The 56,869-nt window shown below is 65.9% G+C and carries 52 protein-coding genes and 2 tRNA genes (2 of these 54 cut by a window edge); 22 read left to right on the forward strand and 32 right to left on the reverse strand.

Translation table 11 applies throughout. From position 1 onward, the window contains the following. The 3 genes in view from N6H05_RS03975 to N6H05_RS03985 are tightly spaced (at most 40 nt apart) and all read right to left on the reverse strand, a layout consistent with a single transcriptional unit that may run on beyond the window. A protein-coding gene (locus N6H05_RS03975) for a TldD/PmbA family protein (protein ID WP_284112792.1) crosses the window boundary here: on the reverse strand, window positions 1-363 show its 5' portion. 984 nt of this gene lie to the left of the window's left edge; only the first 363 of its 1,347 coding nucleotides appear in the window; it begins with the start codon at window positions 361-363; its stop codon lies beyond the left edge, outside the window. A gap of 40 nt (window positions 364-403) precedes the next feature. Beyond that, a complete protein-coding gene (gene nudC, locus N6H05_RS03980) occupies window positions 404-1,324 on the reverse strand; it encodes an NAD(+) diphosphatase (protein WP_284112793.1) in 921 nt (306 codons plus the stop codon). Next, window positions 1,311-2,381, reverse strand: a complete 1,071-nt coding sequence (locus N6H05_RS03985) for an A/G-specific adenine glycosylase (RefSeq protein ID WP_284112795.1) — start codon at window positions 2,379-2,381, stop codon at window positions 1,311-1,313. The genes nudC and N6H05_RS03985 overlap by 14 nt, the downstream gene beginning before the upstream one ends. Before the next feature lie 26 nt (window positions 2,382-2,407). Here N6H05_RS03985 and N6H05_RS03990 point away from each other — a divergent pair, with 26 nt between their 5' ends. The 5 genes from N6H05_RS03990 (at window position 2,408) to N6H05_RS04010 (ending at window position 9,143) form a co-directional block, all read left to right on the forward strand. Beyond that, window positions 2,408-2,950, forward strand: coding sequence for a DUF721 domain-containing protein (locus tag N6H05_RS03990; RefSeq protein WP_069338756.1), 543 nt, complete (start codon window positions 2,408-2,410; stop codon window positions 2,948-2,950). A gap of 41 nt (window positions 2,951-2,991) precedes the next feature. Then, on the forward strand, window positions 2,992-3,660 hold the full coding sequence (locus N6H05_RS03995; RefSeq protein WP_004209297.1) for a thioredoxin domain-containing protein: 669 nt from the start codon (window positions 2,992-2,994) through the stop codon (window positions 3,658-3,660). A gap of 44 nt (window positions 3,661-3,704) precedes the next feature. Continuing rightward, on the forward strand, window positions 3,705-4,439 hold the full coding sequence (locus N6H05_RS04000; protein ID WP_010337523.1) for a thioredoxin domain-containing protein: 735 nt from the start codon (window positions 3,705-3,707) through the stop codon (window positions 4,437-4,439). 77 nt (window positions 4,440-4,516) lie between these two features. Then, a complete protein-coding gene (gene smc, locus N6H05_RS04005) occupies window positions 4,517-7,960 on the forward strand; it encodes a chromosome segregation protein SMC (RefSeq protein WP_284112796.1) in 3,444 nt (1,147 codons plus the stop codon). 76 nt (window positions 7,961-8,036) lie between these two features. Continuing rightward, complete coding sequence (locus tag N6H05_RS04010) at window positions 8,037-9,143, forward strand: pyridoxal phosphate-dependent aminotransferase (RefSeq protein WP_284112797.1); 1,107 nt, start codon at window positions 8,037-8,039, stop codon at window positions 9,141-9,143. Here N6H05_RS04010 and N6H05_RS04015 read toward each other — a convergent pair. Continuing rightward, on the reverse strand, window positions 9,140-10,606 hold the full coding sequence (locus N6H05_RS04015) for a phospholipase D-like domain-containing protein (RefSeq protein WP_284112798.1): 1,467 nt from the start codon (window positions 10,604-10,606) through the stop codon (window positions 9,140-9,142). The genes N6H05_RS04010 and N6H05_RS04015 overlap by 4 nt on opposite strands. Continuing rightward, entirely contained in the window at window positions 10,603-11,511 is a 909-nt protein-coding gene (gene ubiA, locus N6H05_RS04020; protein WP_284112799.1) for a 4-hydroxybenzoate octaprenyltransferase, read from the reverse strand. Before ubiA ends, N6H05_RS04015 begins: the two co-directional genes overlap by 4 nt. Before the next feature lie 95 nt (window positions 11,512-11,606). Between ubiA and N6H05_RS04025 the strand changes: the two genes are divergently transcribed. Both N6H05_RS04025 and N6H05_RS04030 read left to right on the forward strand, forming a co-directional pair. Next, a complete protein-coding gene (locus N6H05_RS04025; protein ID WP_284112801.1) occupies window positions 11,607-12,353 on the forward strand; it encodes a 16S rRNA (uracil(1498)-N(3))-methyltransferase in 747 nt (248 codons plus the stop codon). A 101-nt stretch (window positions 12,354-12,454) separates the two neighbouring features. Continuing rightward, the gene (locus tag N6H05_RS04030; protein WP_004209288.1) at window positions 12,455-13,828 is read left to right on the forward strand and encodes a glutamate--cysteine ligase; all 1,374 of its coding nucleotides are present in this window, start codon (window positions 12,455-12,457) and stop codon (window positions 13,826-13,828) included. Between the two features lie 18 nt (window positions 13,829-13,846). Here N6H05_RS04030 and N6H05_RS04035 read toward each other — a convergent pair whose 3' ends face one another. The 3 genes from N6H05_RS04035 to N6H05_RS04045 are packed head-to-tail and all read right to left on the reverse strand — an operon-like array spanning window position 13,847 to window position 16,448. Then, window positions 13,847-15,148 (reverse strand): methyltransferase family protein, encoded by a 1,302-nt coding sequence (locus N6H05_RS04035; RefSeq protein ID WP_284114161.1) that lies wholly within the window; start codon window positions 15,146-15,148, stop codon window positions 13,847-13,849. A 50-nt stretch (window positions 15,149-15,198) separates the two neighbouring features. Beyond that, the gene (locus N6H05_RS04040; RefSeq protein WP_284112802.1) at window positions 15,199-15,834 is read right to left on the reverse strand and encodes a DUF1345 domain-containing protein; all 636 of its coding nucleotides are present in this window, start codon (window positions 15,832-15,834) and stop codon (window positions 15,199-15,201) included. Between the two features lie 38 nt (window positions 15,835-15,872). Then, entirely contained in the window at window positions 15,873-16,448 is a 576-nt protein-coding gene (locus N6H05_RS04045; RefSeq protein WP_004209285.1) for a hypothetical protein, read from the reverse strand. 141 nt (window positions 16,449-16,589) lie between these two features. Between N6H05_RS04045 and ruvA the strand changes: the two genes are divergently transcribed. The 4 genes from ruvA to N6H05_RS04065 all read left to right on the forward strand — a co-directional run bounded on the left by ruvA (window position 16,590) and on the right by N6H05_RS04065 (window position 20,613). Continuing rightward, window positions 16,590-17,195, forward strand: a complete 606-nt coding sequence (gene ruvA, locus N6H05_RS04050) for a Holliday junction branch migration protein RuvA (protein WP_037513240.1) — start codon at window positions 16,590-16,592, stop codon at window positions 17,193-17,195. Between the two features lie 75 nt (window positions 17,196-17,270). Continuing rightward, complete coding sequence (locus N6H05_RS04055) at window positions 17,271-17,576, forward strand: GIY-YIG nuclease family protein (protein ID WP_284112804.1); 306 nt, start codon at window positions 17,271-17,273, stop codon at window positions 17,574-17,576. A 58-nt stretch (window positions 17,577-17,634) separates the two neighbouring features. Then, window positions 17,635-18,657: a Holliday junction branch migration DNA helicase RuvB gene (gene ruvB / locus N6H05_RS04060; protein WP_284112805.1), complete on the forward strand. Its 1,023-nt coding sequence runs from the start codon at window positions 17,635-17,637 to the stop codon at window positions 18,655-18,657. 177 nt (window positions 18,658-18,834) lie between these two features. Continuing rightward, window positions 18,835-20,613, forward strand: a complete 1,779-nt coding sequence (locus tag N6H05_RS04065; protein ID WP_010337533.1) for an AMP-dependent synthetase/ligase — start codon at window positions 18,835-18,837, stop codon at window positions 20,611-20,613. A gap of 16 nt (window positions 20,614-20,629) precedes the next feature. On the opposite strand, the gene N6H05_RS04070 is transcribed toward N6H05_RS04065, so the two are convergent. The 3 genes from N6H05_RS04070 to N6H05_RS04080 all read right to left on the reverse strand — a co-directional run bounded on the left by N6H05_RS04070 (window position 20,630) and on the right by N6H05_RS04080 (window position 22,261). After that, window positions 20,630-21,031 carry a hypothetical protein gene (locus N6H05_RS04070; protein WP_284112806.1) on the reverse strand — a complete coding sequence of 134 codons (402 nt, stop codon included), beginning with the start codon at window positions 21,029-21,031 and terminating at the stop codon, window positions 20,630-20,632. A 68-nt stretch (window positions 21,032-21,099) separates the two neighbouring features. Beyond that, on the reverse strand, window positions 21,100-21,822 hold the full coding sequence (gene gloB / locus N6H05_RS04075) for a hydroxyacylglutathione hydrolase (RefSeq protein WP_284112807.1): 723 nt from the start codon (window positions 21,820-21,822) through the stop codon (window positions 21,100-21,102). 4 nt (window positions 21,823-21,826) lie between these two features. After that, complete coding sequence (locus N6H05_RS04080; RefSeq protein ID WP_284112808.1) at window positions 21,827-22,261, reverse strand: VOC family protein; 435 nt, start codon at window positions 22,259-22,261, stop codon at window positions 21,827-21,829. Window positions 22,262-22,363: 102 nt separating this feature from the next. Here N6H05_RS04080 and N6H05_RS04085 point away from each other — a divergent pair, with 102 nt between their 5' ends. Further along, window positions 22,364-23,071 (forward strand): SIMPL domain-containing protein, encoded by a 708-nt coding sequence (locus N6H05_RS04085; RefSeq protein ID WP_284112809.1) that lies wholly within the window; start codon window positions 22,364-22,366, stop codon window positions 23,069-23,071. Window positions 23,072-23,075: 4 nt separating this feature from the next. Here N6H05_RS04085 and N6H05_RS04090 read toward each other — a convergent pair whose 3' ends face one another. Further along, entirely contained in the window at window positions 23,076-23,969 is an 894-nt protein-coding gene (locus N6H05_RS04090) for a tetratricopeptide repeat protein (protein ID WP_284112811.1), read from the reverse strand. Beyond that, window positions 23,969-24,721, reverse strand: coding sequence for an alpha/beta fold hydrolase (locus N6H05_RS04095; protein ID WP_284112812.1), 753 nt, complete (start codon window positions 24,719-24,721; stop codon window positions 23,969-23,971). Before N6H05_RS04095 ends, N6H05_RS04090 begins: the two co-directional genes overlap by 1 nt. Window positions 24,722-24,879: 158 nt before the next feature. On the opposite strand from N6H05_RS04095, the gene N6H05_RS04100 reads away from it, so the two are divergent. Next, window positions 24,880-24,966, forward strand: a tRNA-Leu gene (locus N6H05_RS04100). A 169-nt stretch (window positions 24,967-25,135) separates the two neighbouring features. Here the strand turns inward: N6H05_RS04100 and N6H05_RS04105 are convergent. Continuing rightward, window positions 25,136-25,648 carry an outer membrane protein assembly factor BamE gene (locus tag N6H05_RS04105; protein ID WP_004209273.1) on the reverse strand — a complete coding sequence of 171 codons (513 nt, stop codon included), beginning with the start codon at window positions 25,646-25,648 and terminating at the stop codon, window positions 25,136-25,138. A gap of 162 nt (window positions 25,649-25,810) precedes the next feature. Between N6H05_RS04105 and N6H05_RS04110 the strand changes: the two genes are divergently transcribed. The 3 genes from N6H05_RS04110 to dinB are packed head-to-tail and all read left to right on the forward strand — an operon-like array spanning window position 25,811 to window position 28,026. After that, window positions 25,811-26,338, forward strand: a complete 528-nt coding sequence (locus N6H05_RS04110; protein ID WP_284112813.1) for a ubiquinol-cytochrome C chaperone family protein — start codon at window positions 25,811-25,813, stop codon at window positions 26,336-26,338. Further along, window positions 26,335-26,880, forward strand: a complete 546-nt coding sequence (locus tag N6H05_RS04115; protein WP_004209271.1) for a YceD family protein — start codon at window positions 26,335-26,337, stop codon at window positions 26,878-26,880. Before N6H05_RS04110 ends, N6H05_RS04115 begins: the two co-directional genes overlap by 4 nt. Before the next feature lie 48 nt (window positions 26,881-26,928). After that, window positions 26,929-28,026 carry a DNA polymerase IV gene (gene dinB / locus N6H05_RS04120; RefSeq protein WP_284112814.1) on the forward strand — a complete coding sequence of 366 codons (1,098 nt, stop codon included), beginning with the start codon at window positions 26,929-26,931 and terminating at the stop codon, window positions 28,024-28,026. Between the two features lie 3 nt (window positions 28,027-28,029). Here dinB and N6H05_RS04125 read toward each other — a convergent pair whose 3' ends face one another. Then, window positions 28,030-28,833 carry a DUF1134 domain-containing protein gene (locus N6H05_RS04125; RefSeq protein WP_004209269.1) on the reverse strand — a complete coding sequence of 268 codons (804 nt, stop codon included), beginning with the start codon at window positions 28,831-28,833 and terminating at the stop codon, window positions 28,030-28,032. A gap of 231 nt (window positions 28,834-29,064) precedes the next feature. On the opposite strand from N6H05_RS04125, the gene N6H05_RS04130 reads away from it, so the two are divergent. Both N6H05_RS04130 and N6H05_RS04135 read left to right on the forward strand, forming a co-directional pair. Then, window positions 29,065-29,156 (forward strand) — tRNA-Ser (locus N6H05_RS04130). Between the two features lie 199 nt (window positions 29,157-29,355). Then, complete coding sequence (locus N6H05_RS04135; RefSeq protein WP_017499409.1) at window positions 29,356-29,631, forward strand: HU family DNA-binding protein; 276 nt, start codon at window positions 29,356-29,358, stop codon at window positions 29,629-29,631. Between the two features lie 110 nt (window positions 29,632-29,741). On the opposite strand, the gene N6H05_RS04140 is transcribed toward N6H05_RS04135, so the two are convergent. Further along, window positions 29,742-31,271, reverse strand: a complete 1,530-nt coding sequence (locus N6H05_RS04140; protein WP_284114162.1) for a UxaA family hydrolase — start codon at window positions 31,269-31,271, stop codon at window positions 29,742-29,744. Window positions 31,272-31,317: 46 nt separating this feature from the next. Here N6H05_RS04140 and uxaC point away from each other — a divergent pair, with 46 nt between their 5' ends. Next, on the forward strand, window positions 31,318-32,727 hold the full coding sequence (gene uxaC / locus N6H05_RS04145; RefSeq protein ID WP_284112816.1) for a glucuronate isomerase: 1,410 nt from the start codon (window positions 31,318-31,320) through the stop codon (window positions 32,725-32,727). Window positions 32,728-32,731: 4 nt separating this feature from the next. Here the strand turns inward: uxaC and N6H05_RS04150 are convergent, their stop codons facing one another. After that, window positions 32,732-33,766, reverse strand: coding sequence for a LacI family DNA-binding transcriptional regulator (locus tag N6H05_RS04150; RefSeq protein ID WP_284112817.1), 1,035 nt, complete (start codon window positions 33,764-33,766; stop codon window positions 32,732-32,734). A gap of 91 nt (window positions 33,767-33,857) precedes the next feature. Between N6H05_RS04150 and N6H05_RS04155 the strand changes: the two genes are divergently transcribed. Beyond that, window positions 33,858-34,409: an arsenate reductase/protein-tyrosine-phosphatase family protein gene (locus tag N6H05_RS04155; protein ID WP_284112818.1), complete on the forward strand. Its 552-nt coding sequence runs from the start codon at window positions 33,858-33,860 to the stop codon at window positions 34,407-34,409. Here the strand turns inward: N6H05_RS04155 and N6H05_RS04160 are convergent. The 4 genes from N6H05_RS04160 to N6H05_RS04175 form a co-directional block, all read right to left on the reverse strand. Beyond that, complete coding sequence (locus tag N6H05_RS04160) at window positions 34,378-35,586, reverse strand: carboxylate--amine ligase (protein WP_284112819.1); 1,209 nt, start codon at window positions 35,584-35,586, stop codon at window positions 34,378-34,380. The genes N6H05_RS04155 and N6H05_RS04160 overlap by 32 nt on opposite strands. Further along, on the reverse strand, window positions 35,583-36,563 hold the full coding sequence (locus tag N6H05_RS04165) for a polysaccharide deacetylase family protein (protein ID WP_284112820.1): 981 nt from the start codon (window positions 36,561-36,563) through the stop codon (window positions 35,583-35,585). Before N6H05_RS04165 ends, N6H05_RS04160 begins: the two co-directional genes overlap by 4 nt. 157 nt (window positions 36,564-36,720) lie before the next feature. Next, window positions 36,721-37,218, reverse strand: a complete 498-nt coding sequence (locus N6H05_RS04170; RefSeq protein ID WP_037509026.1) for a flavin reductase family protein — start codon at window positions 37,216-37,218, stop codon at window positions 36,721-36,723. Between the two features lie 101 nt (window positions 37,219-37,319). Further along, window positions 37,320-39,581 carry an NADP-dependent malic enzyme gene (locus tag N6H05_RS04175; RefSeq protein ID WP_284112821.1) on the reverse strand — a complete coding sequence of 754 codons (2,262 nt, stop codon included), beginning with the start codon at window positions 39,579-39,581 and terminating at the stop codon, window positions 37,320-37,322. A gap of 137 nt (window positions 39,582-39,718) precedes the next feature. On the opposite strand from N6H05_RS04175, the gene mutS reads away from it, so the two are divergent. Continuing rightward, window positions 39,719-42,361: a DNA mismatch repair protein MutS gene (mutS, locus tag N6H05_RS04180; protein ID WP_284112822.1), complete on the forward strand. Its 2,643-nt coding sequence runs from the start codon at window positions 39,719-39,721 to the stop codon at window positions 42,359-42,361. Window positions 42,362-42,370: 9 nt separating this feature from the next. Further along, window positions 42,371-45,133, forward strand: coding sequence for a [protein-PII] uridylyltransferase (locus tag N6H05_RS04185; RefSeq protein WP_284112823.1), 2,763 nt, complete (start codon window positions 42,371-42,373; stop codon window positions 45,131-45,133). A gap of 7 nt (window positions 45,134-45,140) precedes the next feature. On the opposite strand, the gene N6H05_RS04190 is transcribed toward N6H05_RS04185, so the two are convergent. From N6H05_RS04190 to pgmG, 11 genes are all read right to left on the reverse strand, one after another. Beyond that, window positions 45,141-45,641: a L,D-transpeptidase family protein gene (locus tag N6H05_RS04190; protein WP_284112824.1), complete on the reverse strand. Its 501-nt coding sequence runs from the start codon at window positions 45,639-45,641 to the stop codon at window positions 45,141-45,143. Further along, on the reverse strand, window positions 45,638-46,699 hold the full coding sequence (gene ribA, locus N6H05_RS04195; protein ID WP_284112825.1) for a GTP cyclohydrolase II: 1,062 nt from the start codon (window positions 46,697-46,699) through the stop codon (window positions 45,638-45,640). The genes N6H05_RS04190 and ribA overlap by 4 nt, the downstream gene beginning before the upstream one ends. Further along, entirely contained in the window at window positions 46,699-47,496 is a 798-nt protein-coding gene (xth, locus tag N6H05_RS04200; RefSeq protein ID WP_284112826.1) for an exodeoxyribonuclease III, read from the reverse strand. The genes ribA and xth overlap by 1 nt, the downstream gene beginning before the upstream one ends. Before the next feature lie 247 nt (window positions 47,497-47,743). Next, window positions 47,744-48,382: a LolA family protein gene (locus N6H05_RS04205; protein WP_004209221.1), complete on the reverse strand. Its 639-nt coding sequence runs from the start codon at window positions 48,380-48,382 to the stop codon at window positions 47,744-47,746. Window positions 48,383-48,789: 407 nt separating this feature from the next. Next, a complete protein-coding gene (locus tag N6H05_RS04210; protein ID WP_284112827.1) occupies window positions 48,790-51,114 on the reverse strand; it encodes an FtsK/SpoIIIE family DNA translocase in 2,325 nt (774 codons plus the stop codon). 231 nt (window positions 51,115-51,345) lie between these two features. After that, window positions 51,346-51,837, reverse strand: coding sequence for a GNAT family N-acetyltransferase (locus N6H05_RS04215; protein ID WP_284112828.1), 492 nt, complete (start codon window positions 51,835-51,837; stop codon window positions 51,346-51,348). After that, on the reverse strand, window positions 51,834-52,751 hold the full coding sequence (locus N6H05_RS04220; protein ID WP_284112830.1) for a DMT family transporter: 918 nt from the start codon (window positions 52,749-52,751) through the stop codon (window positions 51,834-51,836). The genes N6H05_RS04215 and N6H05_RS04220 overlap by 4 nt, the downstream gene beginning before the upstream one ends. 15 nt (window positions 52,752-52,766) lie before the next feature. Next, the gene (locus N6H05_RS04225; protein WP_284112831.1) at window positions 52,767-52,997 is read right to left on the reverse strand and encodes a hypothetical protein; all 231 of its coding nucleotides are present in this window, start codon (window positions 52,995-52,997) and stop codon (window positions 52,767-52,769) included. Continuing rightward, on the reverse strand, window positions 52,994-54,139 hold the full coding sequence (gene ispG / locus N6H05_RS04230; protein WP_284112832.1) for a flavodoxin-dependent (E)-4-hydroxy-3-methylbut-2-enyl-diphosphate synthase: 1,146 nt from the start codon (window positions 54,137-54,139) through the stop codon (window positions 52,994-52,996). The genes N6H05_RS04225 and ispG overlap by 4 nt, the downstream gene beginning before the upstream one ends. Before the next feature lie 51 nt (window positions 54,140-54,190). Further along, on the reverse strand, window positions 54,191-55,492 hold the full coding sequence (locus N6H05_RS04235; RefSeq protein ID WP_284112833.1) for an OmpP1/FadL family transporter: 1,302 nt from the start codon (window positions 55,490-55,492) through the stop codon (window positions 54,191-54,193). 422 nt (window positions 55,493-55,914) lie between these two features. Then, window positions 55,915-56,869 carry the 3' portion of a phosphoglucomutase/phosphomannomutase PgmG gene (gene pgmG, locus N6H05_RS04240; RefSeq protein ID WP_284112834.1) on the reverse strand. 428 nt of this gene lie beyond the right edge of the window, so only the last 955 of its 1,383 coding nucleotides appear in the window; the start codon falls outside the window, past its right edge; its stop codon occupies window positions 55,915-55,917.

A 56,869-nucleotide genomic window follows, 5' to 3' on the forward strand; every position in this document is an offset into this window, starting at 1 on the left:
TTCCTCGTCGACCAGGTCGAGCGACGGCGCGCGCTTCCTGAGCAGGCGATCCTCCGGCGCCAGGCCGGCATAGGGATCTTCCGGAGCCTCGCGCGCCATGGCGATGCTGCGATCGATCAGGGTGGCGAGCGTCGCCGGGTTCATGTCCGACGCGGAAATGCTGGCCGAGCGCTGGCCGATGAAGACGCGCAGGCCGATCTCCTCACCCTCGGACCGTTCGACATCCTCCAGCGCCCCAAGCCGCACCGCCACCGTGGTCGAGGCATTGCAGGCATAGATGGCGTCGGCCGCGTCTGCCCCCGCCTTGCGCGCCGCCGTCACCAGATCCTGCGCGCGCGACTGGGCTTCTTCGAGGCTGAGCATAAGGGGAGGTCGATCCTGTAGTGAAGAGGAAGCCCGCGCCTTACGCCCTTGCGTCGGACGGGGCAACCGCGCCGCGCAGCCAATGGTCGAGCAGGTGCCAGGCAACCGCCATGCGCGGCGGCGCGAGGAAGGGCGCGTCGGGATCGCCCGCCAGCGCGGCGGCGACGCCATCGGCATCGCACCAGAAGGCATGTTCGATCTCGGTCTCGTCCAGGATCAGCGCGGGATCGTCGCACTGGGCGACGCAGGCGATCATCAGCGAGGACGGAAAGGGCCAGGGCTGGCTCATCACATAGCGGACGGAGTGAACGGTAATGCCCGCTTCCTCCTTCAGTTCGCGCGCGACCGCTTCCTCGACCGTCTCGCCCGGCTCGATGAAGCCGGCGAGCGCGGAATAGCGGCCGGGCGGCCAGCTATGCTGGCGGCCGAGCAGAACACGGCCCTGATGTTCGGCGAGCATGATCGAAACCGGATCGACGCGCGGAAAATGTTCGGAGCCGCAGGCTTCGCAGCGGCGTGCCCAGCCGGCCTTGTGCGCATGGGTCGGCGCACCGCAGACCGAACAGAAGCGATGCCGGGCATGCCAGAAGACGAGGCTGCGCGCAGTGCCGTAGAGCGCGACATCGGACGCGGAGACGAGATCGGCGAGGCCGCGCGACCGCGGCGTCGCATTGGGGCCTTGCTCCAGCGTCTCGACCAGATGGGCGAAGATCGGCCGGTCCTGCAGATCGACACCCAGCAATACATGTTCCTCGATCCGGGCGTCGGGGCCAAGCGGCGCCAGGGCCAGGCCATGATCGTCCGTCACCGGTTCGAGACCTTCGAGGATCAGCAACCGGGCATTGGGCGAGGCAAAGACCTGCGCATGGAGTGCGGGGTTGCTGCGGATATGATCGACCCGGTCGAGCGTGCCGCCGACGAAACCGGGCAGGCCGTGCGCTTGGGGGTCAGTTCCGTGCATCGTCCGTCATCTCCTTCATCGCCGCATCGGCCGCCCGCGCAAACAGGGTGGGCAGCCCCGCCTCGCCGATCCCGGCGCGCGGCCACCATTCGCCCGCGCCCGCCGGCACATGGTCCAGCCCCACATGGGTAGTGTGGACGCTGAGCGCCAGCGAGAAATGGGTGAAGACATGGGCGACCGGCGGATCGATGGTCTGCCACGGCGCGGCGAAGGGCGGCGTGGCGTCGGGCGCCGCATTCCAGTCGGAACTGGGCAGCGCGCGCATGCCGCCCAGCAATCCCTTGTCCGGGCGTCGCACCAGCCAGACATGACCGTCGCTGCGTTCGATCCACCAGGCATGGCCCAGGCGATGGGGCTTGGCCTTTTTCGGCGCCTTGACCGGGAAGGCGGCGGGATCGGCAGTGCGCACCGCCGCGCAATCCTGACGCAGCGGGCAAATGCCGCAGGCGGGGTTGCGCGCCGTGCAGATGGTGGCGCCCAGGTCCATCATCGCCTGGGCAAAATCGCCGGCGCGCAGGTCCGGCGTGATGCTGTCGGCCGCGGCGCGGATGTCCGGCCGGGCCGCGGGCAGCGGCGTCGCAATCGCGAACAAACGGGCGACCACCCGCTCGACATTGGCATCGACCACGACGGCGCGCCGCCCGAAGGCGATCGCGGCGACGGCGGCGGCTGTATAGGCGCCCAGGCCCGGCAGGGCGCGCAATGCCTCTTCGGTGTCGGGGAAGCGGCCGCCATGATCGGCCACCACGGCGCGGGCGCAGGCCAGCAGGTTGCGGGCGCGGGCATAATAGCCCAGCCCCGCCCAGGCGGCCATCAGGTCGGCGTCGGCGCTGGCGGCCAGATCCTCCACCGTCGGCCAGCGGACCGTGAATTTCTCGAAATAAGGCCCGACCGCCGCGACCGTGGTCTGTTGCAGCATCACTTCGGACAGCCAGACATGATAGGGATCGGCCGCATTGGCGCCCGGCGGCGCGCGCCAGGGCAGGCGCCGGGCATGGACGTCATAATGGGCCAACAGATCCCGTGCGATTTTTGAACCCGACATCTCGACGCGCATGGCGGCCCTATGCCATGTAGCGCGCCATGACGGAACGCCCCCCGACCGCGAAAAAGACGAGCCGCGCCGCGCCGCCGGCCGAGCGCCCCCGCGTGGGTGCGCCGCGCGCGATCGCCGACCTGATGCCGGAGATTGGCCGTACCGCCTTTCGCAAGTTCGGTTTCGTCCAGTCGAGCATCGTCACCCGCTGGAACGATATCGTCGGTGCCGACTATGCCGCGATCACCGCGCCCGAGTCGATCCGCTTCCCGGTCGGCCAGAAATCGGGCGGCACGCTGCAACTCACCGTGATGAGCGGCCATGCGCCGATGATCCAGCATGCGCTGCCCGACATCATCGAGCGGGTGAACCGTTTCTTCGGCTATGCCGCCGTCGCCAAGGTGGCGATGAAGCAGGGCATGGTCGGCCCCGCGCCGGTCGAGCGGCGCCCGCCGCCCCGCAACCTCAAACCCATTCCGGTCGAGCTGGGGGATTCCCTGCGCGACATCGGTGATCCGGAATTGCGCAAAGTCCTCGAATCGCTGGCACAGGGGCTTGCGAATTCGAATGGCCTGCCCAAGATCGGTTGATGCAACCCGCCCCGTCCGGGGCGATGCCTTAGGACTGCCCCATGACCAAGTTCCGCCTTTCCCTGCTTGCCCTGATCGCCGTTCCCGCCATCGCCGTCGCCGCCGCGCCCAACTGGGTCGCGCAGGTGGTGCGTTCGCCGATCGGCGGCCATGTCATGGGCAACCCGGCCGCGCCGACCAAGCTGGTCGAATATGTGAGCTATACCTGCAGCCACTGCGCCCATTTCGTGAATGATGCGAGTGCATCGCTGAAGGCCGATTATGTGAAGGGTGGCAAGGTCAGCGCCGAGGTGCGCAACGCGGTGCGCGACAAATATGACCTTACCGCCGCGCTGCTGGCCCGTTGCGGCGGCGCCAAGCGCTTCATGGGCAATCATGAGGCGCTGTTCGCCAACCAGGATGCCTGGATGGAGCAGATCATGGCGTACGACAAGGGCGCGGCCAAGCCGACCGAGCAGAAGGCGGCGCTGCGCGACATCGGCCAGAAGACCGGCCTGTATGCGCTGATGAACAAGCGCGGCTTCACCAATGCGCAGCTCGACGCCTGCATCGCCGACCCGGCTTCGGAAAAGGCGATCCTGGCGATGACCGACGAGGCGTGGAACAAGGTCAAGATCACCGGCACGCCCGGCTTCGTCGTCAACGGCACACTGGTCCAGGGATCGACCTGGGAGTTGCTCAAGGCCGCATTGCCCGCAGCCGCCCGCTGATCTAAACCGTCCCCAACTATCCATAATTCGGAGCGTCGCCCGTCGTGAAAGTCCTGTCCGGCCTTGCCCTTATCGCCCTGTCCCTGACGCTTGCCGGTTGCGGCAAGAAGGATGAGGGCAATGCAACCTCCGCCGCACCGATCGCCGCCGTGGCCGCGCCCGCCGGCACCAGCTGGTCGGAAACCGTCGCCGAAACGCCCGAGGGCAATTTCGTGATGGGCAATCCCAATGCCAAGCTGAAGCTGGTCGAATATGGCTCCTTCACCTGCAGCCACTGCCGCGACTTCGCCCATGAATCGTCGGAAGAACTGAAGGCGATGGTCGATAGCGGCAAGATCAGCTACGAATTCCGCGTCTATGTCCGCGACCCGATCGACATCACGACGGCGCTGCTGGCCCGTTGCGGCGGCAAGGACATCTATTATCCGCTGTCGGAACAGTTCTTCGCCAACCAGAGCGCGATGTTCGAAAAGGCGCAGGGCCTGGGCGACGCCCCCTATCAGGCGATGGTGTCGGCGCCGCCGGCGCAGCGTTTCGGCCAGCTGGCCAACGCGCTGGGCCTCATCGACTATGCCAAGCAGCGCGGCATTGCCGAGGATCAGGCCAAGCAGTGCCTGGCCGACACGGCAACTGCCGAGAAGCTGGCCAAGGGCGTCGAAGCGGCCAATGCCCAATATAATATCTCCGGCACGCCGACCTTCCTGATGAACGGCGTGGTGGTCGAGAATGCCTCGTCCTGGCCGGTGCTGAAGAACAAGCTCAAGGAAGCGGGTATCTGATTGGCGCAAGGGGGGGCGACATCTGAAGGCCTGAGGCCCAAGGAGACCGGGGCGGCACCCTGCCCCGGCGTTTCCCCATGCAGATAAAGCGGCTCAAGCTTTCGGGCTTCAAGAGCTTCGTCGATGCGACCGAATTGCGCATCGAGCCGGGCCTGACCGGCATCGTCGGCCCCAATGGCTGCGGCAAGTCCAACCTGCTGGAAGCGATCCGCTGGGTGATGGGCGAATCCAGCGCCAAGTCGATGCGCGGCGGCGGCATGGAGGATGTGATCTTCGCCGGCACCACCAGCCGGCCGCAGCGCGACTTTGCCGAAGTGTCGCTGCTGACCGTCCAGGAACAGGGCGAGCTGTTCAGCGCGGTCGATGTCGGCGCCGATGGCGAGCTGGAGGTCACGCGCCGGATCGAGCGCGGCGCGGGCAGCGCCTATCGCGCCAATGGCAAGGATGTGCGCGCCAAGGATGTGGCGCTGATCTTCGCCGATGCCGCCACCGGCGCGCACAGCCCGGCGCTAGTCAGCCAGGGACGGATCGCCGCCGTCATCGCCGCCCGGCCACAGGAACGGCGCGCCATGCTGGAAGAGGCGGCGGGGATCGCCGGCCTGCATGTCCGGCGCAAGGATGCCGAGCAGAAATTGCGCGCGGCCGAGGGCAATCTGGCCCGGCTGGACGAGATATTGGCCGACATGGACAGCCGTGCCGGCAATTTGCGGCGCCAGGCGCGCGCGGCGGAACGCTATATCCGCCTGTCCGAACAGATCCGCATTGGCGAGGGCCGGGTGATCTTCGCCCGCTGGCGCGAGGCCAATGCGAGTGCCGAGGCGGCGCGGGCCGAGGCGAAGCTGGCCGAGGCAACCGTGGGCGCGGCGCAGGAGGCGCTGACCGCGGCCAATGTCCATAGCGGCGCGGCCGTGACCGCGCTGGCCGAGCGGCGGGCCGAGGCATTGGCGACGCGCGATGCCGCCAGCGAATCCGGCCACCAGCTCAACACGCTGAAGGCCGAGCGCGACGGGGTCGTCCGGCGGCTGCATGACCTGGCGCAGCAGGCGGCGCGGCTGGACGAGGATCGCGAGCGCGAGGGGACGCTGGCCAATGACGCGGCCGAGGCGATCGCGCGGCTGACGGCCGAGGTTGCGAGCCTGAAGGCCCGGATCGCCGAGACCGAGGCAATGCGTCCCGATTTCGCCGCGCGTATCGCCCGCGCCGAGGATGGCGCGCGCGATGCCGAGCTGGAGCTGGCCAGGGCGATGGCCAAGCAGGCGGGCGAGCAGGCCGAGCTGCGCGTCGCGGAGGCGGCGCTGGCGGCGGCGCGCGACCGGCTGGGCCGGGCGGAACAGGCGATGCGGCGGCTGGAGGGGGAGGCGGCGGCCTTGCCCGATGCCGCGCCGCTGGAAGCGAAGCGCGACGAGGCGGCGGCAGCGCAGATAAGCGCCAATGACGATCGCGAGGCGGCGGAGGTGGCGATCGCGACGGCCGAGACGGAGCGGCAGGTGGCGAGCGAGGCGAGGGCGGCAGCGGAGGCCGCGCTGGCATCGGCGCGGGCGGCGCTGGCGGCGCTGGACAGCGAGGCGACGGCACTGCGCAAGGCGATCGATGCCGGGGGTAGCGGCCGGGCGCGGGCGCTTGACCAGTTGAAGGCGGCGCCGGGCTATGAGCGGGCGCTGGCGGCCGCGCTGGGCGACGATCTGGAGGCGCCGATCGGGGCGGAAGGGCCACGTCGCTGGGCGGGCGCTGAGGCGTTGAAGGATGATCCCGGCTTGCCCGACGGCGCCAGCCCGCTGGCCGCGCATGTGACCGCGCCCGCGGCGCTGGCGCGGCGGCTGGCGCAGGTGGCGGTGGTGGAGAAGGATAGCGGCCAGGCGCTGCAGGTCGGCCAGCGGCTGGTGACGCTGAATGGGCAATTGCGGCGCTGGGACGGCTATGTCGCGGTCGAGGGCGGTGCGGCGGCCGCCGAACGGCTGATCCGCATCAACCGGCTGGAGGCGATCGATGCTGCGCGTCCGGCAGCGGCGCAGGCGGTCGAGACGGCACAGGCAGAACAGACCGAGGCTGGCGCGCGCGAGAAGGCGGCGGTGGATGCGCTGGCGGCTGGGCGCACCAAACTGAGCGATGCGGAGCAGCGGCTGCGCGCGGCGCTGCGCGCGGCGGATGAGGCGGCCGGCGCGCTGGAGCGGCTGAGCGGCAAGCGCGAGGCGATCGAGGAACGGCTGGCCGAGGCGCGGCGCGACCAGCAAGCGGCGCAGGCCGAGCATGACAAAGCATCGGCCACGCGGGCCGCCCTGCCCGATGGCGCGGAGACGCGCGCGCAGGTGACGGCGCTGTCGCAGGCGAGCGAGAAGGCGCGCATGGCCGTCAGCCAGTTGCAGGCCGACCAGGCGCTGGCCGACCGCGCACTGTCGAGCGACCGCGAACGCATGGCGGCGGCCGATGCCGAGGCCAAGGGATGGAACACGCGTGCGGGCGAAGCGGCCAAGCGCATCGCCGCCATGGCATCGCGCGGCGAGACGGTGGTGCAGGAGCGCGCCGCGATCGAGGGCCAGCCCGAGGCGCTGGGCGCCACGATCGCCACGCTGACCGAGGAGCGTGAGGCGCAGGTCGAGCGCGCCGAGCAGGCCCACCGCGCCGAGATCGAGGCCGAGGCGACGCTGAAAGCGGCCGAGAGGCGTGCGGCCGATGCCGGCGAGGCGCTGGCCGGCGCGCGCGAGGCGCGGGCGACGGCGGTGGCGCGGGCGGAGGCGGCGGACGAGCGGCGGATCGAGACCAATCGCCTGTCGGGCGAGCGCTTCGAATGCCCGCCGCCGGTGCTGCCGGAGAAACTGGGCTTTCCCAGCGCCGACATCCGCATCGCCCAGAGCGAGCAGGCCGAGCATGACCGCCTCTCGGCCGAGCGCGAGCGGATCGGCCCGGTCAATCTGGTCGCGGCGCAGGAGCTGGAGGAGCTGGAAACCATCCAGGCGACCAGCCGGTCGGAAAGCGCGGAACTGACCCAGGCGATCAACCAGCTGCGCGGATCGATCGGCAGCCTCAACCGCGAGGGGCGGCAGCGGCTGCTGGCCGCGTTCGAGGCGGTGGACGGCCATTTCCGTCGGCTCTTCACCACCCTGTTCAATGGCGGCCAGGCGCATCTGGAACTGATCGACAGCGACGATCCGCTGGAGGCGGGGCTGGAGATCATGGCCCAGCCGCCGGGCAAGAAGCTGGCGGCGCTGACCCTGTTGTCGGGCGGCGAACAGGCGCTAACCGCGGTAGCGCTGATCTTCGGCCTGTTCCTCACCAATCCGGCGCCGATCTGCGTGCTGGACGAAGTCGACGCGCCGCTGGACGATGCCAATGTCGAGCGCTTCTGCGACCTGCTCGACGCGATGGTCGCCCAGACCCGGACCCGCTACCTGATCGTCACCCATAATGCGGTGTCGATGGCGCGCATGCATCGGCTGTTCGGCGTCACCATGGTGGAGCGCGGCGTCAGCCGGCTGGTATCAGTCAACCTGCACGGCGCCGAGGCGCTGCTGGCGGCGCAATAGGGCCAGCGCCGCGCAACCGGTCCTTGCTCCCGCGCGGCGGCTGGCGAAGCTGACGGCCTGATCACGGAGTTGTGCCATGGACCTGCCGCCCTTTGCCCTCGACCATTGGCTGTCGACCTATGATTTCGCGACGCCGCCGATCGCCTATAATCTGGCGTCGAGCACCGGGCCGCGCTGGAGCGTGGCGGAGATTTGCGCGCTGGGCGACACGCCGCTGGCAATCGACGATGTGGTGCTAAGCTATGCCCCGCCGGAGGGAAGCGCGGCGTTGCGCGCGGCGATCGCCGCCTTTCATGACAGCGAAGCTGACAGGGTGGTGGTGACCACCGGATCGTCGGAGGCACTGTCGATCTTCTTCTGCCTCGCGGCGCGACCGGGCGCGCATATGCTGATGCCTGATCCAGGCTATCCGGCCTATAAGGCGGTGGCGCAGGCCTGGGGGCTGGGGACGCGGCACTATGCGCTGACCCGCGAAACCGGCTTTGCGCAGGATGTGGATGCGATCCTGGTGCTGGTCGATGGCGACACCGCCGGGGTGGTGGTCAACACGCCGCACAATCCCAGCGGATCGGTGATGCCGCGCGCGGAGATCGCACGGCTGGCGGCGGCGCTGGCCGAGCGCGGCGTGCCGCTGCTGGTCGATGAGGTCTATCATCCGCTCTATTTCGGCGCGCCGCAGCAATCGGCCGCCGGCATCCCCAACGCCTATGTCACCAGCGACATGTCGAAGGCGCTGTCACTGCCCGGCCTGCGGATGGGCTGGATCATCGCGCCCGACGACGCCCAGCGCGCCCGGATCATCGACGCGCGCAGTTATTTCACGATCAGCAGTTCGCCCCTGCTGGAGCGGCTGGCGACCCATGCGCTGGAGCATAGCGCGGCCATCACCGATCGGTTGAAGGCCGTTGCGACTGTCAACATCGCTGTCCTCGACCAACTGATCGACGAGGCCGAGGGCAGGCTGCAATGGGTGCGGCCACAGGGCGGCACCACCGCCTTCCCCTGGCTGGGCGACGGGCGCGACAGCCGGCCGCTGTGCGAGGCGCTGGCAGCGCAGGGCGTGCTGCTGGCGCCGGGTGATTGTTTCGGCCAACCGGATCATATGCGGCTGGGCTTCGCGCAGCAGGCCGACGGCTTCGCGATTGCGGCGGAGCGGATCGCGACTGCCCTCGCCCTATTTTAGCTGCGGCCGAACCAGCCCTTCATCCGGCGGAACAGGCCGCGCTCGCTGACCGCCTCGAACATCTCGTCCGGCCCTTCGGGGTCGAGCACCTCATTGTCGGCGAGCCAGGCCTGGACATCGGCGAGGTCCGGCACCTCATAGGGGCGCAGGGTGCGGCCCGGCTTGGTGCGCAATTCCTCGATCGCGGCGATCAGGCCACGCTGGGCGATCACCGCCGACACACGCTCCCGCGGCAAATCGAGATGCTCGGCGATCAGGTCGTCGCGAATGGCCAGGATCGCATCCTGCCGGCCGTCATTGCCGGGCAGCGCGGTGTCGATCACCACGTCGCATTCGGTATCGAGCCGCATCGAGCGGTTGTTCATGTTGGACGAGCCGACGCGGATCAACCGATCGTCGACGATCAATATCTTGGCATGGACATAGATGGGGGCGCCGCGCGTGGTGAAGGGGTGATAGATGCGCAGCTTGCCATGCGGGTCGCGCTCCTTGAGCGCCTCGAACAGGCGGGCGCGGGCGGTATCCATCGCCTGCTGTTCCAGCCAGCCATCGGCCTGGAGCGGGTTGATGATGACGATGTCCGGTCCATCCGGATCGCCGAGCCGCTTGGCGATCGCCTCGGCAATGCGGCGCGAGGCGAAATATTGGCTTTCGGCATAGATGCAGTGCCGGGCAGCCGCGATCTGGTGGAGATAGAGCTGCTCGATCTCGATCAGCTCCTCCTGATCGTCCATCTTCGGCGCGGAGCGGGCGATGGCGACGTCGACATGCTCGAAATGGACCGGCAGCGCGTCGGGCCAGCAATCATATTCGCCCTCGACCGGGGCCAGTTCATCGCCGCCGGCGCCGACCCAGCGGGCACGGGCATGATCGCCCAGCGCCATCGCCACCGGCCCCTGCAAGGCGGTCGTCGCATCATGCCAGGGGCCATAAGGAGAGCCGTCGGGATGGCGACGGGCAGGATCCTCGTCGCGATGATGGCGCGTGTCCCAGCGGTCGCCGGTCATGTCGATGCCGCCGCAAAAGGCGAAGCAATCGTCGATCACCACGATCTTCTGGTGATGCGAGGCGGCGGGGGGATGATGGCCGTCCAGCTTCACCGTGACGCGCGGATGGGCCATCCATTTGAGCGTGGTGAAGAGGTTGGTCGGCCGGACCATCGACTTCATCGCGCCCATGTCCCAGCGCAGCAGATCGATTTCCAGGTCCGGCGTGCGTTCCACCAGCCAGCTGATGAAGTCGCCGATCACCACCGGCGCGCCATCATCGGCCTGGTCCTCGCGGATCAGGCTGATCGCGGCGTCGAAATCCCAGCCGATCAGCATGATCCGCTTCTTCGCCTTCAGCATCGCGGCGCGGGCATGGCGGAAATAGGCGTCGGCATCGACGATCACGCTGGCGCGCACCGCCTGTTCGATGCGCCAGCAATCCTCGCCGGGGGTGGGCAGACCGGTCATGCTCATGCGCCGGCACTCCCGACGACCAGACAGGCAAGGAACATCAGCAATCCTGCAAAACGGTTGGACCGGAATTTGACGAGCGGATCGGTGCCGTCTTCCTTCAGCGTGCCGACCTGCCAGAGCAGATGGGCGGCCATCGGCGCCAGCGCGACGAGCGCCAGAAGCTGCGGCCGGACCTGCCAGATGGCACTGGCCCAGAGCGCGAGCGCGACGAGATAGCAGAGCGTCACCCCGCCCCGGACATGGCGGCCCATCGACAGGGCGCTGGAGCCGATGCCGATCAGCGCGTCATCCTCCCGGTCCTGCAGCGCATAGATGGTGTCATAGCCCAGCACCCAGAAGATACAGCCGGCATAGAGGCACAGGCCCGGCAGGGTCAGCGCGCCGGCAATCTCGCTCCAGCCGACCAGCGCCGCCCAGGAAAAGACGATGCCGAGCCAGACCTGCGGCCATCCCGTGATCCGCTTCATGAAGGGATAGGCGGCGACCAGCGCCAGCGAGCCGAGCGCCACGACCTGGGCATAGCCGCTGAGCTGGAACAGCACGATCAGGCCGATCAGGCAGAGCGCGAGCAGCCCGGCCCAGGCGGTCTTGACCGACATCGCGCCGCTGGCGAGCGGCCGGGCGGCGGTGCGCGCGACCCGCGCGTCGAGATCGCGATCGACGATGTCGTTGAAGACGCAGCCCGCGCCGCGCATCGCGATGCTGCCGAGCAGCAGCCACAGGATCAGCGGCCAGCGGACAAAGGCACCGCCCGCCAGTGCCACCGCCCAGGCGCCCGGCCAGAACAGCAGCCACCAGCCGATCGGCCGGTCGAGTCGGGCCAGCGAGGCCAGGATTCGCGGGGTTTCCGGCAGGCGCGCGAGCAGGCCGCGCGCTTCGCTGTCGGGGACGATCGACTGATTCACTGCAACTCCGTTCGTCCCGCGCTTGTCGGGAACGCGCTTTCCTCTTTAGGGAAGAACGGGCCGACGACAAGCGCGGCCGGAATGGACGAGACAAAATGACCGCTACCCCCGCCTGGCCGCCGCAGAGCGCCCCGCGCCTGCATGTCGAAACGCTGCTGGGCGAAGGGGTCGCCGTGCCGGTCGACGGCAATGGCGCCCATTACCTCATCAGCGTGATGCGGGTGAAGCCGGACGATATCGTGCTGCTGTTCGACGGCAAGTCGGGCGAGTGGGCGGCACGGGCGCGCGACATTCGCAAACGCGACCTGGTGCTGGAATGCGTGCAGCAAACCAAGCCGCCGGAGGTGGTGCCCGATTTCTGGCTGTGCTGCGCGCCGATCAAGAAGGGGCGGATCGACCTGATCGCGGAAAAGGCGTGCGAGCTGGGCGTCGCGCGACTGCAGCCGGTGCTGACCCGGCGGGCGGTGGTCGACAAGCTCAATCTCGACCGGCTGCACGCCCATCTGGTCGAGGCGGCCGAACAATGCGGGCGTACCGCGCTGCCGGAGCTGACCGAAATGGTGAAGCTCGACGCGTTGCTGAAGGGCTGGTCGGCCGAGCGGCACCTGTTCTTCGCCGACGAGACCGGCGGGGCATCGCTGGACGAAACCTTGCGCGCCCATCCCGGCCCGGCGGCCTTCCTGGTCGGGCCGGAGGGCGGATTCGACCCCGCCGAGCGCGACGCGATCCGGGCGACGCCGGGCGCAGTGCCGGTGTCGCTGGGCCCGCGAATCCTGCGCGCGGAGACGGCCGCAATCGCCGCCACGTCGGCCTGGATGATGGTGAATGGCGACTGGGGCTAATGGTTTTCTTCCGCAACCAATTGAAGCGGACATAGGCCTGCCTTATCTGTCGCATTCGCGCCTCGATTTGACGCGCAAAGGGGAAAGATTAAGGGCGGGGCATGAGCACCAGAACAGACTCGGGCGGACATGATCCCGTCATCGAAAGCCGCGACCAGCTGATCGCGGCCTTTGCCAAGGGCGCCAAGCCCAAGGATCGCTGGCGGATCGGCACCGAACACGAGAAATTCGTCTATTCGACGAAGGACCATCACGCCCCGGCCTATGAGGAAAAGGGCGGCATCCACACGCTGCTGATCGGCCTGACCCGCTATGGCTGGAGCCCGGTGTTCGAGGGCGAGAATATCATCGCCCTATCCGGCGCCGACGGCACGATCAGCCTGGAGCCGGCGGGCCAGCTGGAACTGAGCGGTGCGCCGCTCGACAATCTGCACCAGACCTGCGCCGAGACCGGCCGCCATCTGGAACAGGTCAAATATGTCGGCGACATGCTGGGGTTGGGCTTCCTGGGCCTTGGCATGTGGCCGGACAAGACCCGCGCCGAGCTGCCGATCATGCCCAAGGGCCGGTACGACATCATGCTGCGGCACATGCCGCGCGTGGGATCGATGGGTCTGGACATGATGCTGCGCACCTGCACCATCCAGACCAACCTCGACTATGGCAGCGAGGCGGACATGGTGCAGAAGTTCCGCGTCTCGCTGGCGCTGCAGCCGCTCGGCACCGCGCTGTTCGCCAATTCGCCCTTCACCGAGGGCAAACCCAACGGCTTCCTGTCCTATCGCAGCCATATCTGGTCGGACACCGACCCGCAGCGCACCGGCATGCTGCCCTTCGTGTTCGAGGATGGCTTCGGATACGAGCGCTATGCCGACTATGCGCTCGATGTGCCGATGTATTTCGTCTACCGCGACGGCAAATATATCGATGCGGCGGGGCTTTCGTTCCGCGACTTCCTCGACGGCAAGCTGTCGGTGCTGCCGGGCGAGAAGCCGACCGAGAAGGATTGGGAGGATCATCTCTCCACCGCCTTCCCCGAAGTCCGCCTCAAGAGCTTCCTGGAAATGCGCGGGTCCGATGGCGGGCCGTGGAATCGCATCTGCGCGCTGCCGGCTTTGTGGGTCGGCCTGCTCTATGACCAGGGTGCGCTCGACGCCGCCTGGGATCTGGTCAAGGACTGGAGCATGGAGGAGCGGCAGGTGCTGCGCGATTCCGTGCCGAAGCTGGGCCTCGACGCGCCGGTGTCGGGCGGGCGCACGCTGCGCGACATCGCGCCGCAGGTGCTGGATATCGCCCGCTCAGGTCTGGCCGCGCGCCAGCGGTTCAACGCTGCAGGCGACAATGAGACCGGCTATCTGTCGGCGCTCGACGAAGTGATCGCCACCGGCAAGACCCCGGCCGAGCGGCTGCTCGACCGCTATCATGGCGAATGGGGCGGCGATGTCAGCCGCGTCTATGCCGAGGAAAGCTTCTGATCCTACCCAGCCCGCCGGTCATTCGGCGGGCTGGGTTTCCCGCGGTGCATCCGGCTTGCGGCCGACGACCCAGGCGAAGAAGCGCGGCACCGGCGCATTGCGCGCCATCCAGTCGCTATAGGCCTGATAGGCGGGATCGGCGGACAGATGCTGCTCCTCCGTCTTGGCCCGCCAATAATAGACAGCGTTGGTGACACCCAGCAGCGCGCAATTGCGCACCATGTCGGTCAGGCTGCCCGTGGTGGTGAGGAAGGGCAGCGACGAGAACCACCAGAAGAGATTCTTGGTCAGATAGGCCGGGTGGCGGGTCCAGCGATAGGGCCCATGGGTCAATATGCCGCGATGGGTGAGGTTGGAGAAGCGGATGCCGAAGGCGACCGTCGCCCAGGCATAGATGGCGGTCAGCAGCACCAGCAAGGCACCCAGCCCCCATTGCAGCGCCGGCATGCCCTGCGTCCAGACATCCCATTCGGCGCCGCCGCCATGATAGTCGAACGGCCCGCCCGCCCCCATCATGACGAAGGGCGGATAGCAGAGCAAAGCCGCGAGCCAGCCGCCCAGATAGGGATTGGCGGTGCGGATATGGGAATCCAGCGGCTTCATCGTCAGCAGATAGCCGACCGTCGCCATGCAGACGTCGATCATGAACATGATGCCGATCAGGAAACCGGTCAGCGCGACCGGATTGTGCAGCAGGTCCTCGAGCCGCCAGTCGATGACGCTGGAAAAATTGCCCGGCACGATGCTGATCATGAAGGCAGTGAAAAAGCCCTTCACCGCCCAGGCGCGGGCATGGTTGGCGACCTGCGCCATGTCCGCCTTGCCGGCCGCGCCGCCAATGACCCATTGGCCGAAGGCGAAACAGGCATCGCGCGGTTCGACCAGCCGGCGGTCGAGCCAGATAACATAGGGAATGGACAGCAACAGCAGCCAGGGCGCCGCCGCCATCAGCAGGTCCATGGCGAAGCGATAGCTGCCAGTCCAATACCAGCGGCCGATGCAGTAGCAGACGGCAATGGCCAGCCATGTCGCCCACAGGCCCGCAATCTTCACCAGACTGACGTCGAGCATGCTGCGGACCGAACGGGCCGGCGCGTTCCAGTCGACGCCGGTGCTGGGGTTGCGATGCACCTTGTCCACCAGCAGCGACCAGAGCACCATCGGTATGCCGCAGGCGACCACCGCGGCCAGACCCGCATTCGGCCCGTTCATGCCATAATGGCGCGCCACCAGGGTCCAGAGGCCGAGGCCGACGAGGCCGGCAATGCCGACACCATGGCTGACGGCGGATTTGGGGCAGGGATCGACGCTCTTGCTCATGGGATCGGGCTTATAGCCGATATTGGTAAGCAAGCCATGAAGCCATCGCCTCAGCCGCCCAGTACGTTGATGGTGAAGGCGAGGATGCCGAGGTTGAAGACGAAGGCGGCGAGGCAATGGAGCGTCACCGTGCGGCGCATCCCGGTCGAGGTGATCGACACGTCGGATGTCTGGAAGGTCATGCCCAGGGTGAAGCCGAAATAGAGGAAGTCCCAATAGACCGGCTCGTCCGTGTCCGGGAAATCCAGGCCGCCCGCATCCTTGCCCTTGTCGTCGGCGAGGTAGAAGGCATGGGCATAGTGCATCGCATAAACGAGGTTGGAAAAGAGCCAGGCGATGACGAGCGTGGCCAGCAGCAGCACGACGCTTTCCGCACCGGGATGGCCCGGCGCGCTGGCGGCGACGCCGACCGCGACCAGGATGACGATGCACACTACCCCGGTCAGCAGCAGCATCAGTTGCCGGTTCACGTCGTTGAGCACGGCCTTGCGCCGCATCTGGGCCGGATCGGAATCGATGAGCGGCACGGCGGCGAGGCAGAAGGCGATGGCGGCAAGGTCGAACCCGCCCATCACCGCCTCATGCCAGGGCAGCCACAGCATCAATGGCGCGATCGACAATAGCAGCATGAGGAACATGCCATAGCGCCAGGGGAAGAGGGTGGATCGCTTCTGCGTCTTGGCCATGGTGCATCAAAGGCCTGAAAATGCCGCCGCGCAAGCGTTTAGAGTACGGTCGCCACGAGGCCGAGCGCGGCCGCCTCATTGGCTTCCAGATACCAGTTTTCCGGCGCGCGCTGCAGCACCTCCTCCATCGTCACCTGCGACCCCAGGATGAGATTGGCAAAGCCCTCATTCTGGATCGCGATCGATGCCTCGATCTCGTGGAGCGAGGCCTTGAGCGTAGCGATGCAGGTGGAGAGCGGCCCTTCGAGATGGATATTCTTGGTGATGAGCCGCTCATGGATCATCAGCCGGGTGCCGCGCGTCAGGTAGCGGTTTTCGGTGGCGAAGAAGCTCATGAAGGTGGCGCCGGCGGAATAGACCGCGGTCTTGCCGAGGAAGACCAGCCGCCGTTCGGGATAGAGGTCCGAATGGAAGCGGATATCCTCCCCCATCATCCGCGCGATCTCCGGATCGCCACCCAGGGTGGAGATTTCCACTACCACCAGCCCCTGCTGCGGCGCGGTGGACAGGCAATTCTTGAAATGCAGATACATGCCATGATCGACCACGCCCGACAGCATGATCGCGGGAAATTCGAAATCCTTGGGGGTCAGCATCGGCGCGGTCATCAGCATCGTCTCTTGGTCCTCTGGCGGATGGCAATCGACCGGCATTACGCACGGGCCGCCATTTGGTGCCCGAGCGGCCATGCGCTTTTGTCTGGCGCGGGGCGCAAGAGGCTGTAAAGAACAGATCATGACCATGGGGCAATGGCGATGATCGCGAAACTCAAAGGACGGCTGGACAGCACGGGCATCGACCATGCCATCATCGATGTCGGCGGGGTCGGCTATCTGGTCGGCGCATCGTCGCGGACGCTGGCGGCGCTCGGCCCGGTGGGCGAGGCGGTGACCATCCATACCGAGATGCTGGTGGCCGAGGATTCGATCCGGCTGGTCGGCTTTGCCCGAGCGGAGGAGCGCGACTGGTATCGGCTGCTGACCCATGTGCAGGGCGTGGGATCGCGCGTGGCGCTGGCGATATTGTCGGCGCTGGAACCGCTGGAGCTGCATCGCGCGATCATGATGGGCGACAAGGCGATGATCGCGCGCGCCAACGGTGTCGGCCCCAAGCTGGCCCAGCGCATCGTCAATGAGCTGAAGGACAAGATCGGCGCCGCCCCGGCCGGTGCGCCCGGCATGCCGGGCGTGGTCGCGCTGCCGACCGGCAGCTTTGCCGCCGACGCGCTGTCGGCGTTGCAGAATCTGGGCTTCAAGCCGGCCGAGGCGAGCGGCGCGGTGGCCGCCGCCGAAGAGGAACTGGGCGACGGCGCCAGCCTTGACGCGCTGGTCCGCCTGGCGCTGCGGAAGGCGGCGAAGTGACGGCCTTCCGCCAAGGCCGTCATGCTGAACTTGTTTCAGCATCCATGGCGCCGGCTGCACCGAACGGAGGCATCAATGAAGCAGCCGTGCGTCTATATTCTGGCAAGCCAGCCATATGGCACGCTCTACATCGGCGTGACCTCCAACTTGCTGGGCCGGATGATGCAGCATCGCGCAAGCAGGATGCCGAGCTTTACCGCTCGATATGCCGTGCATCGGCTTGTCCGTTACGAAGCCTGCGATACGATGGAACAGGCCATCCTTCGCGAAAAGCAGCTGAAACGGTGGCATCGCCAATGGAAAATCAATCTCATCGAAGCCGACAATCCGCAATGGAGCGATCTGGCGATGGAATTGGGATTGCCCCCCTTAAGTCCGTGACGGGGGCAGGATGGATGCTGAAACAAGTTCAGCATGACGAAATGAGTGATATCCGCTGATGAGCGAAGAGGATCGCCTGATCACCCCGGCCCGTCGTGCCGAGGATGTCGATGCGGCGCTGCGGCCCAAGTCGCTCGACGAATTTGTCGGGCAGCAGGCGGCGCGCGAGAATCTGCGTATCTTCATCCAGGCGGCGCGCACCCGTGGCGAGGCGCTGGACCATGTGCTGTTCTTCGGCCCGCCGGGCCTGGGCAAGACGACGCTGGCACAGATCGTCGCCAAGGAAATGGGCGTGGGTTTCCGCGCCACGTCCGGCCCGGTGATCGCCAAGTCGGGCGACCTGGCCGCCCTGCTCACCAATCTGGACGAGGGCGATGTCCTGTTCGTCGACGAGATTCACCGGCTCAATCCGGCGGTCGAGGAAGTGCTCTATCCCGCGATGGAGGACCGGGCGCTCGACCTGATGATCGGCGAGGGACCGTCGGCCCGCTCGGTGCGGATCGACCTGCCGCGCTTCACCCTGGTCGGCGCAACAACGCGCCAGGGGTTGCTGACGACGCCGCTGCGCGACCGGTTCGGCATTCCGGTGCGCCTGCAATTCTATACCGTCGAGGAACTGGAACTGGTGGTGCGGCGCGCGGCGCGGCTGCTGGACCTGGCGATCACGTCGGACGGCGCGATCGAGATTGCCCGCCGGTCGCGCGGGACGCCGCGCATCGCCGGGCGACTGCTGCGCCGGGTGCGCGACTTTGCAAATGTCGCCGGCGCCCCGACCGTCGATGCCAAGGTGGCGGATGCGGCGCTGCAACGGCTGGAGGTCGATCATCTCGGCCTCGACCTGATGGACCGGCGCTATCTCCACATGATCGCCGACATCTATCGTGGCGGGCCGGTGGGGGTCGAAACGCTGGCGGCCGGTCTGTCCGAAGCGCGCGACACGATCGAGGAAGTGGTCGAGCCTTATCTGATCCAATTGGGACTGATCGCCCGCACCGCGCGGGGCCGTTGCCTCAACGGGCCGGGCTGGAAGCATCTGGGCCTCAATCCCCCGGCCGGGTCGCAGGACGGGCTGTTCGACTGATCCCATTGGCGCTTGCGCCATTCGGCCAGCCTTTCTAGAGCGCGCGCTTTCCCGATTCGACGCAGCGATATGCGCCGAAACCCGTTATTGTGCATGGCCGTTACGGCAAGGCCGGGCTATAGCCAGCTGGCGCTGCAGGCGCGCGGCAGACGCGCCGATGTAAGAGGAGTTGAGCCTGTGAGGGCGATCGAACGTTTCCCCAATCTGGTCACCATGTTCTTTGCCCGCGCCAAGGAAAAGGGCGACGCCCCCTTCCTGTGGCGCAAGACGCAGGGGACATGGCAATCGCTGAGCTGGGCCGAAGTGGCGCGCCAGGTGGCAGCGATGGCGGCCGGGCTGAAGGCGGAAGGGCTGAAGCCCGGCGACCCGGTGATGCTGGTCAGCGAAAATCGCCCGGAATTCTGCATCGCCGATCTGGCGATCATGGCAGCCGGCTGTATCACCGTGCCGACCTACACCACCAATACGACGCGCGACCATCAGCATATCCTGACCGACAGCGGCGCACGCGCGGTAATCGTGTCGACCGCCAAGCTGGCGACGACGCTGATGCCCGCCGTGCTGCGATCGCAGGTCAGCCTGGTCATTCCGATGGAGCCGATCCGCGGTGCGCAGGGCAATTATACCTGCCGTCTGTGGTCCGATTTGATCGCCGCCCATCCGGCCGATGTCGATGCCTGTGCGCTGGCGCAGACGGCGGCGCGCAGCGACCAGGCGTGCATCATCTATACCAGCGGCACCGGCGGCGCCCCGCGCGGCGTGATGCAGCATCATGGCGCGATCCTGGCCAATGTCGAAGGCGCGGGACAGGTGGTGCTAGAGGATTTCGGCTGGGGCGACGAGGTTTTCCTGTCCTTCCTGCCCCTGAGCCACGCCTATGAGCATAGCGGCGGCCAGTTCCTGCCGATGCTGCTGGGCGGGCAGATCTATTATGCCGAAGGGCTGGAGAAGCTGGCCAGCAATATCGAGGAAGCCCGGCCGACCATCATGGTCGTGGTGCCGCGCCTGTTCGAGGTGCTGCGCACCCGCATCATCAAGTCGATCGAGAAGCAGGGCAAATTCCCCACCTATCTGCTCAACCAGGCACTGCGCATCGCCGCCAAGGAGCAGCAGGGCAAGTCGTCGATCGTCGACCTGCCGATGAAGGCGCTGCTGTCGCGCACCCTGATCCCCAAGATTCGTGCCCGTTTCGGCGGGCGGATGAAGGCGCTGGTGTCGGGCGGCGCGCCGCTGAACCCGGATGTCGGCCTGTTCTTCGAGGCGATGGGGCTGATGCTGCTGCAGGGCTACGGCCAGACCGAGGCCGGCCCGGTGATCAGTTGCAACCGCCCCGCCGCCGGCATCGCGATGGACACGGTCGGCCCGCCGCTGGACGGGGTCGAGGTCAAGATCGCCGAGGATGGCGAGATATTGGTGCGCGGCGAGCTGGTGATGCACGGCTATTGGCGCAACCCGGCCGAGACCGAGAAGGTGCTGAAGGATGGCTGGCTGCACACCGGTGACATTGGCGAGATCGACGATCGCGGCCGCATCCGTATCACCGACCGCAAGAAGGATCTGATCGTCAACGACAAGGGCGACAATGTGTCGCCGCAGAAGGTCGAGGGCATGCTGACGCTGCAGCCTGAGATCGGCCAGGCGATGGTCTATGGCGATCGTCGCCCGCATCTGGTCGGCCTGCTTGTGCCGGATTCGGAATGGACGATGGAATGGGCGGCGGCCAATGGCCGGCCGATCAAGGGCATCACCGATGATCCGACCTATCTGGCGGCGCTGCGTGCGGCGGTCGACCGGGTCAATGACGATCTGTCGGTGATCGAGCGGGTGCGCCGCTTCATCCTGGCGGATGAGCCGTTCGCGATCGAGAATGAGGAACTGACGCCGTCGATGAAGATCCGGCGCCATGTCATCCGCAAACGCTATCAGGATCGGCTGGACGCGCTCTACAAGGGATAAGCGCGTCCAATCGGACTTACGGAGCCGGCGGACGATAGGGAATGAAATCGCCCAGCGCGCAATTGCCGGTCGGAATGCCGATCGTCAGATCCGCGCTGCTCGTGATGTCACCCCGGCAATATTGCGAACCGAAGGTGCGCACGATCATCGTGTCGCCGCGGGCCAGGCCATTGCAGCTACCGATCAGTTCGTTCTTGTAGATCAGCTTCTTGCTGACCCGATAGAGCAGCGTATTGCCGCTGATGACGGTGAAATTGGTCTGCGGCTCGCGATTGACGCAGGTCACCTTCTCGCCCGGCACCAGTCCGGCCAGCGCCTTGTCCATCTTAGCCGCCTGCTTCTCGGTCAGCGGCGTCGGCTCATAAGTGCCGCTGCAGGCCGCCAGCGCCAGCGGGGCCAGACATATCCATGCGCGCATCGCCTCTCTCCATCCATGTCCTTGCAAACAGGACGCCATGATAACGCGGAATCCGTCGAGGACCGCGCCTAAAATGCGTCCTTGCCGGCGCGCCGCTCCGCCAGTTGGGCGACGTCCTGTGCGCGCATGAAGATGTTGGTGTCGCGTTCCAGCGCGATGGTGGTGGGCACGGTTGGTTCGCCCCGCGCACGGGCAGCAAGGACATCCACCATGCGCACCTGAAGCGCGGCATTGTCCGGCTCAACCGTCAGCGCGAAGCGGCCGTTGCTCTCCGTATATTCATGGGCGCAATAGACGATGGTGTCGCCCGGCAACGCCTTGAACCGCTGCATATTGGCGAACATCTGCGCCGCCGTCCCTTCGAACAGGCGGCCGCAGCCCATGGCGAAAAGCGTGTCGCCGGCGAAGAGGATCGCGTCATCGGCCAGATGATAGGCGATATGGCCGGCGGTATGGGCGGGAACGGCCATCACCATGGCGACATGATCGCCGATGCGGACGCTGTCCCCCTCCCCCACCTGTCGATCGAGCGTGTCGATCTTTGCCGCTTCGGCCGCCGGGCCGGTGATGATGCAGCCAGTCGCAGCCTTGATGCCGGCATTGCCGCCGACATGATCGGGGTGCCAATGGGTGTTCCAGATCTGGTCGATGGTCCAGCCGCGTTCCGCAGCCGCAGCCAGCACGGGCTCGGCGACCGACGGGTCGACCGCGACCGTCTGGCCGCTGGCATCATCATGCAACAGCCAGACATAATTGTCCGAGAGGACGGGGACGCGGACGACCTGCAGCATCGGCTTACCAGGCCCCGATATTGGGCATCGACACCCAGGGTTCGGCCGGGTCGAGCCGGCCATCCTGCAGCAGTTCGACCGAGATATTGTCGGGGGTGCGGATGAAGGCCATGTGGCCATCGCGCGGCGGGCGGTTGATGGTGATGCCGGCGTCCATCAGCCGCTGGCAGGTCTCGTAGATATTGTCGACCTGATAGGCGAGGTGGCCGAAATTGCGGCCGCCATCATAGATTTCCGCCGGGCTGCCATCCTGCGGCGGCCAGTTATAGGTCAGTTCCACCTGCGCGTCCTCGTCGCCCGGCGCGGCCAGATAGACGAGGGTGAAGCGGCCCGCCTCGCTGTCGAAGCGCTTGACCTCCCGGAGGCCGAGCAGCTCGAAAAAGCCGATAGTCTTGTCGAGATCCGTGACGCGGATCATCGTGTGCAGATATTTGAGCAAGGCTTTCTCCGTTCGTCGCCATAAAGCAACGGTTCATCGGTAGATTGGCAGATAGCTCCCTAGATAGGACCGGGATCGGTCTGGCGGAAGAGGAAAGCGATCATGGCTCTGGAAATGCGGGACAAGGTGCTTCTGGGTTCGGCGGCCCTATTGGCGGTTGGGGTGGTCGCGGGCGGCTATCTGCTGGGCGACGGCCTCAAGCGCGCAAGGGCGGCCGACCGGTCGGTCACGGTGCGGGGCCTGGCCGAGAAGGACGTGACCGCCGACCTTGCCACCTGGTCGATCAGCTATTCGGCGACCGGCACCGACCTGCCGACGGTGCGCGCAGAGATCGACGCCAATACCCAGGAACTGAAAGCCTATTTCGCCAGCCTTGGCTTCAAGCCCGATGCGCTGACCCCGGTCGGCGCGGGGGTGAACCAATATCTCAACAATGGCATCAACAATATCACCATCACCCAGCGCATGCTGCTGCGCACGACCGACATTGCTCGCGCCCAGCGTGCCGTCGCGCAACAGTTCGACCTGGTCCGGCGCGGCGTGACGCTGCAGGAAGGATCGGGGATGCGCTACAGCTTCACCAGGCTCAACGACCTCAAACCCCCGATGGTGGCGGCGGCGACACGCGATGCGCGCGCAGCGGCCGAGCAGTTCGCCAAGGACTCAGGCGCGGGCGTCGGCGGCATCAAGAGCGCGACCCAGGGCTATTTCTCGATTGATCCGCGCGACGGCGAGGGCGGCGACGGATCGAGCGATACGCCCTACAAGAAGGTGCGCGTCGTCACGACCGTGGATTTCTATCTGAAATAGCAGCTCACTTCGCCGGAGGTGATGCCGGCGCCGGCAGTCGGCCCAGATTGTCGGCCGCTGCCTTGCCGGCCGGTGCATCCGGGGCCAGCTTCACCGCCCGCTGCCAGGCCGAGCGGGCGATATCCGCATGATCGGTCAGGACGGCAATATTGCCCTCCTCCAGCGCGACCGAGGCATCATCGGGCGACAATTGCACGGCGCGGGCGATATGCGCCTGGGCCAGTGACAGTTCGCCGGTGCGGCGCGCCAGCGTGGCCGACAGCAGCCAGGCAAGCGGATCCTTGGGCGCCTGGGTCAGCGCGGTGTCGAGCGAACCGCGCGCGCCATCGACATCCCCGAGCGCCACCAGCGCGCGGGCGCGGTCGAGATGCAGTTCGCCCTTTTCCATGCCGTCGGGCAGGCCGCGTGCCAGTGCCGCGTCGAAATCTTCCCGCGCCTTCTTCGCGTCGCCGCTGGCAAGGGCGGCATTGCCGGCCTGGCCCCAGAGGCGTGCGCTCTGGACGATCTCGCCGCCGCGCTCGGCTTCCTCGGCTGCCTGTTCGAAGGCGACGATCGCCGGCCCCCATCGTTCGGCCCGCGACAGGGCAAAGCCCATGCAGTGGCGGGCGTAGAAGCTGCCGCCGTCGATCCGCCAATTCTGCGCGAAGGTGATTGCCTTGTCCGGCGATTCCAGCGCCTGGTCGAGACAGGCCTGGAACGGTCCGGCAAATTTGGCCGGAACCGGGATGCGCCCGTCAGCGTCCGGCGCCGATCGCGCGGCAGCGGCCTGTTGGACTGACGCTGCGGAGGCGGCCGCCGCTGCGGCATCCTCCTTCTTCTTGCGGCTGTTGCGCATCACCGCCTCGATCTCGGGATCATAGGCCTGCATGAACATCAGGAGGGGGAGGATGACGGGCATCAGCGATTGTCCAGAAGAGCGGCGACGGTGCGGATCAGCAGGGCGATGTCGCCGTCGCGGGAAAGGCGATGGTCGCCATCCTTAATGAGCAGCGTCTGCACATCGGATGAACGCAGCCGATCAGCCGCGCGCAACGCGATTTCCCAGGGGACATCCGTATCGCACTGGCCCTGGAGCAGCCGGACCGGGCAGTCGATCGCGATTGTGTCGTCCAGCAGCCTATGCGCCTGGCCAGACTGCCAGAAGGCCAGCGTCGTCACATAGGGATGGTCGCCATAGGGCGTGGGTTCCTCGATCCGCCCCTCGGTCGCCAGCAGCGCCTTGTCGGCGTCGGTAAAGCCCCACTCGGTGAAGTCGGGCGCGGCGGCGATGCCGACCAGCCCCATGATCCGGTCCGGGCGGGCCAGCGCGATCAGCAGTGCCAGCCAGCCGCCCATCGACGATCCGACCAGCAGCAGCGGCCCCTGCGTCAATCCGTCGATCAGGGCCAGCGCATCGTCACGCCAGCTGGCGAGCGTGCCATCCTCGAACCGACCCTCGCTGGCGCCGCAACCGGCATAGTCGAGCCGCAGCATCGCCCTGCCCTGCTCGGCGGCCCAGGCGTCGAGCGCGAGCGCCTTGCTGCCCTCCATGTCGGACATGTAGCCCGGCAGGAAGATGATGGTCGGCCCCTGCCCCGGACGATGGCGATAGGCGAGGCGCAGCCCGTCGGCACGCGCAAGAAATTGGGGGGAAGATTCGGGCGCGTTCAAGTTTCAAAGGCTCCATCGCTGTGGACCGGGGCACGGCATGGCCCCGGATTGCCATGTTTTGACGGCAAAAATAGCCCTTTCCCGTGAAAGTTCAAAAAAAACGCATTGCCGCGTTGACAGGTCTGGAGGCCGCCGTTAGAGGCGCACTCCTACCCCGTGCCCAGATGGCGGAATTGGTAGACGCACCAGCTTCAGGTGCTGGCGATCGCAAGGTCGTGGAGGTTCGAGTCCTCTTCTGGGCACCATTTTCCTTCGGTGAGGAAGGAAGCAAAAACCGCCGGAAACGGCGGTTTTTTTGTGCCTGTCGCAGGTCGAACCGCTGTCGATCCGATGGTCAGGTCATGCCGTCCAAAAAAACGCCGCCCGGTCCATGATGGACAGGACGGCGCCTATATCTTTGCGATGCAGCCAGCCTCAGCTGCCGTTCGGGCCGCCGCCTGGACCGGCGCCACCGGCGGAGCCGGCGCCCATGGCCCCCACGGCACCGATATTGCCGAAAATCTCGTCGAACAGGCTGCGATGGCGGCCCAGCGTCGGGGTCTTGTCGCCGGTCGGCGAGATGTGCGCGACCTGCTCCAGGCCCATGCGATCGACCGCGACGACATTGCCGGCCGGGTCGAACCGGACATGCAGGACGGTCTGCGACACCGGCTTGGGATTGGAGAAGGCGAGCGAGCGCATGTCGCGCGACACATAATACCAGTCCTGTTCGCCGAACTGGGCGACGAAGCTGGGACGGCCCAGCGTGCCTTCGACCGAGGCACGGTTGTCGATGCCGGGCTGGACGGAGTCCACCAGCAGCTTGTCGACCTGATAGCCCTGATGCGTGCGGATGCGGGTACAGCCCGATGCGCTGATCACGATCGCGCCGAGGCCCAGAGCCAGCAGGAAACGCCCGCGGCGGGACTGGCGGCTAAACTTGCGCATGGTCTTCTCCTGCGGGGACGGGCCCGCGAACCCAAGAAACAGAAAGCCGCCATTGCATCGGGCGGCCCAGCGATCAATATGGAAATGCGCAGGCCCCGGCAAGGGGCGCACGCGCCCGCGAAGCCCGCTGGCCCACATTCCATCACGAAAAGACGGCAACCCATGTCCCAATCCCGTCCTTCCTTCCTCCAGCGCCTGCTGGGCCGCGATGATCCGAAGGCGGGCCTGATGCCGCTTTATCATGCGGTGGTGGCCGAAGGGCGGCAGCCGCACTGGTATCTGCAAGGCGGTGTGCCCGATACGCTGGACGGCCGTTTCGACATGATCGTCGCGATATTGGCGCAGGTGCTGATCCGGCTGGAAGCGCTGGGCGCGAAGCAGGACAGCGTGTGGCTGACCGAGCTGTTCGTCGACGATATGGACGGCCAGCTGCGCCAGGAAGGGATTGGCGATGTCGTCGTGGGCAAGCATATCGGCCGGATGATGAGCGCGCTGGGCGGGCGACTGGCGGCCTATCGTGCGGCCTTGACGGCGGAGGGTGATCTGGAGGATGCGCTGCGCCGAAACCTGTATCGCGGTGATGCCCCGTCCGCAGATGCCCTGGCCCATGTCGAGGGCGCGCTGCGCGCGCGCTGGACAAGGCTGGCCTGCCTGACCCGCGACGCCTTGCTGGCTGGAGACCTTGGATGAGCGACATGATCGAATTTTCGCGCCCCGTGCGCGCCGACCAGCTGGGCAAGCTGGGTGACAGCCTGGTGACCATCAGCGCCGATGAGGGCGAGCGCGCCGCGCTGATGCGCCGTTTTGCGCTGCTGGCGCTCGACCGGCTGGAGGCGGATTATCGGCTGAGCGCGGAGGGCAGCACGATCCTGGCACGCGGCCGGGTCCGCGCCGCCCTGGCCCAGCCCTGCGTCGCTACCGGCCTGCCGGTGCCCGAGACGATCGACACCGATTTCCTGCTGCGCTTCGTGCCCGAGAGTGGCGACCTGCCCGAGGGCGAGGAGCTGGAGCTGGACGCGGAGGATTGCGACACGATCGGCTATGACGGCAATGTCATCGACATGGGCGAGGCGGTGGCCGAGACGGTGGCGCTGGCGATGGAGCCCTATCCGCGCGCGCCGGAGGCCGACAGCTATCTGCGCGAGGCCGGGGTGCTGACCGAGGATCAGGCCAGCCCCTTTGCCGCGCTGCTGGCCATGGCCAAGGATGAAAAGGGCAAGAAAAAGGGCTGACACGCCCGACTGTTTCCCTTTCGTTCCCATGGTGGCATAAGGCCGGCCATGGACGCCCCGCCGCCCGCGCTGCGCAAGATCATCCATATCGACATGGACGCCTTTTATGCGTCGGTCGAACAGCGTGACGATCCCGGCCTGCGCGGCAAGGCGATCGCCGTGGGTGGTGGCGGTCCGCGCGGCGTGGTCGCCACCTGCAGCTATGAAGCGCGCAAGTTCGGCGTGCGATCGGCGATGCCGGGTGCAAGAGCGCGGCGATTATGCCCCGAGCTGCTGTTCGTGAAGCCGCGGTTCGAGGTCTATCGCAGCGTATCTGCCCAGATCCGCGCGATCTTCGCGCGCTTCACCGACATGATCCAACCGCTCTCGCTCGATGAGGCCTATCTGGACGTGACGCAGAACAAGCCGGGCATCGCGTCGGCGACGCAGGTGGCGCAGGAAATCCGGCGGCTGATCCAGGAGGAAACGGGCCTCACCGCATCGGCGGGCGTGTCCTATAACAAGCTGATCGCCAAGCTGGCGTCGGACCAGAACAAGCCCGACGGGCTGTGCGTGGTGCGGCCGGCGGAAGGCGCCGACTTCATGGCGCGCATGCCGGTGCGGCGGATTCACGGCATCGGCCCGGTTACCGCCGAACGGATGCACAAATTGGGGATCGAGACCGGCGCCGACCTGCGCGATCGCGACTTGCCCTTCCTCCAGACCCATTTCGGCAGCAGCGCGCTCTTCTATTATCGCGCCGCGCGGGGTGAGGACGACCGGCCGGTGTATGAGCGACAGGAGCGCAAGTCGGTCAGCGTCGAGGATACCTTCTTCGAGGATCTTCTCGCCGAGGAGGCGCTGCTGCACGAGATCGAGCGGATCGCGCAAAGCCTGTGGGCCCGGATCGAGAAGGCGCAGGCCTATGGCCGGACCGTTGTGCTGAAGGTGAAGTTCGCCGATTTCCGCATCATCACCCGGTCGCGCAGCTTTGCCGCGCCGGTCCGGTCGGTCGAACAATTGGTGGACGCTGGCCGTGCGCTGCTGAAGGCGCAATTGCCGCTGCGCATGGGGGCCCGGCTGCTGGGCCTGGGCGTCCATAATCTGGAAGGCGAGGGGGAAGCGGGGGAGAGCGACGGCGAGGGCGCCCAGCTCTCCCTGCTATGACCGTCAGAAGGGCAGCCAGGTCCGCTTTTCGCTGAACTTCATATAGCCGGCATTGACACCGAGGCGGTAACCGACGCCCAGGCGGATCGGGATCAGCACCACGCTGCCCCAGCGCAGATAGCTGGCGGTGAAACCACCGACCAGATAGGCGGTGCCTTCGGCCGCCGGAAAGCGATGGTAGAGATCCTGGCTGTCATAAAGATTATAGACCAGGACGAAGGTGTTGGCGGCATTGCCGCCGACGTCGAAGCCGATCGACGGGCCGGTCCAATAGACTTCGCGCTTGCCCTCGATCTTGTGATTGAGCGTGCCCGAACCATAGCGCAGGCCGACCACGAAGGCGCCCGACGCCTCGCGCCCGGAAATATAGGCATTGGGCTGGCCCTGGTCCTTGAGGATCTTCTCGATGATGCCGGCCAGGCCCTCGGCCCCCTTGCCGAACACGCCTTCGGCGGCGCCGATCAGATCATCTTCCTGATAGGATTCGCCCGGGGCCATCGCGGCCGGCGGCGAATTGGACGTTACGGGCGCGCCGGTGGCGGTGGCACCGCCGACAGCGGGGGCGGCATTATAAGTGCCGGAATCGGTCGAGGTGGCTGGCGGCGGCAGGCTGGAGTCGACGCCGGGATCGGTCGGCGTGCTGTTCTGGACTGGCGGCGGCGCAAGATCGGAATCGATCGCCGTGTTGGGATCGACCGTGCGAATCTGCGCGCTGGCGACCGGCGCCAGCAGGAGCCCGCCGAGTGCCGCCATCAGGGCACCCACCCGTGCGAAGCGGGCGCCCGTGCGCCCCATGCTGCCGATCATTACCCGATACTCCCCGAAGCCCGCGCTTGAAAACATTGGACAGATTATCCGTCGCCAAGCTGAAACGACAATGAACGAACGCCCACCGGAGTCGATTCTAAGCCAGATTGAATCCGATTGTGCAAATCGGCATGAAAAATCGCGCATTTGGACCGTTGCCATGGATCAAAGCCGTCGCTATAGCCCGTCGCCTAGCCACTGCCTCCCGGTTTCCGGTAGGCAAATTCGTGCGGAGACGTGGGTGAGTGGCTGAAACCAGCGGTTTGCTAAACCGTCGTAGCCTTAAGGGGCTACCGAGGGTTCGAATCCCTCCGTCTCCGCCACCTTTCCCTTGATGATGATCCGGCCGCTCAGGCCGCAACATCGGCCTTCGAACGGCCGGTTGGCATCGTCGCATGCACAAAGCGTCGAAAACGCCCCATTAACCGCACTTTTAAGCGCAATCGGACGCTTGGGGGCGATGGACCTTGGCTTTCGTGCCAGCTATGCAATGCGCGCCAACAACAAAGGAAAGTCTATTCCATGAACAACAGCGACCTCGCCGACAGCCTGGCTTCGGCCAACAACATCACCAAGGCCGATGCTCGCAAGCTGGTCGATGGCGTGTTCGCCGCGATCGCCGATGCTGCCGCGAAGGGCGAAGAAGTTTCGCTCAACGGCTTCGGCAAGTTCAAGGTCAAGGACACGCCCGCCCGCGAAGGCCGCAACCCTTCGACCGGTGCGACCATCCAGATCGCTGCCGCCAAGAAGCTGACCTTCACCCCCGCCAAGGCGGTCAAGGACAAGCTGAACGGCTGAGGAACTGGCCCGGTGCCCGCCTGATGGCGCGGCGCCGGGCTTATTCTGCCGGCATCCTCCGGTCCCGCACGGATGGATCGCCCCAACCCCCATTATCCTTGGGCGAAAAACTAAAGGGTTACGCCGCGCTTCCAGATGCCGATGGCGCGTTCGTCATTCACCTCGTTCCGGGCCGGCGCACCGCTGGCAATCGCGACGATATGCGCCAGCAGCGCATCGGCCGCGGCATCCATCCCTTCCTGCAGGACGCGTCCGGCGTCGAAATCGATCCAGCCCGGCTTGCGATCGGCCAGCGCGCTGTTCGACGCGATCTTGACCGTCGGCACCGGACTGCCAAGCGGCGTGCCCCGACCGGTCGAGAACAAGGTCAGGGTTGCGCCAGCCGCCGCCAGCGCTGTCGTCGACACGGCATCATTGCCAGGGCCTTCCAATATGGTGAGGCCGGTGCGGCTGATCCGGTCGCCATAGTCGATCACGTCCGTGACGATGGCGATCCCGCCCTTCTGCACCGCGCCCAGCGATTTTTCCTCCAGCGTGGTGATGCCGCCGGCAATATTGCCGGGACTGGGATTTTCCGACACCGGCTCGCCATGGTCGAGGAAATAGCGCTTGAAGCGATTGACCACCTGCGTCAGCCGATCGAACACCGCCTCATTCTCGGCACGCTGCATCAACAGTGTCTCGGCACCAAAAATCTCCGGGATTTCGGTCAGGATCGCGCAGCCTTGCGCCTGGGCCACGGCATCGGCCATGCGACCGATCAGCGGATTGGCGGTGAGGCCGCTCATCGCATCGGAGCCACCGCATTTCACCCCCAGGCGCAACGCCGAAAGCGGCACATCCTGTCGCTGATCCGCGCTGGCGAGATCGATCAGTTCGGCGAGCGCCGTCATGCCAGCCTCGAACTCATCACTTTCGCTCTGTGCGCGGACGGTGCGCAGCCGATCACGGCGATCGGGTGGAATGCGCGACAGCAGCGCATCAAGCTGGTTGGATTCGCAGCCCAGCCCGAGCAGCAACACCCCGCCGGCATTGGGATTGAGCGCCAGAGAGGCGAGGATCGCGGCCGTGCCATCCAGATCGGCGCCGAGTTGCGAGCAACCAAAGGGGTGATTGAAGGCATGGACGCCATCGATGCGCCCCTCCGCCAGCGCCGCCCCCTTCATCGCCAGCCGCTCACCCAGCCGGCCGACACAGCCCACGGTCGGGAGAATCCAGATCTCGTTGCGCGTGCCGACACTGCCGTCGGGACGGACATAGCCGCGGAAATGCGGGACGGGTCGGTCCGTCGGGGATAGCGGCTGCGGCTGCGCGCCGGTGAAGCGATAGGCCAGCTCGCCCGAAAGCGCGGTGTGGAGATTATGGCTGTGGACATGCTCGCCGGCCAGGATCGCCCGCGTCGCCAGGCCGATCGGCGCGCGATAGCGGCGGACCGGCGCGCCGGCCGGAATCTCATGAAGCGCGAACTTGTGCCCGGCCGGGACCGCATCGCGCAACGGCACATCGACCATGCCGACCCGCACGGTCTGCCCTGCCTCCAGCGGGTGTAGCGCGACGGCGACATCATCTTCGGGCGCGACCTGAAGGGCCAGCAGCGGGGCGGTTTCGGCAAGGATCGACATGGGTTTGGAATAGGCCATTGCCAGCGTTGGCACAAGGCGGTAACCGGCGGACAAGGAGATCGCCATGCATCCGCTTACCCTGTCGCCCGACCGCCTGTTCCCCGCCGATCCCACGACCCGTTCGATCGCCCGCGCGCTCTATGCCGAGATCGCCAACCTGCCGATCATCAGCCCGCATGGCCATACCGACCCGGCCTGGTTCGCCACCAATGCCCCCTGGTCCAACCCGACCGAACTGCTGCTGGCGCCCGACCATTATCTGTTCCGCATGCTCTATTCGCAGGGCATCGCGCTGGACGATCTGGGCGTGCCGCATCGTGGCGGCCTGCCCGATACCGATCCGCGCGCGGCATGGCGCCTGTTCGCCAGCCATTATCATCTGTTCCGGGGCACCCCGTCGAGCATGTGGCTGGACCATGTCTTTGCCGAAGTGTTCGGGCTGGACATGGCGCTGGACGCACAAAGCGCCGACCAGGTCTATGATGCGATCAATGCGGCACTGGCCACCGACGCCTTCCGTCCGCGCGCGCTGTTCGAACGATTCAATATCGAATTGCTGGCGACGACCGAAGGCGCGGACGACGATCTGCGCCATCATCAGGCGATCCGGGAATCCGGCTGGCAGGGTCGGGTGGTCACCACCTATCGCCCGGATTCGGTGATCGATCCCGAGCATGAGGAATTTCGCGACGCGCTGGTCCGCTTCGGCAACATGACCGGCGAGGATGTCGAAAGCTGGAAGGGTTATCTGGCGGCCCATGCCAAGCGGCGCGCCGATTTCCGCGCCATGGGGGCGACCGCGACCGACCATGGCTTTGCGACGCCGCGCACCGCCAATCTGTCGACCGTGGAATGCGAGACGCTGTTCGCGAAGATCGTCGGCGGCACGGCCGATGCCGACGATGCCGAGCTGTTCCGCGCCCAGATGCTGACCGAAATGGCCAAGATGAGCCAGGCGGACGGCATGGTGATGCAGATCCATCCCGGTTCCTGCCGCAACCATAATGCCGCGCTGTTCCACAGCCATGGTCGCGACAAGGGCGCCGACATCCCGATGCGCACCGACTATGTCGGTGCCCTCAAGCCGATGCTGGACGTGGTCGGCAATGACGCCAACCTGACCATCATCCTCTTCACCCTGGACGAGACCACCTATGCCCGCGAACTGGCGCCGCTGGCGGGCCATTATCCCTGCCTGCGGCTGGGCCCGGCCTGGTGGTTCCATGACAGCCCGGAAGGGATGCGCCGCTTCCGCGAGATGACGACGGAGACCGCCGGATTCTACAATACGGTTGGGTTCAACGACGACACCCGTGCCTTCCTGTCGATCCCGGCGCGGCATGATGTCGCCCGCCGCATCGATTGCGCCTTCCTGGCGCGACTGGTCGCCGAACATCGGCTGGCCGACTGGGAAGCGGCCGAGCTGGTGCAGGAACTGACCGTCGGGCTGGTGCGCCGCGCCTATCGGGTCTGATCGGTCAGGCTGGGGCGGGACCGCTCGATTCCGCCTCCACCAGGCGCAGCGGCGGGGGCAGTTCGGCGGTCACGGCCTGCCCCTCGATCCGGTCGATCAGCTGCTGGGTCGCGATCCGCGCCATATCGCCAAAGGGGCGCCAGATGGTGGTGAGCGCCGGCGACACGACATGCGACAACAGGCTGCCGTCGAAGCCGACGACGGACAGCGACTGCGGAACGGCAACGCCCTTGATTCCCGCGCATTTGAGGACGCCGGCAGCCATGACGTCATTGGCGGCGAAGATCGCCGTGGGCACAGTTGGCAGCGACAGGAAGCGCTCGGCGGCGGCAAGGCCCGACTGGAAGCCATAATCGCCCTCCGCCTCGTCCAGCAAAGTGACACCGGCGGCGGCGAGCGCCTCGACAAAGCCCGCCCGGCGCTCCTGCGCGGAAATGGCGTCGGCCGGGCCGCCGACCATCGCGATGCGGCGATGGCCAAGATCGAGGAGATAGCGCGCCACCTGTGCGGCCGCCTCGCGCTCGGGCGACAGGATCACATCGGCATAGCCGCTGATCGGCAGGGCCGACAGGGCAACGGCGGGAATATGCTCGCGTGCCAGCGCTTCGGGCAGGCCGGCAATGCCCGATACCGGCGGCAGCACCACCAGACCGTCGGTGCGCGAGCGACGGACGAATTGCAGCACATCCTCGACCGAGGCAGCGGCATCCATCGGCGTGGGATGGACCACCAGTTCATAGCCGCGCCGGCCCGCTTCGCCGACGATGCCGCGCTGCACGGCGTCGAGCACCAGCGCGTTGCGATCATTATGGACCATGCCGATCAGGAAGGAGCGGCCCATGGCGAAGGCGCGGGCGCGCATGGAAGGACGGAAATTGAGCGCCGCAATCGCCTGCTGGACGCGCTCGCGAGTTTCCGCATTGACCTTGGACGACTGATTGAGAACCCGTGATACCGTTCGGATCGAGACGCCCACCGCAGCGGCGACATCGGCAATGGTGGAATCGCTTCCCTGCGGGCTGTCCTTTGTTGATCGCATCTTTGCGGCTAGCCACAGGGGGAGGGAAATCGCAACCTGTTTGGGCTAACGCCCTTCCAATGGATTCCCTTCTCCCCATCGGCACCGTCGCATGATCAACGCACGTTTCGGCACATTTCGAGGTCTGGTGCGTCTGGTCCTGTCCTATCCGCAGCTCGCGCTGGGGCGATCGGCCACGCGGCGCCCCGACCCGGCCGAAGTGCGTCGGCTGGTCTTCGTCTGCCAGGGCAATATCTGTCGCAGCGCCTTTGCCGATGTGGTGGCCCGCAAGGCCGGCGCCCGCACGGCCTCCTTCGGCCTGTCGACCACCACCGGACGACCCGCGCATGATCCGGCAATCGCGGCGGCGCAGGCCCTGGGCCACGACCTGTCCGCCCACAAGGCGCTCGACAGGACGGATTATCAGCCACAGCCGGGCGACCTGCTGCTGGCGATGGAAGTGCGCCAACTGCATCGGCTGGCTGCCGATTCGCGCCTGTCGCACCTGCCGCGCCAGTTGCTCGGCACATGGACACAACCGATGATGCCGCATCTGCACGATCCCTATGGCCTGGACGATCGCTACATGGCGCATTGCCTGCAGCGGATCGAGCAGGCGGTGACGGCGCTGGTCAGGACTTATCCCGGCGCAACGCCTTCCTGACGATCTGCCCCAGATCGCGCAGCAACGGCCGGGGATCGCTGAAGCTGAAGACATAATAGCGCATGCGCGGGTCGAGGAATCCGAGCAGGTAGGTCGCGAGGTCTCGCCATGGGCTGGCCCGGAAGAAGGGATCGGCGCTCTTGCCGCCCATCAGCAATCGCAGCAGGCGCTTCGTCTCCGGCACCATGTAGCGGGCGCGCAGCGTATCGCGGGGCAGGGGCGCCGCATCCGTTTCACCCAGCACCGCCCGGCGATAGGCTTCCCAGGCGAAATGGGCATGGCAATGGCCGGCCAGCGGCAGGCTACCCCAGAAACGGCCGTTCACCTCCATCAGCCAATAATGACCGCTGCCTGCATCATAGCGATATTCGACCATGGCCGGCCCCTGCCAGCCAAGCGCGCGCAGCAATTGTTCGGACAATGCCATCTGTTGCCCATGGCGATCGCGCGGTTCGGCACGGCACAGGGTCGATACGCCCCCTTCGGGCGGCCATTCGTGCAGGCGGCGATGCTGGAAATGCAGGGTCGCATCACCATCGGCCATGAACAGCATCTGCCCGAGGCCAACACCGCTGCAATATTGCTGAATCATCGGCCAGATGCCGACCGGACGATAGCGGGCGAGCAATGCCTGCAACGCATCCGGCGTCCGCACATATTCCGCCTTGATCCATTCCAGCCCGGCCCGTTCGAGCAACGGCATGACCGCCGGCGGATTGGCCCATTTGGCGACCAGCGGATAGGGCATGGATGCGGCATGGGCCTGGAAATCGTCACCCGCCATCGGCTGCCAGGTTTGCGGTATCAACAGGCCCTGCGCCGCCGCGGCCGCCAGGGTGCGGCGCTTGTCGATCACCTGGTTGAGCGCTTCGGCGCGCGGAACCAATATATGGCAATCGCCGATCATCGGCGGCAGCAGCGCCAGATCGAGCAGATCGGTCTCCGAAATGGCGAAGACGGCGCGGGCCCCGGTCCGGGCGATCAGGTCGGGCAGCCAATCGGCCGCTGCGCCTGACGGCCGATCGGTGCTGTCCGTGCAATAGCGCGATGCCGCCGCGATCCCGCTTGCCGGCCCGACGCCATGGACCGGCACGCCATGGCGGCCGAGTTCCCGGACGATGGTCAGGCTGATCGCATTTTCCAGGCCGATGACGATCGCGCAGGGCAGGCGGCTCACGCAGGCACCAGCCGATGTTCGTAGCGCCAGGTCGCCCAGGCCTGTTGCGCGATACGCAGGCCGGTGCGCAGCCGGCTGGGCGGCACGCGGGTCAGGGCGCGCGCCGGGGCATCGGCCAGGGTCGTGGAAAGATCGTGAAAGCCGGCAGGGTGTATATCCGGCGTCGCGGCGGCAGTCCGGCACAATTGCTCGAACCGGCGCATCACCGTGCGGTTCGGGCGCATCCGGTCGCGCGAGAGCATTTCGAAACTATGGGTGACGATGACGAAGGCATCATGACATTCCTGCGCGGCGTGACGCATGCCGGCGCGCATTTCGGCGGCCGACATGGCGCAGATCTGTGCCGGGCGGAAATGGCCGGGGCGGTCAGCGATCCCCGACACGGGCAGTTCGACCAGCCCCTGGGCGCGAACCGCGCCGATCTGGCCGGCGTCCATGCTGATGCCGCATCCCTGGCCGAGATAGGCCGGATTGACGCTGCTGTCCCAGCCGATGCCGATCGCCGCCAGCGCCCGCAACGTGTCATCATTGGCGCCGAAATTGCCGGCCCGGAACGCGCTGATCCGCGGGGCGCCCGCCTGTTCCAGCAGGTCGCGGCCAAGGTCGAGGAGGGTGATCTGGTCAGCCAGGCTGAAATCGCCGATATTGCGGCCCTGCCGCCCTTCGATCGGCGAATCTTTGACCCAGGCCAGCCATTCGCTGTGCAGATGGAGTTGCACTTCATGCCCGCGCCCGACAATGGCCGCGACGATGGGCTGGAGAAAGGCGGGACCGTGGATCAATGCGGGCAGGGGATCGAGGAAGAAGACGCCCTTGAGGCCATGGCGGTCCATCAGGTCCATCTGCCAGCCGATGCCGAAAGCACCGACCGCCGTCTCGCCCCAGATCGACTGGCGCAGATTCTGCTCAAGACCGACGCCGCGCTGGTGCAACGCTGCCGACAATTCGGTGTCGATGGTGATGAGCAGCGCAGTCATGATCAGTCCGATGCGGAATGGGGACGATGATAGACGGCAGACGTTAAGGAGCCGTGATGTTTCTGACCCATATATGGATCATTACGGCCTTTTAACGAGCTTTACCCCTTTTTTCTTGCCCTCTTGCCCGATCAGACGGCGTCGCGCCGCCTGTTCCTCATGCGAGCAGGGAAAATTCGCCATAATTGCCCTGGAAGAACAGCAGCGGCCGGTCGGGCCGTTCCACTTCCAGCGCGACCACTTCGCCCAGCACGATATAATGATCGCCGGCCTCATGCACGGCATGCAGGCTGCAATCGATCCAGGCGACGACATTGTCGATGATGGGCGATCCATTGTCGGATACGCGGTGCGACACGCCGGCGAACTTGTCGGGACCTGGTGCGGCCAGCTGGCGGCAGAGCGGCTGCTGATCGCTGGCGAGGACATTGACGCAGAAGCGGCCAATCTGCTGGATGCGCGGCCAGCTGCCCGAGCTTTTGGCGGGGAAGAAGGCGACCAGCGGCGGATCGAGCGACACCGAGGTGAAGGAGCCGACCACCATGCCGACCGGGGCGCCATCCTCGCCCGACGCGGTAACGACGCACACGCCGGTCGGATAATGGCCCAGGACGCGGCGGAAGGTGGCACTGTCGATCATGGTTGCGCTGTTCATGCCATGGTCTTCCAGCAGACGATGGCGCAAGGCAAGCGAAACCGGTCAGAAACCAACCGGTCGTAGCGGATAGGGGCGGGGCTGGTGCCCCGCCACGATCATCAGAGCGCGATGCCGCCGGCGGCCAGCACGGCCAGCGTCAGCAGTTCGGACGCATTGGACGACATGGTCGCGATCTGCACCGACTTTTCCATGCCGACCAGCACTGGCCCGATCATCGACGTGCCGCCCAGTTCGCGCAGCAGCTTGGCCGAGATGTTGGCCGACTGCAGCCCCGGCATGACCAGCACATTGGCCGGGCCGGACAGACGGCTGAACGGATAATTCTTCATCACGGTCGGATTGAGCGCCGCATCCGGCGTCATTTCGCCTTCATATTCGAAATCGACGTCGCGCTGGTCGAGCAGCTTCACCGCGTCGCGCACATTGTCGAGGAAGGCCCCGGGTGGATTGCCGAAATTGGAATAGGAGAGGAAAGCGACGCGCGGGTCATGGCCCATGCGGCGCGCAACCGCGACCGTCCCCTCGGCAATGTCGGCCAGTTCGGACGCCGAAGGCCGTTCATGGACGGTGGTATCGGCCAGGAAGACGGTCTTGTCCTTGGTCACCATGACATGGATGCCGAAGGGCGTGCAGCCCGCAGCCGGATCCATCACCCGCTTCACCTCGCGCAGGGTCTGGCCATAGGGCCGGGTGACGCCGCTGATCATCGCATCGGCCACGCCCATCTTCACCAGCAGCGATCCGAAGATGTTGCGATCGCGGTTGACCATCCGCTCGCAGTCGCGACGCAGATAGCCGCGCCGCTGCAACCGGGCATAGAGAAGATCGACCATTTCGGGCACCAGCGGCGAATTGACGCTGTTGTGCAGTTCGAAGCTGTCGGGATCCCGGACGCCCAGTTCCTTGAGCTTGTCGCGCACATGGTCGCGGCCGACCAGCACGGGAATACCATAGCCCAGTTCGCGGAACTGGATCGCGGCGCGCAGCACCACTTCCTCTTCCGCCTCGGCAAAGACGACCCGCTTGGGATTGGCCTTGGCGAGTTCATAGGCGCTGGTGAGAACCGAGGTGGTCGGGTTGAGCCGCGCCTTGAGCGAGTCGCGATAGGCGGCCATGTCGGCGATCGGCTTCTGTGCGACGCCGGTATCCATCGCCGCCTGGGCGACGGCGGCCGGAACCACTTCCATCAGGCGCGGATCGAACGGCGCAGGGATGATATAGTCCGGGCCGAAGCTGTGCGAACGGCCATAGGCCTTGGCCACTTCCTCTGGCACCTGTTCACGCGCCAGATCGGCAATCGCCTTGGCGGCGGCCAGCTTCATCGCCTCGTTGATGCCGGTCGCCCGCACGTCGAGCGCACCGCGGAAGATGAAGGGGAAGCCCAGGACATTGTTGACCTGGTTGGGGAAGTCCGACCGGCCGGTGGCGACGATCGCGTCGGGGCGAACCGCATGGGCGTCAGGCGGCAGGATTTCCGGATCGGGATTGGCCATGGCGAAGATGATCGGATTGGCCGCCATCGACTTGACCATATCCTGCGACATGGCGCCGGCGACCGAAAGGCCCAGGAACACGTCGGCGCCCTTGACCGCTTCAGTGAGGGTCCGCGCGTCGGTCTTCACCGCATGGGCCGACTTCCACTGGTTCATGCCCTCGGCGCGGCCCTGATAGATGACGCCCTTGCTGTCGCACATGATGACGTTTTCGTTCGGGACGCCCAGCGCCTTGATCAACTCGGTGCAGGAAATGGAGGCGGCACCCGCGCCATTCACCACCACCTTCATGTCCTTCATGTCGCGACCGGTCAGCAGCGCGGCATTGATGACGCCGGCTGCCGCGATGATCGCGGTGCCATGCTGGTCGTCATGGAAGACCGGAATGTTCATCCGCTCCTTGAGCGTCGTTTCGATGACGAAGCATTCGGGCGCCTTGATGTCTTCCAAGTTGATGCCGCCGAAGCTCGGCTCCATCAGTTCGACCGCGTCGATGAAGCGATCGACATCCTCGGTCTTCAGCTCGATGTCGATGGAATCGACATCGGCGAAGCGCTTGAAGAGGACGGCCTTGCCCTCCATCACCGGCTTGGACGCAAGCGCGCCGAGATTTCCCAAGCCCAGGATCGCCGTGCCGTTGGAGATGACCGCGACCAGATTGCCCTTGGCGGTATAATCATAGGCGGTCGCCGGATCTTCAGCGATCGCGCGCACCGGCACCGCGACGCCGGGCGAATAAGCGAGCGAGAGATCGCGCTGCGTCGCCATCGGCTTCGACGCGATGATCTCGATCTTGCCGGGGCGGCCGGTCGCGTGGAAGAACAGCGCCTCGCGCTCGGAAAATTCCACATTTGACTTTTCGGTCATCGCGACACCCACATAATGGAACAATAGCGCCGCCCTAGCGGTAAGATTATCTTGTGGGCAAGTGCGAGAAGCGCAATTTTCCTGCCCTTTGGCGAAGCTCTGGTTTCAGCCGAGCGATCAGGCTATCCGCTTGCCCCATGGCCAATTCGACCTCCACCACCACCCAGCCTACCCCCATGATGGCACAATATTTCACCCTCAAGGCAGAGGCGCAGGATTGCCTGCTCTTCTACCGCATGGGCGATTTCTTCGAACTCTTCTTCGATGACGCCAAGATGGCGGCCGCGACGCTCGACATTGCGCTCACCAGCCGTGGCGAACATGCCGGGCAGCCGATCCCGATGTGCGGCGTGCCGGTGCATAGCGCCGAATCCTACCTGGCCCGACTGATCAAGGGCGGCCATCGCGTCGCCATTGCCGAGCAGACCGAGACGCCGGCCGAAGCCAAGGCACGGGGCGGCAAGGCGCTCGTGGCACGCGCGATCGTCCGCTACGTCACCGCCGGCACGCTGACCGAGGAAACCCTGCTCGACAGCCGGCGCGACAATATGCTGGTGGCGCTCGCGCAGACAGGCGGGGAAGGTGATCTGGGCCTGGCCGCCGCCGACATCTCAACCGGCCGGTTCGAGACGATGACGGTGCGCGCCGACGACCTGCCCGCCGAACTCGCCCGCTTGCGGCCGAGTGAAGTGGTGATTGCCGAAGGGTCGACATTGGAGGTCGCCAACAGCCATCCGTTCGACAAGGCGGCCTTTTCCAGCACCCGCGCGGAAGAAGCGCTCAAGCGCCTGTTCGCGGTCGCGACGCTGGATGGTTTCGGCCAGTTCAGCCGCGCCGAACTGGCAGCGATGGGCGGTCTGATTGCCTATCTCGATCATGCGGGGAAGGGCACGCTGCCCTTCCTGGCGCCCCCGCTCCGCAAGACCAGCGGCGCCCATGTCGCCATCGACGCGGCGACGCGCGAGAGCCTGGAAATCGTCGCGACCACTGGCGGCACGCGGGCGGGCAGCCTGTTGGGCGCGGTCGACCGGACCGTCACCGGGGCCGGCGCCCGGCTGCTGGCACAGGATCTGTCGGCGCCGCTGATGGATGCGCCGCTGATCGACGCGCGGCTGGGCCTGGTGCAGTTGTTCCATGATGACGCGACGCTGCGCAGTCAGTTGCGGGCAGCACTGCGCGCGTTGCCCGACATCGGCCGTGCGCTCGGCCGTGTCGCCGTGGGGCGGGGCAGCCCGCGTGACCTCGGCCAATTGCGCGACGGCCTGGGCGAAGCGCGATTGCTGCGCGAGCGGTTGGGGCGCCTGGCCGATCAGCCGCTGTTGCTGACGCAATTGCTGCCGGCGCTCGACGGTCATGGCGCGCTGGTCGATGCGCTGGCGCGCGCATTGGTGCCCAGTCCGCCGACCGAGACCAATAATGGCGGCTATATCGCCGACGGCTTCGATCCCGCGTTGGATGAGCTGCGCCGCCTGGCTGGCGACGGCCGCCGCGCGATCGCCGCGCTGGAGGCGCAATATCGCGAGCAGACCGGGATCAGCGCGCTCAAGATCCGTCATAATGGCGTGCTGGGCTATCATGTCGAGGTGCCGGCCCGCGCCGCCGACCAGCTGATGCAGCCCGAAAGCGGCTTCACCCATCGCCAGACGCTGGCCGGGGTCGTGCGCTTCAACTCGATCGACCTGCACGAACAGGCCGGACGCGTGGCGCAGGCCGGCGCCCATGCGCTGGTGGCGGAAGCTGCCCATCTCGAAACGCTGATCGAGGCGGTGCTGGACCGCAAGGCCGACATCGCCCGCGCTGCCGATGCGCTGGCGCGGCTGGATGTTGCCGCCGCGCTGGCCGAGCGGGCGGCCGAAGGCGGCTGGCAACGCCCCCATTTCGTGATCGAGGACGGGGTTGGCCCCTGCCTCGACATTGTCGGCGGCCGCCACCCTGTGGTCGAGGATGCGCTGCGCGCGCAGGGCCAGCCCTTCGTCGCCAATGATTGCCGGCTGGTCGCGACCGACCGGTTGTGGCTGGTTACCGGCCCGAACATGGGCGGTAAATCGACCTTCCTGCGGCAGAACGCACTGGTCGTCATCCTGGCCCAGGCCGGTGCCTTCGTACCGGCGGAATCGGCGACGCTGACCCTGGTCGACCGCCTGTTCAGCCGCGTCGGCGCCTCCGACAATCTGGCGCGCGGCCGGTCGACCTTCATGGTCGAGATGGTCGAGACCGCGGCGATCCTGGCGCAGGCGACCGAACATAGTTTCGTCATCCTGGACGAGGTCGGGCGCGGTACATCCACCTATGATGGCCTCGCGCTCGCCTGGGCGGTGGTCGAGGCGGTGCATGAGGTCAATCGCTGCCGCTGCCTGTTCGCCACCCATTATCATGAACTGACGCGCCTGTCTGAAACGCTCGATGCGCTGTCGCTGCATCATGTGCGGGCGCGCGAATGGAAGGGCGATCTGGTGCTTCTGCACGAACTGGCCGAAGGGCCGGCCGATCGCAGCTATGGCCTGGCGGTGGCGCGGCTTGCCGGCTTGCCGCCCCTGGTGCTCAAGCGCGCCAAGGATGTGCTGGGCCGGCTGGAGGCAGGCAAGGCGAAGACCGGCGGCATTGCCGCGGGGCTGGACGACCTGCCGCTGTTCGCCAGCGTCGCGACCCAAGCCGAAGAGGTGGTCGATCCGCTGCGCAACGCACTGGATGACATCGATGCCGACGCTCTGTCCCCGCGTGAGGCACTCGATCACATATATCGGTTGAAACAACTGGCCGCCGCCAGTCACCACGAGTAGACGAGAGCCATGGTCATGCAGTTCCCCAGCCTGGGGTCGCGCCGCGCGATCATTGACCGGCGCGCGATTTCCGACAGCATCAACGCCCTGGCGCAGGAGCACCGGGGCGATCCGATCAAGCTGCGCGGGCTGATCGTCAAGGAACTGAAGGCGGCTTTGGAGCATGGCCGCGCGGATGTCGCGCGCCGGTTGGAGGCCAAGCCGACTCGCGGGCGCGAGGCAGTCAAGGCCTTCGCTTTCCTGATCGACCAGATATTGCGGCTGCTCTACGACGCCACCACCCACCATCTCTATCCGGCCAGCAATCGCAGCACTGGCGAACGGATCGTGCTGATCGCCGTCGGCGGCTATGGCCGGGGCGAGATGGCGCCGCACAGCGATGTCGACATCGGCTTCATCACCCCATGGAAGCCGACCGGCTGGACCGAACAGATCATCGAATCCATGCTCTATTCGCTGTGGGATCTGGGGCTGAAGGTCGGCCATAGCAGCCGTTCGATCGACGAGACGATGCGAATGGCCAAGGCCGACCTCACCGTGCGCACCGCCCTGCTGGAAGCGCGCTATGTGTGGGGCGATCGAGCGCTTTACGAGGAAGTGGCCGCCCGCTTCGACAGCGAGATCATGCAGGGCACCGCCCGCACCTTCGTCACCGAGAAGCTGGAGGAACGCGACGAGCGCCACCGCCGAATGGGCGACAGCCGCTATGTTGTCGAGCCCAATGTCAAGGAGGGCAAGGGCGGCCTGCGCGACCTGCACACACTCTTCTGGATCGGCAAATATGTGAACCGGGTGAAATCGGTCGCCGAACTGGTCGATGTCGGACTGCTGACCGAAACCGAGCTGCGCCAGTTTCAGAAGGCCGAGGATTTCCTGTGGGCGGTGCGGTGCCACCTGCACACCATCACTGGCCGGGCCGAGGATCGGCTCACCTTCGACCTGCAGCTGGAAACCGCGACGCGGATGCACTTCACCGCGCGCGCCGGACGATCCGGGGTCGAGCGCTTCATGCGCTATTATTTCCTCAACGCGAAGGCGGTCGGCGACCTGACCGCGGTGTTCCTGGCACATCTGGACGACCAGCTGGCCGAACGCGGACGCCGCTATATTCCGTCCATCTTTCGCCGGCCCAAGAAACTGGATGGTTTCGTGCTGGATCGCGGGCGGCTGGCGCTGCCGAGCGACGATTTCTTCCAGGCCGATCCAGTTCGCCTGGTCGAGATATTCGCGGTGGCCGACAGGCATGGGCTGCAGATTCATCCGAGCGCGATGCGCGCGGCCAGCCGCGACGCCGGCCTGATCACCGCCAAGGTGCGCAAGGACGCACGCGCCAACGCCGCCTTCATGGATGTGCTGACCAGCCCGCGCGACCCGGAAACGGTGCTGCGCTGGATGAACGAGTCCACCGTGTTCGGTCGGTTCATCCCCGATTTCCGTCGCGTCGTGGCGCAGATGCAGTTCGACATGTACCATCATTATACGGTGGACGAGCATACCATCCGCGCGGTCGGGCTGCTGGCCCGAATCGAGAAGGGCGAACTGGCCACCGACCATCCGCTGGCGACCGAGCTGATGGGCAAGATATTGTCGCGCCGGGTGCTCTATGTCGCGGTGCTGCTGCATGACATCGCCAAGGGGCGCGGCGGCGACCACAGCATATTGGGCGCGGAAGTGGCAGAACATCTCTGCCCGCGCCTGGGCCTGACCGCCGCCGAGACCGAGACCGTCGCCTGGCTGGTGCGTTACCACCTGCTGACGTCGGCCACCGCCTTCAAGCGCGACCTGGCCGACTACAAGACGATCCTCGATTTCGTCGAAGTCGTGCAGAGCCCCGAGCGGCTGCGCCTGCTGCTATGCCTGACCGTGGTCGATATCCGCGCGGTGGGGCCGGGCGTCTGGAACAGCTGGAAGCGGCAGTTGCTGGGCGACCTCTATGATGCGGCCGAGGAAGTGCTGCGCCTGGGCCACAAGCAGAAGGGCCGCAGCGAGCGCGTTGCCGCCAAGCAGGAGGCGCTGCGCCAGGCGCTGGGCATGGATGAGGCGACCTTCGCCGCCTTTAGCGGCCGCATGCCCGAAAGCTACTGGATCGCCGAACCGGACGATATCCTGGTCCATAATGCGCGGCATATATTGGAAGCGGGCGACTCCTCGCTGTCGATTGCCGCGCAATATTATCCACAACGTGGTGCCACGCTGGTCACTGTCTATGCGACCGACCATCCGGGCCTGTTCTACCGCATTGCCGGCGCGATTCACCTGGCTGGCGGCAACATCATCGACGCGCGCATCCATACGACGCGCGATGGCGTCGCGATCGACAATTTCCTGGTGCAGGATCCGCTGGGCGGCGCCTTCCACAGTCCCGAGCAGCTGGCGCGGATCAAGGCGGCGATCGAGGACTCCCTGTCGAACCGCCACCGCATGATCACCAAGCTGGAAGCGCGCCCGCTGCCCCGCACCCGCGCCGAAGCCTTCCGCATCGAGCCCAATGTGTTGATCGACAACAAGGCGTCGAACCGCTTCACCGTGATCGAGGTGAATGCCCGCGATCGGCCGGCGCTGCTGTTCAGCCTGGCCAATGCGCTGTTCCAGTCGAAGGTGACGGTCCACAGCGCCCATGTCGCCACCTATGGCGAGCGCGCGGTCGACACCTTCTATGTCACCGACCTGCTGGGCGGGAAGATCGAGAGCAAGGCGCGGTTGCAGACGCTGGAACGGCGGCTGCTGGAGGCGGCCGGCGGCGAAGTGGGCGAGGCACTGGAGCGCGCCTGATTGCTACTCAGGCAATGGTCATGACGTCGCCGGGTGACAGCAATGGCAACAGGCGCAGCATGTCGTCGCGGTCGACCGCGACGCAGCCGGCGGTCGGACGTCCTTCGGACAGATGGAAGAAGATAGCGCTGCCCATGCCCGGCACCGGCGGCGCATCATTATGGCCCAGGATGACGATCACGTCATAGGCATCGTCGCTGCGCTGCAGGCTTTCGGTCGAGAAGGGCCGGGGCAGGCGCACGGGACGGTTATAGGCGGGATCGGCCGGATCGTCCGACCAACCATCCCCCGCATGGATCCAGCGCCAGGGCAGGGCGATGCCGGTGGTGGAGACCTTGCCGGGGCGCAGCAGCACCGCACGGATCGGCCAATTGCCCAAGGGGGTGCAGCCATCGCCTTCGCGCTTTTCGGCGGCCGCGCAGGCGCCGCTGCGGCCGATGGTGCAGGCCATGTCGAGATCGCCGAAGCGCAGTCGCCCGGTGGCGACATCGACATGGATGACGCTCATAGCTGGTGGCCGGTCCGGTCGCGCTTGGTGGCGAGATAGCGTTCATTGTGCGGGTTGGCCGGCAGGATGATCGGCAATCGTTCGACCACCTCGATCCCTGCCGCCTGCAACCCGGCCACCTTCTGCGGATTGTTGGTGAGCAGCCGCACCCCGCCAATGCCGAGCAGGTCGAGCATCCGCGCCGCGACCGAGAAGTCGCGCGCGTCGATCGCGAAGCCCAGCCGCACATTGGCGTCGACCGTGTCGAAGCCCTGATCCTGCAGCGCATAGGCGCGCAGCTTGTTGACGAGGCCGATACCCCGGCCCTCCTGACGCAGGTAGAGCAGCACGCCCCATTGCGCATCGGCGATCTGATGCAGCGCCTGATGCAATTGCGGGCCGCAATCGCATTTCAGGCTGCCGAACACGTCACCGGTCAGGCATTCGCTGTGGATGCGGATGACCGGGGGCGATGCATCGCGCTTGCCGACCACCAGCGCGACATGTTCGCGCGGCTCGTCGGGGCTGCGGAAGGCGATGATCTCCGCGCTCTCGCTTGCCGATACCGGCAGGCGGGCACGGGTCGCGATGGCGAGGTGGATGGCATCGTCATAATCGCCGACATCATCGGCGCTGACGTCCGCCTCGACCGGGCCGTCGCCTTCGAGCAGGAAATAGGCGGGCAGGATACCGGCCAGCCGGGCCAGGCGCAGGGCGGCCTTGGCCGCCTGGGGCGCCGGCAAGGCCCGCGCACGGAACGGCCCCTTGAGCGGCGAGGCGAGGTCCAGCACCGGATCGGAAATCGAGGTCGCGACATCCGCGTCGATCCACGGCGCTCGTTCGATCAGTACCGGCAGGTCGGGATCGGCCGCCGCCAGCTGGTTGGCGAGCTTCAGCGTCTCGGCGCGGGCGGCAGAAATCAGGATATCGGCCTGCCCCTGCGGATCGAAATCGGCCAGCGTCACCGCATCCGCACCCTCGATCGCCATCAGCCGGATCGCGCCATCGGGCGCGGTCAGGCGGATCGCCCAGCCGCGACGCAGCGCATCGATGGCGCGGGCAGCGTCCCGCCCGTTCATCAGAAGGCGAACTCGGTGATGATCGGGATATGATCGGACGGCTTTTCCCAGCTGCGCGCGGGTTCGACGACACGGTGAGCGACCGCCTTGTTGGCGATATCCTTGGTCATCCACATATGGTCGAGGCGACGGCCGCGATCCGACGCCGCCCAATCCTTCGCGCGATAGCTCCACCAGGTGTAGAGACGCGCCGGGGCAGGGTGGAAATGGCGGCCGATATCGACCCAGTCGTTCGACGCCTGCAACCGGCCCAGCAGTTCGCATTCTTGAGGCGTATGGCTGACCACGTCGAGCAGCTGCTTGTGGCTCCAGACGTCGCATTCCAGCGGCGCGATGTTGAAGTCGCCGGTCAGGATGGTCGGCTTGTTGTCGAGCGCGCCGGACCATTCGATCATCCGCTCGATAAAGTCGAGCTTCTGGCCGAATTTGGGATTGACCGTGCGGTCGGCGACATCGCCGCCGGCGGGAACATAGACATTCTCGATCCGCACACCATTGTCGAGGCGGATGCCGACATGGCGGGCTTCGCCATTGGCCTGCCAGTCAAACCGGTCATCCTCATGGATCGGCACCTTGCTCATGATCGCAACACCATGATGCATGCGCTGACCGTTCAGCACCTGATGGACATAGCCCAGGCGCTTGAACATGTCGGTGGGGAAAATCTCGTTCACCACCTTGGTTTCCTGCAGGCAGAGAATGTCGGGCGCTTCTTCGGTCAGGAAGCGTTCGACGATGTCGATCCGGGCGCGGACGCTGTTGATGTTCCAGGATGCAATCGAAAGGGTATCGGCCATGAAAAGCACCTAGGGTGCCGCGCGCCCGCGCGCAAGCGCCGGACAAAGTAAGACCCCCGCTCCGGGGGCGTGGAACGGGGGTCTCGATCGCGCCCTTGAAGCGCTTTGCGACGGGAGCGGTGTGCCGGGTAACAGGGGGGAAATCCCGGTCTGCGTCTCTCGCCGTGATCTCTATCTAGGCGATCCGATATGAGCGGCAGATGAACGATGGCAGAAAGTTTTCAGCCCATCGTTCCTGCGGCCCGCCCTAGCCGTTCGGACGGCCGCGCGGACGCGGATCGGTCCAGCGGAAGGCGGAATCAGCAACCGGCACGCCATATTGCTGGTTCGACAGACGCACCGCCGTGCGATTATTCTGCGCGTCGAGCGCGACCCAGCCATACAGCTCCAGCCCGGCCGGCGACGCAGGCTTGCGCTTGAAGATCATGGTGATGGTGCCGAATTCGGGCCGCTTGGGGTCTTTCGCCTGCACGCTCAGCACGGTCGGGTCGCCGGTGGGCACGACGGTGCCGAATTTCGACAGATCCTTGGTCGGGTCGATCAGCGCGGCCAGCGGCGAATTGCCGATCGGCCAGCGCTGCACCTGGCGCACCTCATAGTCGATCAGGGTCAGCGCCTTGCCATCACCCACGATCAGCAGCGGCACGCCCTTTTCATATTGGAAGCGGATCTTGCCCGGCTGCTTCAGGGTCAGCTTGCCGGTCAGCACCTGGCCATTGCGGTCGGTCTGGCTGAAATCGGCGGTCAGGGTGGTGACGGCGCGGATATAGGCGTTGACCTGATTGAGGTCGGACGGTGCCGCCTGCTGGGCAAGGGCATAGCCCGCCGGCACCGCAACCAGCGCGGTGGCGAGGGACAGGGCGACAGGCGCGAGGATGCGCTTCATGCAATCATCTCCGGGTTGTTCGGAAAAGGGGGCATAGGAGGTGGGGCTTGAACCCGCTGTGAACCTTGCTGTTCCATCGAAGGGAAAGGATCGATCGGAAAGACCAGACGGGGGAGAGCGGCCGTGAAATGGCTGGCTCGATCCCCCGTGCTCCCGCCTCGCCATGCCGGTCTTACCGGCGGCACCGCTCCAATTATGTTTATCGGCGCGGCAGCAGCGACGCCTGCCTAGACCGATTCGCAGATAAAAAAAAGGCTGATCCGAAGACCAGCCTGAAAAGTTTTTAGGAGAGGATGCCTGAAAGGCCTGTTCCTAATGGCTCAAAGCCTATGCTCCGACAAATGCGAAGGCCGCAAGCATGGTTGCACGGAACGCAATCGCCCAAGAAAATCAGGCATTTCGTAACGTCAGAGCGGATTTCCATTCTCGTCACGCAGCACTTCGCGGCGGCCGACATGGTTGGGCGGGCCGACCAGCCCTTCTTCCTCCATCCGTTCGATCAGGCGTGCGGCGCTGTTGTAGCCGACTCGCAGCTGGCGCTGCAGCCAGCTGGTGGAGGCCTTCTGATTCTCGAACACCAGCTGGCAGGCCTTGCGGAACAGCTGCGCGTCCGGGCTGTCATCGCCCAGGTCAACGCCGTCGAGCGCGAAGCTGCCTTCTTCGGGTTCTTCCGTGACCGCCTGGATATAATCGGGCGATCCCTGCGCGCGCCAATGATCGGCGACCACGCGCACTTCATCGTCCGAAACGAAAGGACCATGGACGCGCATCAGGCCCTTGCCGCCATGCATGTAGAGCATGTCGCCCTTGCCCAGCAGCTGTTCGGCGCCTTGTTCGCCCAGGATGGTGCGGCTATCGATCTTGCTGGTCACGAAGAAGCTGATACGGGTCGGCAGGTTCGCCTTGATGACGCCGGTGATGACGTCGACCGAAGGCCGCTGGGTCGCGAGGATCAGGTGGATGCCTGCAGCACGCGCCTTCTGCGCCAGACGCTGGATCAGGAATTCGACTTCCTTGCCCGCCGTCATCATCAGGTCGGCCAGCTCGTCGACCACCACCACGATCTGTGGCAGCGGTTGGAAATCCAGCTGCTCTTCCTCATAGATCGGCTTGCCGCTCTCGGGGTCATAACCGGTCTGGACACGGCGGCCGAGCGGCTTGCCCTTGGCCTTCGCGGCGCGAACCTTCTCGTTGTAATTGGCGAGGTTGCGGACCGAGATCGACGCCATCATACGATAGCGATCCTCCATCTGCTCCACCGCCCATTTGAGCGCGCGGATCGCCTTGCTCGGCTCGGTCACGACCGGGGCGAGCAGATGCGGGATGTCGTCATAGGTCGACAGTTCCAGCATCTTGGGATCGATCATGATCAGGCGCAGCTGGTCCGGCGTCATGCGGTAGAGCAGCGACAGGATCATGGCGTTGAGGCCGACCGACTTACCCGAACCGGTGGTACCCGCGATCAGCAGATGCGGCATCGGCGCCAGATCGGCGATGATCGGCTCACCCGAGATATTCTTGCCCAGGATGATCGGCAGGGTCGCTTCCGCACCGAACTGCTCGCTGGTGATGAGTTCGCGGAAGGACACGCCCTCGCGATTGGTGTTGGGCAGCTCGATGCCGATGACGGTGCGGCCGGGAATGGTGGCGACGCGCGCCGACAGCGCCGACATGTTGCGGGCGATATCGTCGGCCAGCGCGATCACGCGGCTCGCCTTGATGCCCGGTGCCGGCTCCAGCTCATACATGGTGACGACGGGACCGGGGCGAACCTCGACGATATTGCCTTTCACATGGAAGTCGTCGAGAACGCTCTCCAGCAGGCGGGCGTTGCGTTCCAGCGCCGCCTTGTCGATCTTCTGGCCCTGATTGGCGGGGATGGGGTTGAGCAGGTCGGCCGACGGCAGCGAGCTGTGGCCGAACAGATCATCCTGCGACACCGGCGCGGTCGAGCGCTGCACCGGGGCGGGCTTGGGCGCCTGGATGGTAATCGGCGGCTTGGGCTCGTTCGACACCTGCTTGCGCGGCGCGATCACCCGTTCGACCGGGCCGTCATCATCCTCGCCCAGATCGACCGCTCCTCCCTGTCCCGCAAAGGCGAGCGAGGGGCGCGGCAGGCTGAGCCGGGGCAGGGTCGGGCGGCGGATGGTGAAGATCGGCTTTTCCAGCGCCAGGCTGCGATACCAGACGAACAGGCCGGTCAGCATGGTCAGGACCACCAATATGCCGATGATCCAGCCCTGCGCAGCCGGCGCCTGGGCGGTCAGGCTCATCACCCCCTTGGCGGTGACAAGGCCGATCATGCCGCCCCAGCCGGAGGGCAGGCCGACCAGCGGATCGGGCTGGAACAGGGCCAGAGCGATGCCGATCAGGATAATGCCGACCAGGCATTTGCCGAACTGCGCCTTCCATCCGATGATTTCATGATCGCCCCACAAGCGACGGGCAGTAATCCCCATCAGCGGCAGCAGCAGCGCTATCGGTACGCCGAACAGCAACAGCAGCATGTCGGCCACCATGGCGCCGGGCGCGCGCATGATATTGGCAACATGATCGCCCGCCACCGTGTTCATCGACGGGTCGCTGGGCTGATAGCTCAGCAGCGCCAGCGCCAGGAACAGGGTCGCCAGAAACAGCGAGATCGCCCCGATCAGCGCGCCGCTGCGCACGATGCTGCGCTTGAGCATTTCGCGCCATTCCGGCGCGCGCTTGGCTCCGCGGCTGACAGCCATGGTCAAATGTCCCCCAAATGTTCCGTTCCGGCACAATGCGCCGAGCCAGGAGTCCTCGTCAAGCCTGCGGCCCATCGGCTCGTCCCGCCCCATCCGCAACATTGCGTATGTCGCGGGCCTGGGGCGCAGGCGCAAAATGGGCGGCGAAAGGAGATGTCGTCATGTTCGCCTCTTTCTATCCCGCCTTTGTCGTGATTGCCCTGAGCAGCTTTGCGATCGTGCTGCTGGGTGTCAGCCTGCAGGATGCGATGCGAGGACGCTGAGCGCGTCGCCATCGACGCGCTGCACGGTCCACTCGTCCATCGGCCGGGCGCCGATCGCCCGGTAGAAGGCGATGGCCGGCGCATTCCAGTCCAGCACCGACCATTCGAGCCGGGCGCAGTCGCGCGCGATCGCCAATCGGGCGAGGCGGGCGAGCAACGCCTTGCCGGCGCCGAGGCCCCGCGCTTCGGGCAGGACGAACAGATCCTCCAGATAGAGGCCGGGACGCCCCTCGAAGGTCGAGAAATTGTGGAAGAAGAGGGCAAAGCCGATCGGCGCGCCATCATGCTCGGCGATCAGCACTTCCGCCATCGGCCGGGGTCCGAACAGATAGCGGGCCAGCGTCTCGCGGTCCGCCTTCACTTCATGGGCCAGCTTCTCATAGTCGGCGAGCGCCAGGATGAAATTTGCGATCGCATCGATATCCGTCGATTGCGCGTCCCTGATGATGACCTTGCTCATGCCGCTCCCGCTTCCACATGGGCGATATCCGCCCGTTTCGTGCGCGCGGCGATAAGGCAGCCGGCGACGATCAACAAGGCACCGGCAAGAGTGGTGAGCGTCAGCTGCTCGCCAAAGGCCAGCCAGCCGAAGATCGCGGCCCAGACGAAGGCGGTATATTCGACCGGGATCAGCCGCTGGGCCTCTGCACGCGCATAGGCCCAGGCGAGCGCGGCGAGAGAGGTGAAGGCCAGAACGGCAGCCAACAGCACCAGCGGCACCGCCGTTCCGGTCGGTACGATCGCCCAGGCCGGCGCGCCGATCGCGAACACGCCCAGCATGACCAGATGCTGGAAGAAGGCGACCTCGATCGGCGAGGCAAGCTGGGCCTGCTGGCGCTGGAGGATCAGGTTCCAGGCGAACAGCATCGCCGAGAGCAGCACCGCGCCGGCGCCCATCAGCGCGTCGCCATCATAGTCGCCGCGCATCCGCCCCGACAGGATGATGCCCACCCCGACCAGACCAAGCAGCGAGGCGCCGATCGCCTGCCGACCGATCCGTTCCTTGAGCAGCAGCGCTGCCAAATAGAGCGCGATCAGCGGCGCGATGAAGGAGAGGGCGATGGCTTCGGCGAGCGGCAGACGCATGATCGCCCAGAAGAAGAAGCTGGCCATCAGCGCGACCACCACACCGCGCAGCAGATGCAGGCGCAGCACGGAGCGGTTGGGCCAGCGCTGGCGGGTGGCGAGCATCAGCACCAGCCCCAGCAGGCTGCCGGTAATCGCGCGCCAGAGCAGCGCGTTATAAAGGCCGATCGAGAGGCTGAGCCCCTTCATCGCCGCGTCCATCACCGAAAAGAGCGCGACGCCAAGGCAGCAGATGAGGAAGGGCAGCAGCACGGACGGGCTGCGGGGAGAAGAAAGCGGACGATCCATCGATGGATAACGGGATCAATCGCGACCGGGGCCGACGATCCTGCCGATATGCAATTCGTCGATATGAAGCCGGGTAATCTGCGCCTTGCCGATGCGCAGCCGACCGATGGCCAAGGCGCCAACCGCTATTGCCCCCAATGCGATCGCGCCCAGGGCCAATGTCCCAAGGACGGACGCGCCGACCGCCTGCGCACCCGTGGCGCTTGCGCCATGGGCGATGGCGGACCGGTCGGCGCTGTCCGTCATTCGGCTGCCTGGACCTGTCCCGCGTCGCTCGCCGCCGCCTCGATCTCGGCCGCCTTGGCCTCGACCAGCCTGACGATATGGTCGACCATGTCGGCGTCCTGGATCGTGTGATCGGTGACGCCCGACAGATAGACCATGTGCTTGCCATTGCCGCCGCCGGTCAGGCCGATATCGGTCTCACGCGCTTCGCCCGGACCGTTGACGACGCAGCCCAGCACCGAGAGCGAGAGCGGCGTGTTGATATGCTGCAACCGTTCTTCCAGCGCCTGGACGGTACGGATCACGTCGAAGCCCTGCCGTGCGCAGCTGGGGCAGGAGATGACCTTGACGCCGCGGGTGCGGATGCCGAGCGTCTTGAGCATCTCATAGCCGACCCGCACTTCCTCTTCCGGTTCGGCCGAGAGCGAGACGCGGATCGTGTCGCCAATGCCGGCCCAGAGCAGGTTGCCGATGCCGATCGCGCTCTTGACCGTGCCGCCGATCAGGCCGCCGGCTTCGGTGATGCCCAGATGCAGCGGGCAATCGACCGCATCGGCCAGCTGCATATAGGCCGCGACCGCCAGGAACACGTCGCTCGCCTTCACGGCGACCTTATATTCGTGGAAATCCTGGTCCTGCAGCAGCTTGATATGGTCGAGTGCGCTTTCGACCAGCGCTTCCGGGCAAGGCTCGCCATATTTTTCGAGCAGGTCGCGTTCCAGGCTGCCGGCGTTGACGCCGATGCGGATCGAGCAATTATTGGCCTTGGCGGCGTCCACCACTTCCTTCACCCGCGCGGCCGAACCGATATTGCCGGGATTGATGCGCAGGCAGGCAGCACCGGCATCGGCGGCTTCCAGCGCGCGCTTATAGTGGAAATGGATGTCGCCGACGATCGGCACGCGTGCGGCGCGGACGATCTGTTTCAGCGCCGCGGTCGATTCCTCGTCGGGGCAGGACACGCGGATGATGTCGACGCCGGCATCCTCGCAGCGACGGATCTGATCGATCGTCGCCTTGACGTCATGGGTCAGCGTGTTGGTCATGGTCTGCACCGTGACCGGCGCGCCGCCGCCCACGGGGACGTTGCCGACCATGATCTGCCGCGACTGCCGTCGGGCAATGTCGCGCCAGGGGCGCAGGCCGGGATTATGTTCGGACATGAAAAGGGGCTCCAGATCTCTGGAGCCCCCTATAAGCATTAAAGCGGCTTTTTAGAAGCGCGCGGTCAGCGATGCGGCAACCTGGTCCGCATTGCCGCTGGTCTGTGCCAGGGTCGTGGCGGTGACGGTGGCCGGCGACGGGTAATAGCTGTCGGGGCGGATGATGTTCGCCTTTTCCACCCAGGTATGGGCGTAGGCGACGTTCAGCGCGAAGGCCGGCGAGATATTCCAGGTCGCGCCGCCGGTCAGCCACACGCGGTCGCCATCGGGCACGCGGGTGGTCAGATGCTGCGGATTGGTCGGCGAACGGTCGAACATGGTGCCAGCGCGCAACGTGAAGGCGGGGCTGAAATCATATTCGCCGCCCAGGCTGACGCTGTAGCTGTCCTTGTAATCCAGTTCCTTGTTGGTGGTGCCGGTGGCCGAGGTGACCGCGATCCCCTTGAAGCTGGACCAGCCATACCATTTGCCGGTGATCATCGCGCGCAGGTTCGGCGTCAGCTTGTGCATGAAGGACACGGTGACGATATCGGGCAGGTCCAGCGGTGCCGAGGCATCGAACTCGCCATTGGCGGCGCTGAGCGGCGTCACCAGACCGGAAATGGTCTGGGTGCCTTTGAGCTTGTGGTTGATGCCCGACCGATAGTGGACGCCGACATTGGTGGTGCCGTTGGTGTAGAACAGGCCGGCGTTCCAGCCGACGGTCCAGTCATCACCCTTCAGCTTGGTGAAGCCGTCGGTGGTGACCAGCGGCGACACCTGCGGCAGCGCGTTGGTCAGGTTCGCCTTCACATATTGCACGTCGACGCCGCCGCCGATCGAGAAATTGTCGTTCAGCTTGAACGCGGCCGACGGCTGGATGTTGTAGGTCTTGAGATCGGTGTAGATCGAGTCATAGCGACCGAAGAAACCGTCATCATATTCCAGCTTCAGGCCGAAGGGCGCGTTGACGCCGAGGCCCAGCCACAGCCGGTCGGTGACCTGCGCCGAGGCGTAGAAATTGGGGACCGGGATGACGCTTTCGAACGGCTGGCCACCGTCATTGCCGGTGACCGGCACGCGGGCGGTCGAACCGGGGATCGAGCGGTAGCTGCCACGGTTGGTCTGGTGGGCGGAAGCCATCAGCGCGTTGACGCCGGCCGAAACCTGGACGCCCGACAGCTGGGTCATGGCGGCGGGGTTGAAATAGATGGTCGAGGGATCGTCACCTGCAGCGGCGCCGCCAGCCATGGCGCGGCCGGTTTCCACCGGCGACTGTTCCTGAAGATAGAAGCCACCGGCCAGCGCCGGCATCGGTGCGACGATCGCGCCGGTCAGCAGGATGGTGGGAAGAATGCGACGGCGAAGGGACATGGCGTTTCCTCTGCTAAAAACTCATTTGGCCATTTGGTGCGGGCGCTTAAACGCCTCATGCGACTTATGGAACCATGCGCATAACAGCTATTCCGACGATTTCTACAGGCGGGAATGACGGAATTCCGCGATTTTTCGTCCATCACCCCTGATTTCAAGCGGCTGGACGCTACGGCAACTATGTCGTTGTTGCGCGAACATCACAGGTCAAAAAAAAAGCCGCCCCGAGGGACGGCTATGAAGTTTTAGGAGAGGATGCCTGAAAGGCGAGTTCCTTTTGCGGCCAGGCGGCATTCGTCGCAAATGCGAAACATGATGGCGCGATTGCATTTCATGCAACCGGTGTCACAAGGCCATGTTTCCCTAAGGGAAATCCCGCATGAAATAATGATAGCGATATCAATTTTTCGCGTTGCGGCAGGCTATTTTGCTGCTTGCAATCGCTGATCGATGCCCGAATCACGCAAATGGGATTCGATTTCGGCCAGAAGACGCGCCAATCCCGCGGCATCCGATGCCTCCGCCCGTGCGGTCAGCGCATTCTGGGTGTTGGACGCGCGCAGCAGCCACCAGCCATCGATGGTGCGGACGCGGGCGCCATCGATCGATTCCACGATTGTGCCGGATGCAATCAGGCGGTCGCGCAGTTCCTCGATGATCGCGAACTTGCGGTCTTCGGGCACGGCGATGCGGATTTCCGGCGTGTTGACCATTTCGGCCATGTCGCCGCGCAGGTCGGTGACGGTGCGGCGCAACCGGGCCGCGGCGCGGATCAGGCGAACGGCGGCATAGAGTCCATCATCAAAACCGTAAAAATCGTCGGCAAACATGATGTGGCCGGTCATCTCGCCGCCCAGCGGACTGCCAATCTGCTTCATTTTGGACTTGATATGGCTGTGCCCGGTCTTCCACAGCACCGGCTCACCGCCCAACCGTTCAATCTCGTCGAACAGGGCCTGGCTGGCCTTCACATCCGCGACGATCGGGGCGCCGGGCCGATCCTTCAGCACCACCTGCGCGAACAGGCCGAGCAGCTGGTCACCCCAGATGATCCGGCCGAGGCCGTCGACCACGCCGATCCGGTCGCCATCGCCATCGAAAGCCACGCCGAAATCGAGCTTCCTGGAGAGGACAAGGGAACGAAGATCGGCCAGATTCGCTTCTTCGGTGGGATCAGGATGATGGTTGGGAAAATTGCCGTCTACATTGGTGAAGAGCAGATGATGCTCACCCGGCAGGAGTTGCACCAGCTTCTCCACGACCGGTCCTGCGGCGCCATTTCCCGCGTCCCAGCCGATCCGCCAGGCGGCGCCGTCGAAATCGCGCACCAGCCGTTCGACATAGGCCGGCATGATATCGACATCGCGCACCCGGCCT

The sequence above is a fragment of the Sphingobium sp. WTD-1 genome (genome assembly GCF_030128825.1).
In the GTDB taxonomy this organism is placed as follows: Bacteria; Pseudomonadota; Alphaproteobacteria; order Sphingomonadales; family Sphingomonadaceae; genus Sphingobium.

Coding starts and splice junctions, on each gene's coding strand:
- nudC (WP_284112793.1), bottom strand. CDS start 1,324: ATGCACGGAACTGACCCCCAAGCGCACGGCCTGCCCGGTTTCGTCGGC.
- N6H05_RS03985 (WP_284112795.1), bottom strand. CDS start 2,381: ATGCGCGTCGAGATGTCGGGTTCAAAAATCGCACGGGATCTGTTGGCC.
- N6H05_RS03990 (WP_069338756.1), top strand. CDS start 2,408: ATGACGGAACGCCCCCCGACCGCGAAAAAGACGAGCCGCGCCGCGCCG.
- N6H05_RS03995 (WP_004209297.1), top strand. CDS start 2,992: ATGACCAAGTTCCGCCTTTCCCTGCTTGCCCTGATCGCCGTTCCCGCC.
- smc (WP_284112796.1), top strand. CDS start 4,517: ATGCAGATAAAGCGGCTCAAGCTTTCGGGCTTCAAGAGCTTCGTCGAT.
- N6H05_RS04010 (WP_284112797.1), top strand. CDS start 8,037: ATGGACCTGCCGCCCTTTGCCCTCGACCATTGGCTGTCGACCTATGAT.
- N6H05_RS04015 (WP_284112798.1), bottom strand. CDS start 10,606: ATGAGCATGACCGGTCTGCCCACCCCCGGCGAGGATTGCTGGCGCATC.
- N6H05_RS04025 (WP_284112801.1), top strand. CDS start 11,607: ATGACCGCTACCCCCGCCTGGCCGCCGCAGAGCGCCCCGCGCCTGCAT.
- N6H05_RS04030 (WP_004209288.1), top strand. CDS start 12,455: ATGAGCACCAGAACAGACTCGGGCGGACATGATCCCGTCATCGAAAGC.
- N6H05_RS04035 (WP_284114161.1), bottom strand. CDS start 15,148: ATGAGCAAGAGCGTCGATCCCTGCCCCAAATCCGCCGTCAGCCATGGT.
- N6H05_RS04040 (WP_284112802.1), bottom strand. CDS start 15,834: ATGGCCAAGACGCAGAAGCGATCCACCCTCTTCCCCTGGCGCTATGGC.
- N6H05_RS04045 (WP_004209285.1), bottom strand. CDS start 16,448: ATGCTGATGACCGCGCCGATGCTGACCCCCAAGGATTTCGAATTTCCC.
- ruvA (WP_037513240.1), top strand. CDS start 16,590: ATGATCGCGAAACTCAAAGGACGGCTGGACAGCACGGGCATCGACCAT.
- N6H05_RS04055 (WP_284112804.1), top strand. CDS start 17,271: ATGAAGCAGCCGTGCGTCTATATTCTGGCAAGCCAGCCATATGGCACG.
- ruvB (WP_284112805.1), top strand. CDS start 17,635: ATGAGCGAAGAGGATCGCCTGATCACCCCGGCCCGTCGTGCCGAGGAT.
- N6H05_RS04070 (WP_284112806.1), bottom strand. CDS start 21,031: ATGCGCGCATGGATATGTCTGGCCCCGCTGGCGCTGGCGGCCTGCAGC.
- gloB (WP_284112807.1), bottom strand. CDS start 21,822: ATGCTGCAGGTCGTCCGCGTCCCCGTCCTCTCGGACAATTATGTCTGG.
- N6H05_RS04085 (WP_284112809.1), top strand. CDS start 22,364: ATGGCTCTGGAAATGCGGGACAAGGTGCTTCTGGGTTCGGCGGCCCTA.
- N6H05_RS04090 (WP_284112811.1), bottom strand. CDS start 23,969: ATGCCCGTCATCCTCCCCCTCCTGATGTTCATGCAGGCCTATGATCCC.
- N6H05_RS04105 (WP_004209273.1), bottom strand. CDS start 25,648: ATGCGCAAGTTTAGCCGCCAGTCCCGCCGCGGGCGTTTCCTGCTGGCT.
- N6H05_RS04110 (WP_284112813.1), top strand. CDS start 25,811: ATGTCCCAATCCCGTCCTTCCTTCCTCCAGCGCCTGCTGGGCCGCGAT.
- N6H05_RS04115 (WP_004209271.1), top strand. CDS start 26,335: ATGAGCGACATGATCGAATTTTCGCGCCCCGTGCGCGCCGACCAGCTG.
- dinB (WP_284112814.1), top strand. CDS start 26,929: ATGGACGCCCCGCCGCCCGCGCTGCGCAAGATCATCCATATCGACATG.
- N6H05_RS04125 (WP_004209269.1), bottom strand. CDS start 28,833: ATGATCGGCAGCATGGGGCGCACGGGCGCCCGCTTCGCACGGGTGGGT.
- N6H05_RS04135 (WP_017499409.1), top strand. CDS start 29,356: ATGAACAACAGCGACCTCGCCGACAGCCTGGCTTCGGCCAACAACATC.
- N6H05_RS04140 (WP_284114162.1), bottom strand. CDS start 31,271: ATGGCCTATTCCAAACCCATGTCGATCCTTGCCGAAACCGCCCCGCTG.
- uxaC (WP_284112816.1), top strand. CDS start 31,318: ATGCATCCGCTTACCCTGTCGCCCGACCGCCTGTTCCCCGCCGATCCC.
- N6H05_RS04150 (WP_284112817.1), bottom strand. CDS start 33,766: ATGCGATCAACAAAGGACAGCCCGCAGGGAAGCGATTCCACCATTGCC.
- N6H05_RS04155 (WP_284112818.1), top strand. CDS start 33,858: ATGATCAACGCACGTTTCGGCACATTTCGAGGTCTGGTGCGTCTGGTC.
- N6H05_RS04165 (WP_284112820.1), bottom strand. CDS start 36,563: ATGACTGCGCTGCTCATCACCATCGACACCGAATTGTCGGCAGCGTTG.
- N6H05_RS04170 (WP_037509026.1), bottom strand. CDS start 37,218: ATGAACAGCGCAACCATGATCGACAGTGCCACCTTCCGCCGCGTCCTG.
- N6H05_RS04175 (WP_284112821.1), bottom strand. CDS start 39,581: ATGACCGAAAAGTCAAATGTGGAATTTTCCGAGCGCGAGGCGCTGTTC.
- mutS (WP_284112822.1), top strand. CDS start 39,719: ATGGCCAATTCGACCTCCACCACCACCCAGCCTACCCCCATGATGGCA.
- N6H05_RS04185 (WP_284112823.1), top strand. CDS start 42,371: ATGGTCATGCAGTTCCCCAGCCTGGGGTCGCGCCGCGCGATCATTGAC.
- N6H05_RS04190 (WP_284112824.1), bottom strand. CDS start 45,641: ATGAGCGTCATCCATGTCGATGTCGCCACCGGGCGACTGCGCTTCGGC.
- ribA (WP_284112825.1), bottom strand. CDS start 46,699: ATGAACGGGCGGGACGCTGCCCGCGCCATCGATGCGCTGCGTCGCGGC.
- xth (WP_284112826.1), bottom strand. CDS start 47,496: ATGGCCGATACCCTTTCGATTGCATCCTGGAACATCAACAGCGTCCGC.
- N6H05_RS04205 (WP_004209221.1), bottom strand. CDS start 48,382: ATGAAGCGCATCCTCGCGCCTGTCGCCCTGTCCCTCGCCACCGCGCTG.
- N6H05_RS04210 (WP_284112827.1), bottom strand. CDS start 51,114: ATGGCTGTCAGCCGCGGAGCCAAGCGCGCGCCGGAATGGCGCGAAATG.
- N6H05_RS04215 (WP_284112828.1), bottom strand. CDS start 51,837: ATGAGCAAGGTCATCATCAGGGACGCGCAATCGACGGATATCGATGCG.
- N6H05_RS04220 (WP_284112830.1), bottom strand. CDS start 52,751: ATGGATCGTCCGCTTTCTTCTCCCCGCAGCCCGTCCGTGCTGCTGCCC.
- N6H05_RS04225 (WP_284112831.1), bottom strand. CDS start 52,997: ATGACGGACAGCGCCGACCGGTCCGCCATCGCCCATGGCGCAAGCGCC.
- ispG (WP_284112832.1), bottom strand. CDS start 54,139: ATGTCCGAACATAATCCCGGCCTGCGCCCCTGGCGCGACATTGCCCGA.
- N6H05_RS04235 (WP_284112833.1), bottom strand. CDS start 55,492: ATGTCCCTTCGCCGTCGCATTCTTCCCACCATCCTGCTGACCGGCGCG.